General features: G+C 69.0%; 59 protein-coding genes, 1 tRNA gene and 1 pseudogene (2 of these 61 cut by a window edge). 43 read left to right on the forward strand and 18 right to left on the reverse strand.

The window, feature by feature from the left end:
• Positions 1-840, reverse strand: partial view of a M3 family metallopeptidase gene (locus M2317_RS17205; protein ID WP_429462298.1) — the beginning only. Its footprint begins 1,209 nt before the window's first position; 840 of the gene's 2,049 nt are visible here — the first part of the coding sequence; its start codon is at positions 838-840; the stop codon falls past the left edge of the window.
• Between the two features lie 126 nt (positions 841-966).
• Here M2317_RS17205 and M2317_RS17210 point away from each other — a divergent pair, with 126 nt between their 5' ends.
• Both M2317_RS17210 and M2317_RS17215 read left to right on the forward strand, forming a co-directional pair.
• On the forward strand, positions 967-1,569 hold the full coding sequence (locus tag M2317_RS17210) for a helix-turn-helix domain-containing protein (RefSeq protein ID WP_429462300.1): 603 nt from the start codon (positions 967-969) through the stop codon (positions 1,567-1,569).
• Positions 1,566-1,784: a hypothetical protein gene (locus M2317_RS17215; RefSeq protein ID WP_429462302.1), complete on the forward strand. Its 219-nt coding sequence runs from the start codon at positions 1,566-1,568 to the stop codon at positions 1,782-1,784. The genes M2317_RS17210 and M2317_RS17215 overlap by 4 nt, the downstream gene beginning before the upstream one ends.
• 13 nt (positions 1,785-1,797) lie before the next feature.
• Here the strand turns inward: M2317_RS17215 and M2317_RS17220 are convergent, their stop codons facing one another.
• Entirely contained in the window at positions 1,798-2,013 is a 216-nt protein-coding gene (locus M2317_RS17220; RefSeq protein ID WP_429462304.1) for a hypothetical protein, read from the reverse strand.
• Positions 2,013-4,586, reverse strand: a complete 2,574-nt coding sequence (gene valS / locus M2317_RS17225; RefSeq protein ID WP_429462306.1) for a valine--tRNA ligase — start codon at positions 4,584-4,586, stop codon at positions 2,013-2,015. The genes M2317_RS17220 and valS overlap by 1 nt, the downstream gene beginning before the upstream one ends.
• Positions 4,587-4,754: 168 nt before the next feature.
• Here valS and M2317_RS17230 point away from each other — a divergent pair, with 168 nt between their 5' ends.
• The 4 genes from M2317_RS17230 to M2317_RS17245 are packed head-to-tail and all read left to right on the forward strand — an operon-like array spanning position 4,755 to position 9,652.
• Positions 4,755-6,377, forward strand: a complete 1,623-nt coding sequence (locus M2317_RS17230; RefSeq protein WP_429462308.1) for an ABC transporter substrate-binding protein — start codon at positions 4,755-4,757, stop codon at positions 6,375-6,377.
• A gap of 13 nt (positions 6,378-6,390) precedes the next feature.
• Positions 6,391-7,347 (forward strand): ABC transporter permease, encoded by a 957-nt coding sequence (locus M2317_RS17235; RefSeq protein WP_429462310.1) that lies wholly within the window; start codon positions 6,391-6,393, stop codon positions 7,345-7,347.
• Positions 7,344-8,156: an ABC transporter permease gene (locus M2317_RS17240; RefSeq protein ID WP_429462313.1), complete on the forward strand. Its 813-nt coding sequence runs from the start codon at positions 7,344-7,346 to the stop codon at positions 8,154-8,156. The genes M2317_RS17235 and M2317_RS17240 overlap by 4 nt, the downstream gene beginning before the upstream one ends.
• The gene (locus M2317_RS17245) at positions 8,153-9,652 is read left to right on the forward strand and encodes an ATP-binding cassette domain-containing protein (protein WP_429462315.1); all 1,500 of its coding nucleotides are present in this window, start codon (positions 8,153-8,155) and stop codon (positions 9,650-9,652) included. Before M2317_RS17240 ends, M2317_RS17245 begins: the two co-directional genes overlap by 4 nt.
• On the opposite strand, the gene M2317_RS17250 is transcribed toward M2317_RS17245, so the two are convergent.
• Entirely contained in the window at positions 9,649-10,299 is a 651-nt protein-coding gene (locus M2317_RS17250; RefSeq protein ID WP_429462318.1) for a pentapeptide repeat-containing protein, read from the reverse strand. The genes M2317_RS17245 and M2317_RS17250 overlap by 4 nt on opposite strands.
• Positions 10,300-10,363: 64 nt before the next feature.
• Between M2317_RS17250 and M2317_RS17255 the strand changes: the two genes are divergently transcribed.
• The 7 genes from M2317_RS17255 to ndk all read left to right on the forward strand — a co-directional run bounded on the left by M2317_RS17255 (position 10,364) and on the right by ndk (position 17,576).
• Entirely contained in the window at positions 10,364-10,516 is a 153-nt protein-coding gene (locus tag M2317_RS17255) for a CopG family transcriptional regulator (protein WP_429462321.1), read from the forward strand.
• Positions 10,513-11,202, forward strand: coding sequence for a hypothetical protein (locus M2317_RS17260; protein WP_429462323.1), 690 nt, complete (start codon positions 10,513-10,515; stop codon positions 11,200-11,202). The genes M2317_RS17255 and M2317_RS17260 overlap by 4 nt, the downstream gene beginning before the upstream one ends.
• On the forward strand, positions 11,202-11,771 hold the full coding sequence (locus M2317_RS17265) for a GNAT family N-acetyltransferase (protein WP_429462325.1): 570 nt from the start codon (positions 11,202-11,204) through the stop codon (positions 11,769-11,771). The genes M2317_RS17260 and M2317_RS17265 overlap by 1 nt, the downstream gene beginning before the upstream one ends.
• Positions 11,772-12,033: 262 nt before the next feature.
• Complete coding sequence (gene ileS, locus M2317_RS17270; RefSeq protein ID WP_429462328.1) at positions 12,034-15,393, forward strand: isoleucine--tRNA ligase; 3,360 nt, start codon at positions 12,034-12,036, stop codon at positions 15,391-15,393.
• A 2-nt stretch (positions 15,394-15,395) separates the two neighbouring features.
• Positions 15,396-16,748 (forward strand): bifunctional folylpolyglutamate synthase/dihydrofolate synthase, encoded by a 1,353-nt coding sequence (locus M2317_RS17275; RefSeq protein WP_429462331.1) that lies wholly within the window; start codon positions 15,396-15,398, stop codon positions 16,746-16,748.
• Positions 16,745-17,158: a DUF4233 domain-containing protein gene (locus M2317_RS17280; protein WP_429462333.1), complete on the forward strand. Its 414-nt coding sequence runs from the start codon at positions 16,745-16,747 to the stop codon at positions 17,156-17,158. Before M2317_RS17275 ends, M2317_RS17280 begins: the two co-directional genes overlap by 4 nt.
• A 1-nt stretch (position 17,159) precedes the next feature.
• On the forward strand, positions 17,160-17,576 hold the full coding sequence (gene ndk / locus M2317_RS17285) for a nucleoside-diphosphate kinase (RefSeq protein WP_429462336.1): 417 nt from the start codon (positions 17,160-17,162) through the stop codon (positions 17,574-17,576).
• Positions 17,577-17,653: 77 nt separating this feature from the next.
• On the opposite strand, the gene M2317_RS17290 is transcribed toward ndk, so the two are convergent.
• On the reverse strand, positions 17,654-18,265 hold the full coding sequence (locus M2317_RS17290) for a vitamin K epoxide reductase family protein (RefSeq protein ID WP_429462338.1): 612 nt from the start codon (positions 18,263-18,265) through the stop codon (positions 17,654-17,656).
• Positions 18,266-18,534: 269 nt separating this feature from the next.
• Here M2317_RS17290 and M2317_RS17295 point away from each other — a divergent pair, with 269 nt between their 5' ends.
• Entirely contained in the window at positions 18,535-21,261 is a 2,727-nt protein-coding gene (locus M2317_RS17295) for an Rne/Rng family ribonuclease (RefSeq protein ID WP_429462340.1), read from the forward strand.
• Here the strand turns inward: M2317_RS17295 and M2317_RS17300 are convergent.
• On the reverse strand, positions 21,217-21,492 hold the full coding sequence (locus M2317_RS17300; RefSeq protein ID WP_429462343.1) for a DUF4031 domain-containing protein: 276 nt from the start codon (positions 21,490-21,492) through the stop codon (positions 21,217-21,219). The two genes, M2317_RS17295 and M2317_RS17300, sit on opposite strands and share 45 nt — an antisense overlap.
• A gap of 224 nt (positions 21,493-21,716) precedes the next feature.
• On the opposite strand from M2317_RS17300, the gene rplU reads away from it, so the two are divergent.
• The 12 genes from rplU to M2317_RS17360 all read left to right on the forward strand — a co-directional run bounded on the left by rplU (position 21,717) and on the right by M2317_RS17360 (position 31,485).
• Positions 21,717-22,025: a 50S ribosomal protein L21 gene (gene rplU / locus M2317_RS17305; RefSeq protein ID WP_264155001.1), complete on the forward strand. Its 309-nt coding sequence runs from the start codon at positions 21,717-21,719 to the stop codon at positions 22,023-22,025.
• Between the two features lie 20 nt (positions 22,026-22,045).
• Positions 22,046-22,303: a 50S ribosomal protein L27 gene (rpmA, locus tag M2317_RS17310; protein ID WP_429462345.1), complete on the forward strand. Its 258-nt coding sequence runs from the start codon at positions 22,046-22,048 to the stop codon at positions 22,301-22,303.
• Between the two features lie 96 nt (positions 22,304-22,399).
• Entirely contained in the window at positions 22,400-23,911 is a 1,512-nt protein-coding gene (gene obgE / locus M2317_RS17315) for a GTPase ObgE (protein ID WP_429462347.1), read from the forward strand.
• On the forward strand, positions 23,908-24,696 hold the full coding sequence (proB, locus tag M2317_RS17320; RefSeq protein WP_429462348.1) for a glutamate 5-kinase: 789 nt from the start codon (positions 23,908-23,910) through the stop codon (positions 24,694-24,696). Before obgE ends, proB begins: the two co-directional genes overlap by 4 nt.
• 64 nt (positions 24,697-24,760) lie before the next feature.
• Complete coding sequence (locus M2317_RS17325; protein WP_429462350.1) at positions 24,761-26,056, forward strand: glutamate-5-semialdehyde dehydrogenase; 1,296 nt, start codon at positions 24,761-24,763, stop codon at positions 26,054-26,056.
• 52 nt (positions 26,057-26,108) lie between these two features.
• A complete protein-coding gene (locus M2317_RS17330) occupies positions 26,109-26,333 on the forward strand; it encodes a hypothetical protein (RefSeq protein WP_429462351.1) in 225 nt (74 codons plus the stop codon).
• A gap of 7 nt (positions 26,334-26,340) precedes the next feature.
• Positions 26,341-26,943, forward strand: a complete 603-nt coding sequence (nadD, locus tag M2317_RS17335) for a nicotinate-nucleotide adenylyltransferase (protein WP_429462352.1) — start codon at positions 26,341-26,343, stop codon at positions 26,941-26,943.
• Positions 26,940-28,127: a hypothetical protein gene (locus M2317_RS17340; protein ID WP_429462354.1), complete on the forward strand. Its 1,188-nt coding sequence runs from the start codon at positions 26,940-26,942 to the stop codon at positions 28,125-28,127. The genes nadD and M2317_RS17340 overlap by 4 nt, the downstream gene beginning before the upstream one ends.
• Entirely contained in the window at positions 28,127-28,504 is a 378-nt protein-coding gene (gene rsfS, locus M2317_RS17345) for a ribosome silencing factor (protein WP_429462356.1), read from the forward strand. Before M2317_RS17340 ends, rsfS begins: the two co-directional genes overlap by 1 nt.
• 1 nt (position 28,505) lies before the next feature.
• Positions 28,506-29,195 (forward strand): SDR family oxidoreductase, encoded by a 690-nt coding sequence (locus tag M2317_RS17350; RefSeq protein ID WP_429462358.1) that lies wholly within the window; start codon positions 28,506-28,508, stop codon positions 29,193-29,195.
• A gap of 146 nt (positions 29,196-29,341) precedes the next feature.
• On the forward strand, positions 29,342-30,436 hold the full coding sequence (locus M2317_RS17355; RefSeq protein WP_429462360.1) for an FUSC family protein: 1,095 nt from the start codon (positions 29,342-29,344) through the stop codon (positions 30,434-30,436).
• 2 nt (positions 30,437-30,438) lie between these two features.
• On the forward strand, positions 30,439-31,485 hold the full coding sequence (locus M2317_RS17360) for a YihY/virulence factor BrkB family protein (RefSeq protein ID WP_429462362.1): 1,047 nt from the start codon (positions 30,439-30,441) through the stop codon (positions 31,483-31,485).
• Here the strand turns inward: M2317_RS17360 and M2317_RS17365 are convergent.
• Positions 31,467-32,150 carry a response regulator gene (locus M2317_RS17365; protein WP_429462363.1) on the reverse strand — a complete coding sequence of 228 codons (684 nt, stop codon included), beginning with the start codon at positions 32,148-32,150 and terminating at the stop codon, positions 31,467-31,469. The two genes, M2317_RS17360 and M2317_RS17365, sit on opposite strands and share 19 nt — an antisense overlap.
• Positions 32,147-33,727 carry an ATP-binding protein gene (locus M2317_RS17370; protein ID WP_429462365.1) on the reverse strand — a complete coding sequence of 527 codons (1,581 nt, stop codon included), beginning with the start codon at positions 33,725-33,727 and terminating at the stop codon, positions 32,147-32,149. The genes M2317_RS17365 and M2317_RS17370 overlap by 4 nt, the downstream gene beginning before the upstream one ends.
• 171 nt (positions 33,728-33,898) lie before the next feature.
• Here M2317_RS17370 and M2317_RS17375 point away from each other — a divergent pair, with 171 nt between their 5' ends.
• The 3 genes from M2317_RS17375 to M2317_RS17385 are packed head-to-tail and all read left to right on the forward strand — an operon-like array spanning position 33,899 to position 37,042.
• Positions 33,899-34,930, forward strand: a complete 1,032-nt coding sequence (locus tag M2317_RS17375; RefSeq protein ID WP_429462367.1) for a Bug family tripartite tricarboxylate transporter substrate binding protein — start codon at positions 33,899-33,901, stop codon at positions 34,928-34,930.
• Positions 34,927-35,472, forward strand: coding sequence for a tripartite tricarboxylate transporter TctB family protein (locus tag M2317_RS17380; protein ID WP_429462369.1), 546 nt, complete (start codon positions 34,927-34,929; stop codon positions 35,470-35,472). Before M2317_RS17375 ends, M2317_RS17380 begins: the two co-directional genes overlap by 4 nt.
• Positions 35,465-37,042, forward strand: a complete 1,578-nt coding sequence (locus M2317_RS17385; protein WP_429462371.1) for a tripartite tricarboxylate transporter permease — start codon at positions 35,465-35,467, stop codon at positions 37,040-37,042. Before M2317_RS17380 ends, M2317_RS17385 begins: the two co-directional genes overlap by 8 nt.
• A gap of 15 nt (positions 37,043-37,057) precedes the next feature.
• Here M2317_RS17385 and M2317_RS17390 read toward each other — a convergent pair whose 3' ends face one another.
• Positions 37,058-37,591 (reverse strand): hypothetical protein, encoded by a 534-nt coding sequence (locus M2317_RS17390; RefSeq protein WP_429462373.1) that lies wholly within the window; start codon positions 37,589-37,591, stop codon positions 37,058-37,060.
• A 70-nt stretch (positions 37,592-37,661) separates the two neighbouring features.
• On the opposite strand from M2317_RS17390, the gene M2317_RS17395 reads away from it, so the two are divergent.
• From M2317_RS17395 to M2317_RS17405, 3 genes are read left to right on the forward strand one after another with little or no spacing between them, the layout of a single operon-like run.
• Complete coding sequence (locus M2317_RS17395; RefSeq protein ID WP_429462375.1) at positions 37,662-38,021, forward strand: ArsR/SmtB family transcription factor; 360 nt, start codon at positions 37,662-37,664, stop codon at positions 38,019-38,021.
• A gap of 1 nt (position 38,022) precedes the next feature.
• Positions 38,023-38,679: an SRPBCC domain-containing protein gene (locus M2317_RS17400; RefSeq protein ID WP_429462377.1), complete on the forward strand. Its 657-nt coding sequence runs from the start codon at positions 38,023-38,025 to the stop codon at positions 38,677-38,679.
• Positions 38,680-38,698: 19 nt separating this feature from the next.
• Positions 38,699-39,538, forward strand: a complete 840-nt coding sequence (locus M2317_RS17405; protein WP_429462379.1) for a transposase — start codon at positions 38,699-38,701, stop codon at positions 39,536-39,538.
• 33 nt (positions 39,539-39,571) lie between these two features.
• Here the strand turns inward: M2317_RS17405 and M2317_RS17410 are convergent, their stop codons facing one another.
• A complete protein-coding gene (locus M2317_RS17410) occupies positions 39,572-39,712 on the reverse strand; it encodes a hypothetical protein (RefSeq protein WP_429462380.1) in 141 nt (46 codons plus the stop codon).
• A gap of 14 nt (positions 39,713-39,726) precedes the next feature.
• Between M2317_RS17410 and M2317_RS17415 the strand changes: the two are divergent.
• Positions 39,727-39,813, forward strand: a pseudogene (locus tag M2317_RS17415) (helix-turn-helix domain-containing protein); the annotation flags it as partial.
• 28 nt (positions 39,814-39,841) lie between these two features.
• Here the strand turns inward: M2317_RS17415 and M2317_RS17420 are convergent.
• Positions 39,842-40,729, reverse strand: coding sequence for a helix-turn-helix transcriptional regulator (locus tag M2317_RS17420; protein ID WP_429462382.1), 888 nt, complete (start codon positions 40,727-40,729; stop codon positions 39,842-39,844).
• Positions 40,730-40,874: 145 nt separating this feature from the next.
• Between M2317_RS17420 and M2317_RS17425 the strand changes: the two genes are divergently transcribed.
• The 4 genes from M2317_RS17425 (at position 40,875) to M2317_RS17440 (ending at position 44,257) form a co-directional block, all read left to right on the forward strand.
• A complete protein-coding gene (locus tag M2317_RS17425) occupies positions 40,875-41,234 on the forward strand; it encodes a cyclophilin-like fold protein (protein WP_429462384.1) in 360 nt (119 codons plus the stop codon).
• A gap of 92 nt (positions 41,235-41,326) precedes the next feature.
• The gene (locus M2317_RS17430) at positions 41,327-42,592 is read left to right on the forward strand and encodes an MFS transporter (RefSeq protein ID WP_429462386.1); all 1,266 of its coding nucleotides are present in this window, start codon (positions 41,327-41,329) and stop codon (positions 42,590-42,592) included.
• Positions 42,593-42,617: 25 nt separating this feature from the next.
• On the forward strand, positions 42,618-43,283 hold the full coding sequence (locus tag M2317_RS17435; RefSeq protein ID WP_429462388.1) for an SDR family NAD(P)-dependent oxidoreductase: 666 nt from the start codon (positions 42,618-42,620) through the stop codon (positions 43,281-43,283).
• 275 nt (positions 43,284-43,558) lie between these two features.
• On the forward strand, positions 43,559-44,257 hold the full coding sequence (locus M2317_RS17440) for an NADPH-dependent F420 reductase (protein WP_429462389.1): 699 nt from the start codon (positions 43,559-43,561) through the stop codon (positions 44,255-44,257).
• 21 nt (positions 44,258-44,278) lie between these two features.
• Here M2317_RS17440 and M2317_RS17445 read toward each other — a convergent pair whose 3' ends face one another.
• The 4 genes from M2317_RS17445 to M2317_RS17460 all read right to left on the reverse strand — a co-directional run bounded on the left by M2317_RS17445 (position 44,279) and on the right by M2317_RS17460 (position 46,115).
• Positions 44,279-44,581, reverse strand: a complete 303-nt coding sequence (locus M2317_RS17445) for a YciI-like protein (protein ID WP_429462391.1) — start codon at positions 44,579-44,581, stop codon at positions 44,279-44,281.
• 18 nt (positions 44,582-44,599) lie between these two features.
• Positions 44,600-45,355, reverse strand: coding sequence for a class I SAM-dependent methyltransferase (locus tag M2317_RS17450; RefSeq protein WP_429462393.1), 756 nt, complete (start codon positions 45,353-45,355; stop codon positions 44,600-44,602).
• 89 nt (positions 45,356-45,444) lie between these two features.
• A tRNA-Ala gene (locus M2317_RS17455) sits at positions 45,445-45,520 on the reverse strand.
• A gap of 97 nt (positions 45,521-45,617) precedes the next feature.
• The gene (locus M2317_RS17460; RefSeq protein WP_429462395.1) at positions 45,618-46,115 is read right to left on the reverse strand and encodes a hypothetical protein; all 498 of its coding nucleotides are present in this window, start codon (positions 46,113-46,115) and stop codon (positions 45,618-45,620) included.
• Between the two features lie 86 nt (positions 46,116-46,201).
• Here M2317_RS17460 and M2317_RS17465 point away from each other — a divergent pair, with 86 nt between their 5' ends.
• The 4 genes from M2317_RS17465 to M2317_RS17480 are packed head-to-tail and all read left to right on the forward strand — an operon-like array spanning position 46,202 to position 49,306.
• On the forward strand, positions 46,202-47,293 hold the full coding sequence (locus M2317_RS17465) for an NAD(P)-binding domain-containing protein (protein WP_429462397.1): 1,092 nt from the start codon (positions 46,202-46,204) through the stop codon (positions 47,291-47,293).
• A gap of 32 nt (positions 47,294-47,325) precedes the next feature.
• Positions 47,326-48,117 carry a hypothetical protein gene (locus tag M2317_RS17470; RefSeq protein WP_429462399.1) on the forward strand — a complete coding sequence of 264 codons (792 nt, stop codon included), beginning with the start codon at positions 47,326-47,328 and terminating at the stop codon, positions 48,115-48,117.
• 5 nt (positions 48,118-48,122) lie between these two features.
• The gene (locus tag M2317_RS17475) at positions 48,123-48,644 is read left to right on the forward strand and encodes a hypothetical protein (RefSeq protein ID WP_429462401.1); all 522 of its coding nucleotides are present in this window, start codon (positions 48,123-48,125) and stop codon (positions 48,642-48,644) included.
• 5 nt (positions 48,645-48,649) lie between these two features.
• Positions 48,650-49,306 carry an SDR family oxidoreductase gene (locus M2317_RS17480; protein WP_429462402.1) on the forward strand — a complete coding sequence of 219 codons (657 nt, stop codon included), beginning with the start codon at positions 48,650-48,652 and terminating at the stop codon, positions 49,304-49,306.
• Between the two features lie 7 nt (positions 49,307-49,313).
• Here M2317_RS17480 and M2317_RS17485 read toward each other — a convergent pair whose 3' ends face one another.
• From M2317_RS17485 to M2317_RS17495, 3 genes are read right to left on the reverse strand one after another with little or no spacing between them, the layout of a single operon-like run.
• Entirely contained in the window at positions 49,314-50,171 is an 858-nt protein-coding gene (locus M2317_RS17485; RefSeq protein WP_429462404.1) for a 3-methyladenine DNA glycosylase, read from the reverse strand.
• Positions 50,171-51,199 (reverse strand): App1 family protein, encoded by a 1,029-nt coding sequence (locus M2317_RS17490; RefSeq protein ID WP_429462406.1) that lies wholly within the window; start codon positions 51,197-51,199, stop codon positions 50,171-50,173. Before M2317_RS17490 ends, M2317_RS17485 begins: the two co-directional genes overlap by 1 nt.
• 5 nt (positions 51,200-51,204) lie before the next feature.
• Positions 51,205-51,924 (reverse strand): DedA family protein, encoded by a 720-nt coding sequence (locus M2317_RS17495; RefSeq protein ID WP_429462408.1) that lies wholly within the window; start codon positions 51,922-51,924, stop codon positions 51,205-51,207.
• 52 nt (positions 51,925-51,976) lie between these two features.
• On the opposite strand from M2317_RS17495, the gene M2317_RS17500 reads away from it, so the two are divergent.
• Positions 51,977-53,293, forward strand: a complete 1,317-nt coding sequence (locus M2317_RS17500) for an anthranilate synthase component I family protein (RefSeq protein ID WP_429462424.1) — start codon at positions 51,977-51,979, stop codon at positions 53,291-53,293.
• Positions 53,294-53,356: 63 nt separating this feature from the next.
• On the forward strand, positions 53,357-55,187 hold the 5' portion of the coding sequence (gene leuS / locus M2317_RS17505; RefSeq protein ID WP_429462410.1) for a leucine--tRNA ligase. 740 nt of this gene lie beyond the right edge of the window; 1,831 of the gene's 2,571 nt are visible here — the first part of the coding sequence; the start codon lies at positions 53,357-53,359; the stop codon falls past the right edge of the window.

Consider the following 55,187-nt stretch of genomic DNA (forward strand, 5'->3'; position numbering starts at 1 on the left):
CGAGTCGTGACCGAGCAGTGCGGCGCGCTCGGTTCGCAGACGGACGATCTCGGTCAGTACGGCACGGTTGTCGTTCGCGTTCCCGCGGGATCCGCGCGAGCGCGACGCATCCATGATCCGGCGCCGGCTCTCGCGATTCGTCAGCGAGGCGAGGTAGGGGTGACCGGTGAAGAGCGGGAGCGTGACGAGATGTCCGTCCAGCCCTCGCTCTCCGGCCGCACGGGATGCTGCCGAGAGCTCGCCCGCCGACAGGCCATCGAGCTCGGCCTCATCGGTGAACAGCACCGCCAGGTCATTGGTGTCGGCGAGCAGGTTCTTCTCGAACGTCGTCGTCAGCGTGGACAGCTGCTGGTTGAGCGCCGTCAGGCGCGACTTCGCCCCGTCGTCGAGCGCTGCGCCCGCGTGCGTCATCTCGCGGAAGTGCCGCTCGACGAGATAACGGTCTTCGGATCCGAGGCCGAGGACGTCCAACTGGTCGTGAAGGGTGCGCACTCGCCAGTAGAGCTGAGCGTCGAGGGCCACGGCATCCTGGTGCGCGGCCATCAGCGGAGCGAGTTCCTCGTCGATGGCCTGGATCTCGGCCGTCGCATCCGCCGAGCTCACGGTGTAGAACGCGTGAGCGACGCTCTCGAGCAGGGAGCCCGCGTTCTCGAGCGGCACCATCGTGTTCTCGAACGTCGGCATCGACCGTACGCGGGTGATGCGCTGGATCTCGTCGAGATGCTCGGCGAACGCGACGCGGAACGCGGGCAGATAGTGCTCCGGCCGGATCGCGGCGTAGTCCGGCAGCGCGTAGGGGAGGGCGGACGGCGTGAGCAGCGGGTTGGCGTCGTCGGTCATGACACGAGCCTATGCGGTGGTGTCGAAGCAGCGCCGCACAGGTGCCGCATGCTGCCGTCCGCAATCGGGCTGACAGGTTGCAAAGAAAAGCTTGCAAAGAAGTCCTTGCAAGGATATCTTTGCATCATGACCGAGAACGAGCAGGGCAGGACCCTCGATGCTGGAGCGCTCAAAGCACTGGCGCACCCGTTGCGCGTGCGGATCTACGACATCCTCAGCGAGCGCGGCGCGCAGACCGCCAGCACGCTGGCCAAGCTGATCGGCGAGACGTCTGGCGCGACGAGCTATCACCTCCGCGCCCTGGCCGCTCAGGACCTCATCCGCGAGGTGCCGGATCGCGGCACGTCGCGCGAGCGCTGGTGGGAGCGACCCAAGGGGCGGATCAACCTGCCTGGGCCGGACCAGGCGCTCACGCCGGCGGGCCGCGCCGCCGCGCAGATCGTCACGTCCGAGTTCTTCGCACTCCGGCACCAGTCCCTCATGGAGTACCTCAATCGACCCGTGTCGGAGACGCCGGAGGGCTGGGCCGACGCCGGGCTCGTCACGACGACCATGCTCGATCTCACCCCCGTCCAGATGGAAGAGATGAAGGACGAGCTGACGCGCGTCGTCGACGAAGCCGTCGCCCGCTATGCCGGACAGGAAGGCGCACCGGGCACCCGTCGTGTCACGATGCGCGCCGAGATCTTCGACCTGCCCACGTCGGGCGCGAGCAAGGAGGAATCATGACCGCTGCGAGCATTCAGCACACGGCGCCGACGCGCCTCGAGGTCGCGCTGCTGCACATCGCCGACGCGCTGACGGCGTACGTCGGGCACCGGCGCGATGTGCGCGCCGAACGTCGATCACGGGAACTCGCGCAGCTGCGCGACACCCGCCCGACCCCGCCGGATCCGCGCGCCCTGGACATCGCCCTGCTGAAGCTGGGCTCCCGCCCGCGCTGAGCGGGTCCCGGCTTCAGTCCTCGAACGGCCGGACGACGACCTCACCGGATGCCGTGGCGAGCACTTCCCACCCGGCATCCAGCTCGGCGATCGGACGGCCTTCGAGCCAGGTCAGCGTCCACGATCCGGCGTGGCCCTCGGCCTCGACCGCGGAGATACCGGGCCGGAGGGACGCCGGGACCGACGCCGGCGGCTCGGTCAGCGCCGCCCAGCGCGTCCCCAGCTGCATCAGCTCTCCTCCACCGGGGCCAGCTCGATCTCCGTGACGGAGAGTTCCTCGCCCTCGACCAGCGACAGCTCCGCGATGCGGCCGACCGCCTGCAGGTCGCCGGCGGCGGCGTGCAGCGCGTCGATCGTCGCGGCGGGAGCCGCGATCACGGCACGCGCGACCGGCGTCTTCTGAGACGCCTTCGCTTCGGTCTTGGCGCGACGGATGCCGATGAGGGCCGCGCTGGCGGCGGCGAGGACAGCTGGATCACCGCCGGCATCCTGAGCCTCGGGCCACGCGGCCGTGTGGATCGAGCCTTCCTCGAACCAGCTCCAGGCCTCCTCTGTCGCGAACGAGACCACAGGTGCCAGCAGGCGCAGCAGGGTCGACAGTGCGATTCGCAGGGCGAGCGCCGCGGACGGCTGGCCGACATCGGCCTGGTTGTACGCGCGCTCCTTGACGAGCTCGAGGTAGTCGTCGCAGAACGTCCAGAAGAACGACTCGGTGACCTCGAGCGCCTTGGCGTGATCGAAGTCGTCGAACGCCTTCGTGGCCTCGCGCACCACGCCGTCGAGCGCGGCGAGCATCGATGCGTCGAGATCGTGCGTCACGGCGGCGCCCTCGGGAACCGGGAAGCCGAGCACGAACTTCGCGGCGTTGAGGATCTTGATCGCCAGGCGGCGGCCGATCTTCATCTGCGTCGGGTTCTGCGGGTCGAATGCGGCATCCACACCGAGACGGCTGGAAGCAGCCCAGTAGCGGACGGCATCCGATCCGTGCTTGTCCAGGATGTCGGCCGGGGTGACGACGTTGCCCTTGGACTTGGACATCTTCTTGCGGTCGGGGTCCACGATGAAGCCCGAGATCGAGGCGTGCGCCCACGGCGAGCGGCCGTCCTCGAGGGTCGAGCGCAGCATGGTCGAGAACAGCCAGGTGCGGATGATGTCCTGAGCCTGCGGGCGCACGTCGAACGGTGCGACCAGGTTCCACAGCTCCTCGTCGCGCTGCCAGCCGCCCGCCAGTTGCGGCGTCAGGGACGACGTCGCCCACGTGTCGAGGATGTCTGTCTCGGCTTCGAAGCCGCCAGGCACGCCGCGCTGCTCGGCGGTGTAGCCGTCGGGGACGTCGGAGGTCGGATCGATCGGCAGGGACGAAGCATCCGGGAAGATCACGCGGTCGTGATCGCGGTCACCGTTCTCGTCGAGTCCGTACCAGACCGGCAGGGGGACTCCGAAGAAGCGCTGACGCGAGATCAGCCAGTCGCCGGTGAGCCCGCCGACCCAGTTCTCGTAGCGCACCCGCATGAAGTCGGGGTGCCAGGTCAGCTCGCGGCCATTGGCGACGAGCTGGTCGCGGAGTTCGGCATCCCGCGCGCCGTTGCGGATGTACCACTGACGCGTCGACACGATCTCGAGCGGGCGGTCGCCCTTCTCGAAGAACTTCACGGCGTGGTTGAACGGCTTGGACACGTTCAGCAGTTCGCCGGATGCTTCGAGCAGCTCGACGATCTGCTTGCGCGCGCTGAAAACGGTCTTGCCTGCCAGCTGGGCGTAGGCGGCCTTGCCCGCTTCCGAGACGATCGCGTCGGGCGCCTCAGCGATCACGCGGCCGTCCTGGCCGAGGATCGTGCGGTTGGGGAGATCCAGTTCGCGCCACCAGATGATGTCGGTCACGTCGCCGAAGGTGCAGACCATGGCGATGCCGGATCCCTTGTCCTGCTGGGCGAGGTGATGCGGCAGAACGGGGACCTCGACGTCGAAGATCGGGGTGCGCACCGTCTTGCCGAAGGACGCCTGGTAGCGCTCGTCGTCGGGGTGGGCCACGAGGGCGACGCAGGCGGCCAGCAGTTCGGGCCGCGTCGTCTCGATCTCGATGTCGCCGCTGCCGTCGCTCTTGTGGAACGCCAGACGATGAAAGGACGCCGGCTGCTCGCGATCCTCGAGCTCCGCCTGTGCGATCGCGGAGCGGAAGTCCACGTCCCACAGCGTCGGCGCGAGCGCCTGATACGCCTCGCCGCGGTCGACGTTGCGGAGGAAGCCGAGCTGGCTCTGGCGGATCGTCTCGTCCGAGATCGTGCGGTAGGTCTGGGTCCAGTCGACGCTGAGCCCCATCTGGCGGAAGACGTCCTCGAACTGCTTCTCGTCCTCGACCGTGAGCTTCTCGCACAGATCGATGAAGTTGCGACGGCTCACCGGCACCTGGTCGGCGGCCTTGAGGCTCTTCGCGTCGCCCTGGAACGGCGGGACGAAGTCGGCGTCGTACGGCAGTGACGGGTCGCAGCGCACGCCGTAGTAGTTCTGCACGCGGCGTTCGGTGGGCAATCCGTTGTCGTCCCACCCGATCGGGTAGAACACGGCCTTGCCGCGCATGCGCTCGTAGCGGGCCTTCACGTCGGTGTGCGTGTACGAGAACACGTGCCCGATGTGGAGGGAACCGGATGCCGTCGGGGGAGGCGTGTCGATCGAGTACACACCGGCACGGCCGAGCTCGGCGGCGCGGAGGCGATCGAACAGGTAGGTGCCCTGCTCGGCCCAGACGCCGTCCCACTTCGCTTCGAGACCTTCGAGTGCGGGCTTGTCGGGAATCACGGACATAGAGGTCTCCTCGAGCGATGTATACGGCACGGTGTGTACGTGCCTGAGTGTGGGTGGGTGCTGACAGTCTACCGATTGCCCGCAGAGGTCGACCGACGTCGTAGATCGACCCCGTCCAAGAATCGGACGTAGACTGATATGTCCCCTTCTCCTGTTCTGAGGATCCGCATGCCCGCCGCATTCACCCGTCGAATCCTGCCTCTCACCGCGCTCGCGGCGGCAACCGCCCTCGCGCTGAGCGCGTGCGCCGCGCCCGGCGGCGAATCCGCCGACGGCGACGGCGGCGGAGAAGTCGTCTGGGCGATCGAGGGGGCCAACCTCTCGGCCGGACACATGGATCCGCAGACCAGTCAGCTCGACGTGGCGAGCATGGTGCAGCGCGTCGTCCTCGATTCCCTCGTCTTCCAGGAGACCGACGGCTCGTTCTCGCCCTGGCTCGCGACGGACTGGACTGTGTCGGACGACGCCACCAGCTACACGTTCCAGCTCCGCGATGACGTCACCTTCCACGACGGCGAGCCGTTCGACGCGGAGGCGGTGAAGGCGAACTTCGACCGCATCGCCGACCCCAAGACCGCATCCGCCCAGGCCGAGAGCATGCTCGGCGGCGAGTGGTACGCCGGCACCGAGGTGCTCGGCGACTACGAGGTGCGGGTGAACTTCAGCCAGCCGTACGCGCCGTTCCTGCAGGCCGCGAGCACGCCGCTGCTCGGGTTCTACTCGCCCGCGGTGCTGGAGTCGTCCGCCGACCGGCTGAAGGCGGGCGGACCGGGCATCACGGTCGGAACCGGGCCGTTCGAGCTCACGGACTACACGCCGGATCAGGAGATCGTCTACACCCGCAACGAGGACTACGCGTGGGGGCCGGACGACGCGGGAGCCGCGCAGTTCGAGACGCTGCGCGTGTCGATCCTCCCTGAGGCGTCCGTCCGCGCGGGCGTCGTGGAGAGCGGGGAGGCGGACCTCGCCAGCCAGCTTCCGCCGAACGTCGCCTCCGAGCTCTCCGACGGGCTCACGGTGGAATCGCGCGAGTACCCGGGGCTGCCGTACTCGCTGTACCTCAACGAGAAGTACGGCGTGTTCGCGGACGAGAAGGTGCGCCAGGCGTTCGCTCGCGGCATCGACATCGATGCCGCGGTCGAGGAGATCTTCTTCGGCCAGTTCCCGCGGGCCTGGAGCATCCTCGGTTCGACCACGCCGACCTATGACGCCTCGCTCGAGGGCAGCTGGCCCTTCGACCAGGACGAGGCGAACCGTCTGCTGGACCAGGCCGGCTGGACCGAGCGCGACAGCGACGGCATCCGCATGAAGGACGGCCAGCGCCTCTCGGTGCGCTGGATCGCCTGGACCCCGGTGCCCGACGACAAGGCGGCGCTCGGCAACGCGATCCAGTCGGATCTGGCGGAGATCGGGTTCGAGGTGAAGCGCGAGGTGCTCGAACCGGGCGCCTACAACGAGCAGTACGGTCCGAAGACGTTCGATCTGACCGACTGGGGCTTCTCGGGAGTGGACCCCGACCTGCTGCGCAGTCACCTGCACACCGACGGCTTCCAGAACGCCTCGCAGGTGTCGGATGCCGAGATCGACGCGCTCCTCGAGCAGGGGGTCGCCACGACGGATCAGGACGCCCGCACCGAGGTGTATCAGCAGCTGCAGCAGTGGAACGCCGAGTACACCGCCATCGTGCCGCTGTACAGCCCGTCGCTCATCACGGCGGTGAACGGCACCGTGCACGGCCTGGACTACGACCTGTACGGCCGGCCGCTGTTCTACGGCACCACGGTCGACTGACCGGGCGCGGTCGTTGAGGCAGACAGCGGGGCGGAGTCCGCTCCTGCTCCGGATCGCGGGGATCGCGGCATCCGCAGTGCTCGTGCTCTGGGGAGCAGCGACGCTCGCCTTCCTCGCCTTCCGGGTGATCCCCGGCGACCCGGTGTCCGTGATGCTCGGGCCCCAGGCTCAAGTGAGCGAGAGCGTCAAGGACTCCATCCGTGCCGAGTTGGGACTGGACCGTCCGCCGCTGGAGCAGTACGTGTCGTACCTGGCCGGGCTCGTACGGGGCGACCTGGGGGAGTCGTACCAGTTGAGGATGCCGGTGGCGGAGGTGATCGGTCGGCAGCTCGGCGCGACGGTGCAGCTGTCCGCGGCCGCGCTGGTCATCGCCGTCGTCCTGGCGCTCGCCGTCGCACTGCTGGCTCGGGGCCGCGTGCCCGGCGCGATCGCGACGGGCATCGAGCTCGTGATCCTGTCGTCGCCGGTGTTCTGGATCGGGATCGTGCTGCTGAGCGTGTTCGCGTTCGGGCTCGGCTGGTTCCCGGTCACCGGGTCGCGCAACCCGGCGACACTCGTGCTGCCCGCGATCACGCTCGCCCTTCCCGTCGCCGCGCTGCTCGGGCAGGTGCTCCGGGACGGCATCTCGACGGCGGAGCGCCAGCCGTTCGCCGACACAGTGCGGGCCCGCGGTGCGGGGCCGGTGCGGCTGACTCTCCGGCACAGTCTCCGCCACGGAGCCGCCGGTGCTCTCACGCTCGCCGCATATCTGACCGGTTCGCTCCTCGGCGGCGCCGTGCTGGTCGAGACGGTGTTCGCGCGTCCCGGTGTCGGCCGTGTCACGCTCGCGGCCATCACCGACCGCGATCTCCCGGTGATCACCGGGATCATCCTGCTGAGCGCGCTGGTCTTCGTGATCGTCAGCATCGCGGTCGAGGTGCTTCATCCGGTCCTGGATCCCCGTCTGCGTCGCGCGAGGAGGGCGCGATGAAGGCCGCGCGTATGGCGCTGCTGGTGATCGCCGTCGCGGTTCTCGCCGTGATCGCGATCGCCGCTGTCGCACCGGGGCTCCTGGCCGGTCAGGATCCGCTTCAGGTCGATGTGCGCTCGACGCTGCTGCCGCCGAGCGCCGAGCATCTGTTCGGCACGGATCAGAGCGGCCGGGACGTCTACGCGCGCGTCATCCACGGGGCGGCGCGCTCGGTCGGAGTCGGCCTGCTGGCGACGGCGATCGCGGTCGGCATCGGACTCGTGATCGGATCGATCTCCGGTTCCGCGCCGCGGGCCCTCGACGCGGGGTTCATGCGCCTCAACGACGTGCTGATGGCGTTCCCGGAGTTCCTGATCGCGCTCGTGGTCGTGGCGATCCTGGGACCGGGGCCCGTCAACGTCGCGATCGCGGTGACACTCGCCGCGATCCCCGTGTACGTGCGGCTCGCTCGGGTGCAGACGCGCACGCTTCGTCTGGCGGAGCACGTCGAGGCCGCGCGCATCCTCGGGGTGCCGCGGGTACGGGCGTTCACACGGCATGTGCTGCCGGCGGTGCTCGGCTCGCTCAGCGTGCTCGCGACGATCGGGGTGGGCTCCAGCATCCTCGCCGCGGCCGGGCTCAGCTTTCTGGGACTCGGGCCGACCGAGCCGACGCCGGAGTGGGGACTGATGCTCGCCGGAGGACGCAACGTCCTCGGACAGGCCTGGTGGGTCTCCGTCTTCCCCGGAGTCGCGATCACGCTCACCGTGATGGCGGTGACCGTGGTCGGCCGGATCCTGCGCGCGAGTGCGGAAGGACGACGGGCATGACGGCGCTGGATGTGCAGAACCTGCGGATCGCGTTCGATGGACGTGCTGTCGTCGACGGCGTCTCGTTCACACTGGAGTCTGGGCAGTGCGTCGCGATCGTCGGAGAGTCCGGTGCGGGCAAGAGCCTCTCGGCGCGGGCGATGCTCGGGTTGGCACCCGCGGAGGCTCGCGTCGAGGCGGAACGGCTGGACGTCGCGGGTGTCGACGCGCGTCGCCTCGGCGAGCGTTCCTGGCGCCGACTGCGCGGCGACAGGGTCGCCCTCGTATCGCAGGATGCGCTGGTATCGCTCGACCCGCTGCAGCGGATCGGCGCCGAGATCGCCGAGCCCCTGCGCCTTCATGAACCCGGGGTGCGCGGTGCTGCTCTGCGCTCCCGGGTCCTCGGCCTGCTGGGACGCGTGTGGATGCCGGATGCCGAGCGTCGCGCGCAGCAGTACCCGCATGAGCTCTCCGGCGGCCTGCGGCAGCGGGCGCTGATCGCGTCGGCGCTCGCGGGATCGCCGACCGTCCTCGTCGCCGATGAACCCACGACCGCCCTGGATGCGACGGTCCAGGCGCGGGTGCTCGACCTGCTGCGCGAGATCGCGGACACCGGGACCGCTGTGCTGTTCATCAGCCACGACCTCGCGGCGGTGCGCCGAGTCGCGGATCGCATCCTCGTCATGCGCGCCGGCCGGATCGTGGAGGAAGGCGATGTCGCGCAGATCCTCGATGCCCCGCGTGAGGAGTACACGAAAGCGCTGGTGGCGGCGACGCGTCATGAGCCGCGCCCGGCTCAGGACGCGATCGATGAGCCGGTGCTGACGGCCTCGGACCTGTCGAAGGCGTTCGACGCGTTCCCGGCGGTGTCGAACGCCTCGTTCACGGTGAGCAGAGGCCGTACGCTCGGCATCGTCGGGGAATCGGGGTCGGGCAAGACGACGCTCGCGCGCATGGTCATCGGCGTCGAGCGCCCCGATGCCGGCTCGCTCATGTGGCACCGCGAGCATCGGGTCCAGTTCGTGCACCAGAATCCGCTCGGAGCCTTCGATCCGCGCTGGAGCATCGGCCGGTCGTTGCGGGAGGCTCTGGAGGCCGCGGGTGTGCCGCGGAGCGATCGGGGGGCGCGCATCGCCCGGTTGCTGGCCGAGGTCGATCTGGAGCCGGGGCTGGCCGCTCGCCGCCCCGCCGCGCTGTCGGGAGGGCAACGGCAGCGGGCCGCGATCGCGCGTGCCCTGGCGGCCGATCCGGACGTCCTCGTGCTCGACGAACCGGTGTCAGCGCTCGATCCGACGGTCAGGGAACGCGTTCTCGCGCTGCTGCTGCGCCTTCAGCGGGACCGCGGACTCACGATGCTGTTCGTCTCCCATGATCTCGATGTCGTCGCAGCCGTCGCGGATGACGTCGTGGTCATGAAAGACGGTGCCGTCGTGGAGCAGGGCAGGGTCGCGGACGTCTTCGCCGCTCCGCAGCATCCGTTCACCCAGGAACTGCTCGCGGCTTCCGGATCGCGCTAGTCGCGCACCTCGATGCCGACGCCGGCGGCCAGGACCGGAGCGAGCTGCTGCACCTGGAAGGTCGTCAACGTCACGCCGCGCAGGCTGTTGGTGTCGATGAACGCCAGGGCATCGAGACCTCGAAGATCCACGTCCTTGGCGCGCAGTCCGCGGGGGTCGACCTCGTCGCTGCGGCAGTCGTCGAAGCGCACGCGCGTGAGCTGCGCTTGCGGCATGTCCAGCGCGCGGATCGTGCAGTCGGCGATGAGCACGTCAGTGGCCTTCGCCGCGCCGAGGTTGAGATAGTCGATGCGCAGATCGCGCAGTTCGAGTTCGGCGATCCGGGTCGTGCTGAGATCGAGCGTGCCGATGCGTCCGCCGGTGATCCGCACGCGGCGGATCCCGGCGTCCCGCAGCTTCAGCGATGCCGCACGGATGCCGGTGACGTCGACGTCCATGACATCGGCCCCCGTCATGTCGATCGTGCCGGCGTCGGCCGTAAGGACGCACTGCTCGAGGGTCGCGTGCGCCAGGTCGGCGTCGCCGGAGAGGGCGAGTCTGGAGGCCAGCAGGTCCGCGCGGCGTGCCGGTTCCGCGGGTGTCAGGGCGTCGGGGAGATCCGGCGGTGAGACGCGGGGAGCAGCGGGGGATTCGGGGGAGCGAGCCATGCGTCGAGCGTAGGGCGCGGCGCGGACAGTTGCGACTCCGAGGCGAGGAAGCTAAATTCCTAGCATGCAAGCATCCGAACCCAAGGTGCAGTTCAACGTGTATCTGCCGCAGGAGCTCGTCCGCAGCGTCAAGCACCGCGCGATCGACGACGGAATGAGTCTGTCCGCTCTCGTCGAGACCGCGCTGCGCGTCTTTCTCGAAGGGGACCGACGATGACCGTCGTCCAGCAGATCCTGTACACCGAGCAGCCGGAGCGCTGGTGGGCTCTGGCAGAAGCGCTCGGCTTCTCGGCCCCCTTCGTCCCGACACCGGAGTGGGGCGAGTTCCACGCCGACGGCGTGCTCGGGGTGCACCGAGCGACGGGCGAGCACCGGCCGGGTCGGGTGGACATCCATCTGCTCGTGAAGGACCTGGATGCCGCGGCATCCGCCGTGTCGGCCTTCGACGTCTCGCGATCCACCATGGAAGGCGTCGGGGAGATGCTGACGGTGCGCGCGGCGTCCGGCTTCGCGGTGACGGTCTCCGTCGGAGCCGGGGGAGTCTCGGGCAATATCGCCGTCCAGCCGATCCGGTTCCAGGACGATCTCACCGAACCGCGAGCGATCCTCGAGGCACTGGGGCTGCGTGCGGAGATCGTGGCGGACCGCGGCGGATGGGCCGAGCTGCGCGCCGATGGCGGTTCGGTCGGACTCCACACGGGATCAGCAGACATCGGGCTGAGCTTCGAGGTCCGCGGCGACCTCGATGCGCTCGCCGCCCGGTTGCGGGAAGCCGGGTTCGAGGCATCCGTCGTCGACGAAGCCTTCGCGCGGACGATCCGCATCCCCGACCCCGATGGCGGCGCGGAGATCTGGATCAACGGCGCGCAGGACGATCTGCACGGCTACCACCGGGAGGCGTGATGGCGTTCGAGCGCGACCTCGGAGACGGCGCAGCCCTGGTGCTGCGCACTCCGTCAGCCGCCCGCGCGCTGCGGCCGGTCATCGCCGCGAACCTCCCGCGCCTGCGGCTGTGGGAGCCGTGGGCGCATGTCGTGGAACCGGGCGATCTCATGGACGAATACGACCGGGAGCAGCTTCGTCGCTTCGTCGACGGCACCGCCGTGCCTGGAATCCTGCAGCAGGACGGGAACGCCATCGGATCGGTGTCCGCGCAGATCGACCGCTACACGCGCAGCGCGCAGCTCGGCTACTGGGTCGATGAACGCGCCGAGGGGAAGGGCATCGTCGCCCGCGCCTGTCGCGCGGTGATCGGCGACCTGTTCGCCGACGGCGTCGAGCGCATCGAGATCCGTACGGCCGGTCACAACGAGCGCAGCATCCGCCTGGCCGAACGGCTCGGCTTCGCACGGGAGGGAACGCTGCGCCGAGCGCTGCCGGTGGGAACGCAGCGTCATGATCTGGCCGTGTTCGGGCTGCTGTCCGCCGATGCGGACGGAGCATCGGACGGCGACGCGCATCCCGGGGGATGAGCGTGCGGTTCCACAGCCGCGTACAATGAAGGCAAAGCACTGATCCGGCCATCACCGGGGAGCTCTCGGAAGAACGCTTCGGCAAGCGCAGTACAAGCGCAGCGCGGGCCGTGGCAAGTAGAACCGAGCGGGGCAGGCCCGTCATCGCCGCAGTGAGAGTGGCCCCGCCGTGAGGCGGTGCACGCGGGGTGGTACCGCGGTCCTTCGCACGACGGGATCGTCCTCGCAGGAGCATCCGCCACGACGAACACTGCGAGTCACGATGACCTATCCCCGTCCTTCCGCATTCGGCCCCGCCGCCGACCCTTCGACGAGCGCTGGGCAGGCTGCCGCCGCGCCCGTCACGCCCAGCCCGCGCTTCCCGGCGATCGAGCAGGAGATCCTCGAGTTCTGGAAGGCGGACGACACCTTCCGCGCCTCCATCGCGCAGCGGGACGGTGCCGAGGAGTGGGTGTTCTACGACGGCCCGCCGTTCGCGAACGGCCTGCCGCACTACGGGCACCTGCTGACCGGCTACGCGAAGGACCTCTTCCCGCGATTCCAGACGATGCTCGGCAAGAAGGTCGACCGCGTCTTCGGCTGGGACACGCACGGCCTTCCCGCCGAGCTCGAGGCGATGAAACAGCTCGGCATCACCGAGAAGAGCGAGATCGAGGACATGGGCATCGACGTCTTCAACGCGAAGGCGAAGAGCTCGGTGCTGGCGTACACGCGCGAATGGCAGGACTACGTCACCCGCCAGGCGCGCTGGGTCGACTTCGACCGCGGGTACAAGACGCTCGACCTCGGGTACATGGAGAGCGTGCTCTGGGCGTTCAAGACCCTGTACGACAAGGGCCTCGCCTACGAGGGGTACCGCGTCCTGCCGTACTGCTGGCGCGACGAGACGCCGCTGAGCGCCCATGAGCTGCGCATGGACGACGACGTGTACCAGATGCGTCAGGACCCGTCCGTCACTGTGGCCTTCCCCCTGACGGGGCCGGATGCCGTGGCGAAGGATCTCGACGGCGTCCGCGTCCTCGCGTGGACGACGACCCCGTGGACCCTTCCGACCAACATGGCCCTCGCCGTCGGGCCGGAGATCTCCTATGCAGTGGTGCCCGCGGGGCCGAACGGCGCCTCCGACGGCAACACCGGCCGCTACCTGCTCGCCGTCGACCTTCTCGCCGGCTACGCGAAGGATCTCGGCTACGAGGACGCCGCAGCGGCATCCGATGCCGTCGAGCGCACCGTCACGGGAGCGGAGCTGTCCGGCCTGAGCTACGAGCCGCTGTTCGACTACTACACGGATACCGCGACCTACGGCACCGAGAACGCCTGGCGCATCCTCGTCGACGACTACGTCACGACCTCTGACGGCACCGGCGTCGTCCACCAGGCGCCCGCGTACGGTGAGGACGACCAGCGCGTCACGACGGCAGCCGGTATCCCGACGATCCTGTCCCTCGATGACGGGGGGCGCTTCCTCCCGAACGTCACGGACGTCGCTGGCGAGCTCTGGATGGACGCCAACACGCCGCTCGTGCGGCTGGTGCGCGAGCGGGGCAGGCTCATCCGGCTGCAGAGCTACGAGCACTCGTACCCGCACTGCTGGCGCTGCCGCAACCCCCTGATCTACAAGGCCGTGTCGAGCTGGTTCATCCGCGTCACGGACATCAAGGACGACATGCTCGCGAAGAACGAGCAGATCACCTGGGTACCGGAGAACGTCAAGCACGGCCAGTTCGGCAAGTGGCTCGAGGGCGCGCGCGACTGGTCGATCAGCCGCAACCGCTACTGGGGCTCCCCGATCCCGATCTGGAAGAGCGACGACCCCGAGTACCCGCGTGTCGACGCGTACGGTTCGCTGGAAGAGCTGGAGCGCGACTTCGGCGCGCTGCCGCGCAACCCGGAGGGCGAGATCGATCTGCACCGCCCGTACATCGACGACCTGACGCGTCCGAACCCGGACGACCCGACGGGCAAGAGCACGATGCGTCGCATCGAGGACGTCTTCGACGTGTGGTTCGACTCCGGTTCGATGCCGTACGCCCAGGTGCACTACCCGTTCGAGAACCAGGAGTGGTTCGACGCCCACGCGCCGGCGGACTTCATCGTGGAGTACATCGGGCAGACCCGCGGCTGGTTCTACGTCATGCACGTGCTGTCCACCGCGCTGTTCGATCGTCCGGCGTTCACCGGTGTGAGCTGTCACGGCATCGTGCTCGGCAGCGACGGCTACAAGATGTCGAAGTCGCTGCGCAACTACCCCGACGTCTCGGAGGTGCTCGACCGCGACGGCTCCGACGCGATGCGCTGGTTCCTCATGTCGAGCTCGGTGCTGCGCGGAGGCAACCTCGCCGTGACGGAAGAGGGCATCCGCGCCGGTGTCCGCGAGTTCCTGCTGCCGCTGTGGAACTCGTGGTACTTCTTCGCGACCTACGCCAACGCGTCGGGCGACGGCTACGAGGCATCCTGGCGCACGGACTCGACCGATGTCCTGGACCGATACATCCTCGCCCGCCTCGGCGACCTCGTGCGCGAGGTCCAGACCGACCTCGAGGGACTCGACTCGACGACAGCGGCCGGCCGCCTGCGCGACTTCGCCGAGACTCTGACGAACTGGTACATCCGGCGCTCGCGCGACCGCTTCTGGACCGGTGTCGCCGACGACCCGAAGAGCCGTGAGGCCTTCGACACTCTCTACACCGTGCTCGAGACGCTGTGCCGTGTGGCCGCCCCCCTGGTGCCGCTGATCAGCGAGCGCGTCTGGCAGGGGCTCACGGGTGGTCGCAGCGTCCACTTGACGGACTGGCCGGATGCCTCGGCCTTCCCGGCCGCGGACGAGATCCGCGATGCGATGGATGCTGTGCGCGAGCTGTCCAGCGTCGGCAACGCCCTCCGCAAGAAGGAGAAGCTGCGCGTGCGCCTGCCGCTCGCCCGACTGACCGTCGTCTCGCCGCTGGCCGATTCGCTCGGCCAGTTCGAGGACATCCTGCGCGACGAGCTCAACGTCAAGTCCGTCGAGCTCGTGCAGCTCACGGACACCGCCGCGGCGGAGTACGGCATCAGCCACCGCCTGAGCGTGAACGCGCGCGCCGCAGGTCCTCGCCTCGGCAAGGAGGTGCAGCGGGTGATCCGTGCCGCGAAGGACGGCTTCTGGACCGAGGACGCCGGCGTCGTGACCGCTGACGGCATCGCCCTCGAGCCCCATGAGTACGAACTCGCACTCGAGACCACAGGGCGACCGGAGGGCGAGGCCCTCGCGATCGTCCCGAGCGGTGGTTTCGTGCTGCTGGACACGCTGACCACACCGGAGCTCGAGTCCGAGGGACTGGCTCGCGACATCATCCGCGCGGTGCAGGAGACCCGCAAGAACGCCGCCTTCGACGTGAGCGACCGGATCCGGCTCGCGCTGACGTTCCAGGACGACCAGGATGCCGCAGCCGTCGCCTCGGCGTTCGACGCCGCGGCGGTCGCGGGGGAGACTCTCGCCCTGTCCTACGTCGTGCGATCGGCCGGTGCTGTGCTCGTGGAGCACGGCGAGCAGGTCGCCGAGCCGGAGTTCGAGGCGGATGTCGCCTCCGGAACGTATGCCAACCGCGGCGACTTCACGATCGCCGTCACCCGGATTGGAGCCTGAGCATGGATGATCGCCGCCGCGCGGATGCCGTCTACGAGTCGCTGCTCGCCAGAGCAGGGGAGCGGTGGGTGCAGCCCCGCAAGGAGCGCACGGCGCGCATCCTGACCCTGCTGGACGATCCGCAGCGCACCTACCGTGTCGTGCACATCACCGGCACGAACGGGAAGACCTCGACCGCGCGCATGATCGAGAGCCTGCTGCGGGCGCACGGCCTGCGCACCGGTCTGTTCACGAGCCCGCATCTGGAGCGCTTCACCGAGCGCATCATGATCGACGGCGAGCCCATCGACGACGGCGCGATCGCCGACGCCTGGGACGAGATCGAGCCGTTCGTCGGCATCGTCGACGCCGAACTCGAAGGTGCCGGTGACGCGGCGCTGACGTTCTTCGAACTGCTCACGGTGCTCGCGTTCGTCGCGGCCGCCGATGCACCCGTCGACGTGCTCGTGCTCGAGGTCGGCATGGGCGGCGAGTGGGATTCGACCAACACCGCCGATGGCGACGTCGCGGTGTTCGCGCCGATCGACATCGACCATGCGGATCGGCTCGGCGACACGATCGAGGCCATTGCCGAGGTGAAAGCAGGAATCATCAAGGAGGGCGCGGCTGTCGTGTCCGCGCAGCAACCGGATGAGGTCGCTGCAGTGCTGCGCCGCGTGGCCGCGGAGAAGAGCGCGACGATCGCGTTCGAGGGTGCCGATTTCGGGCTCGCCGAGCAGAAGCTCGCGGTCGGCGGTCAGCTTCTCACCGTGCGGGGTCTCGCCGGCCAGTACGTCGAGGAGTACCTCCCGCTCTACGGTGCCCACCAGGGGCACAACGCCGCTCTTGCGGTCGCTGCGGTCGAGTCCTTGATCGGCGGAGGATCGCAGGCGATCGCCGGCGACATCATCACCGAAGGCTTCCAGGGTGCGACGTCGCCCGGCCGCCTGCAGTTGCTGGGCATCGCGCCGACGGTGGTCGTGGACGCGGCGCACAACCCGCACGGCGCGACCGCCCTCGCGCAGGCGCTCGACGACAGCTTCGACTTCGACGAGTGGGGTGTGGTGCTCGGCATCCTGTCCGACAAGGATGCCGCAGGCATCGTGTCCGTGCTCGCACCGGCGGCAGCGCACGTGTTCGCGACCGCGCCGGAGTCGGAACGGGCGAGCGATGCCGACGCGATCGCGGACCTGGTCGAGCAGGCCGGGCACCGGGCCACCGTGCACCCGTCTCTCGCCGAGGCTGCTGATGCGGCGCGCGAGTGGGCGGCATCCTCCGACCGGCGTGCGGTCGTGATCGCCGGCTCCGTGGTGCTCGCCGGCGAGGCGATCGCCCTGGCGGAGGAAGAGGACTGGAAATCCGGGTGGCGCGCATGAGCGAGGCGCAACCGGCGCAGGGGAGACCCCGTGCGCAGCGCACGCTCGTGCAGAAGCTGGCGCCGATCGTGCTGGGCTTCGAGGCGATCGTGGTGTTCCTCGGCGGTCTCACGATCTTCGGACTCCGGGTCCTGCCTGAGGGCGTCGCCGACTGGTGGGCGATCGTCGGCGGCGCCGTCGTGGCGCTCGCGTGCATCGCGATCGCCGGACTCATCACGAAGCCGTGGGCCATCACGGCGGGGTGGGTGATTCAGCTGATCATCGCCCTGTCCGCGTTCCTGGTTCCCGCCATGCTCATGGTCGTGCTGGTTTTCGGTGGCATGTGGACGTATGCGACGATCATGGGGGCCCGCGTGGATGCACGACGTCCGGCGCAGCCCGAAACCGATTCTTCGACAGAGAGTGAATGACATGGCCACCGAAGAAACCCTCGTCCTCATCAAGCCGGACGGTGTCGCTCGCGGTCTCACGGGCGCGATCCTCGCGCGTATCGAGGCCAAGGGCTACGCGCTCGTCGACATCCGCCTCGTCGAGCCCGACCGCGACCTGCTCGCCTCGCACTACGCCGAGCACGAGGGCAAGCCGTTCTACGAGCCGCTGCTGGAGTTCATGCTCTCCGGCCCCTCCGTCGCGATCCGCCTCGCCGGAAACCGCGTGATCGAGGGCTTCCGCTCGCTCGCCGGCACCACCGACCCGACCACGGCTGCCCCAGGCACCATCCGCGGCGACTTCGGCCGCGACTGGGGTCTTGCGGTTCAGCAGAACCTCGTGCACGGCTCGGACAGCCCAGAATCCGCCGCGCGCGAGCTCGGCATCTGGTTCGACTGATCGATCCGGAGCCGGACAGACGAAGGCCCGCACCCTGTGGGATTCACGGGGAGCGGGCCTTCGTCAGTCAGCGGGGATCAGAACCAGAGATCCGCCAGCGCGCCGAGCAGGTCGACGTGGTTCACCTGAAGCACGAATACGACGATCGCCAGGCCAACGATGGATGCCAGCGGTACCCACGCCATGAGCTTCTGCCCCAGCGCCTGCGCCTTCCGGGATCGGCTGAACGTGCCGTTCCGGAGCAGGTGCACCACGGTCGCCAGGAACGTGGGAATGGTCACCACCCAGGTCACGAGGCACCAGGGGCACAGCGTGTGCAGCTCGAACGCGGTCTGGCCGATCAACCAGCAGACGAATCCGAAGGCGAAGGCGATGCCGGCGCCGAACAGCGCCCAGAACCAACGCGGGAAGCGTGCGCCGGCGATCATCGCGACGCCCACGACGAGCGGAGCCATCCACCCCGCCACACCGAGCAGCGGGTTGGGGAAGCCGAACACCGCGCCCTGCCACGACCCGAGATTCGTGGTGCACTGCAGGAACGGGCTGATGTCGCAGGCGAGGGGATCCCCGGGGTTCTCGAGCAGGATGAATTTCTCCACCGTGAGCTGGAAAGCGGCCCACCACCCGATCACGCTCGCGATGATCAACCAGATTCCGTACCCGATCTCGCGGGGGCGCTGCTCCGTCATAGCGCCAGTATCTCAGCGATTGCTATGCGCTGCGCGTGAGGCGACCAGGACAAACGATGCGTCGGATGCCGCGATATCCCGCGCATGATGCGATAATGACCTGTGATGCTTCTCGCGGCGCCGCCGCAGACAGGCATCGACGAAGACTTGGGGGCACACGCCCCACGCGATCAGAGCACAAGAGCCGATCGCACGCCGAGTGAGTTCGCGGCCCGTGCCGCATGAGATTTCGCGGAGCACACAGTGCCCGTGCAGGGAGTACGCCAGAGATGGCCGATGACAACAATGACAACAGCACCCCGACCCTCGACGAGAATGCAGAGCCCGCGGTAGCCGCGACGCAGCAGGCTCCTGACGCGGCCGCCGATCCGATCGTGGACGCGCCTGCCGAGGACGCGACAGACCCATCCGGTGCGGATGCCGCGGTCGCTGCGCCCGGGCAGGTCGAGTCCGCGACGAGCGACGAGCCCGTTCCGTCCGCCGACGTCGAGGCGCAGGGGGAGTCCGCCGAGCAGCCCTCCGCCGAGTCCGACGCGCCCGCCGAGGCTGTCGAGCCGGCCGAGTCCGCGGTCGAGCCCGCTGATGCTCCTGCCGTCTCCGCTGAGGTTCCTGTCGTGTCGGCCGAGCCGGCCGCCGAACAGGCCGACCTGGCTGCCCAGCAGGCTGAGGCCCCTGCCGAGTCCGCTGAAGCTTCGGCTGAGCGCACCGAGTCGGCTGAGCCCGAGTCGGCTGAGCACACAGAGTCGGCCGAGCCCGAGTCGGCCGAGCCCGACTCGGTCCCGGGGACGGTCGAGTCGTCCGACGCCGAGTCTGCCTCCGCTGCGTCCGCAGCGCCCGCAGAGCCCGCGGAGGCGGAGTCCACGAAGCCGGAGCACGCGGAGCCCGAGGCCGCGCCCAAGCCGGAGCCCGTCACCGCGGTGAGCCTCGGCCTGATCCCCGAGACGTTCGTCTCGCGCGTCTCCACGCAGCTGCACTTCTACGCACCCGAGGTCGCTCCGCTGCCGGCGCGTCCGGGCCGCGATCGTGACCGCGACCGCGACCGTGATCGTGACCGCGAACAGGAAGCCGATGAGTCCGGTTCGTCCGCGCGCCGCGGCCGTCGCCGGCGCGGCGGCAGCGGTGACGGGGACGATGAGCAGCGCTCCGAGCCGCGTCAGCGTCAGCGCGTCGTCGAGTACATCACCGAGCCGAAGGCGATCAAGGGATCCACGCGGCTCGAGGCCAAGAAGCAGCGTCGTCGTGACGGTCGTGATGCCGGACGCCGCCGCCCTGTGGTCACCGAGGCCGAGTTCCTCGCCCGCCGCGAGTCCGTCGACCGCAACATGGTGGTCCGGTCCAAGAACGGCCGCACGCAGATCGCGGTCATCGAGGACAAGGTGCTCGTCGAGCACTATGTGGCGCGCAATCAGGATGCCTCGCTCATCGGGAACGTGTACCTCGGCCGCGTCCAGAACGTCCTGCCCAGCATGGAGGCGGCGTTCGTCGACATCGGTCGCGGCCGCAACGCGGTGCTGTACTCCGGTGAGGTCGACTGGGACGGCGTGGAGACCGGCAACCAGCCGCGTCGCATCGAGCTCGCGCTCAAGCCGGGCGACCGCGTGCTCGTCCAGGTCACGAAGGACCCGGTGGGGCACAAGGGTGCCCGCCTGACGAGCCAGATCTCGCTCCCTGGCCGCTACCTCGTGTACGTGCCGAACGGATCGATGAACGGTATCTCGCGCAAGCTCCCCGACAATGAGCGCGCCCGTCTCAAGCGGATACTCAAGGAGGTGCTGCCCGAGTCCAGCGGCGTCATCGTCCGCACGGCCGCCGAGGGCGCCACCGAGGACCAGCTCACGCGCGATGTGCAGCGTCTCACCAATCAGTGGGAGCACATCCGGAAGCAGGTCGAGAGCCAGCAGGCACCTGCTCTGCTGCACGCAGAACCCGACCTCCTCGTCAAGATCGTCCGCGACGTCTTCAACGAGGACTTCACGAAGATGCTCATCCAGGGCGAAGAGGCGCAGCGCACGATCCGCGCGTACCTCGAGAGCGTCGCCCCCGACCTTCTCGAGCGCGTCGAGTCCTACGAGGACGAGTCCGATCCGTTCGACGTGTTCCGCGTCACCGAGCAGATCGAGAAGGCGCTGGACCGCAAGGTCTGGCTGCCCTCCGGCGGCTCGCTCGTGATCGACCGCACCGAGGCCATGACGGTCGTCGACGTCAACACCGGAAAGTTCGTCGGCTCCGGCGGAAACCTGGAAGAGACCGTCACGAAGAACAACCTCGAGGCGGCGGAGGAGATCGTCCGCCAGCTGCGACTGCGCGATATCGGCGGCATCATCGTCGTCGACTTCATCGACATGGTCCTCGAGTCCAACCGCGACCTCGTGCTGCGCCGGCTGGTGGAATGCCTGAGCCGCGACCGCACGAAGCATCAGGTCGCCGAGGTGACCTCGCTCGGTCTCGTCCAGATGACCCGCAAGAAGCTCGGCCTCGGACTGCTGGAGACCTTCAGCGAACCGTGCGAGGTCTGCGCCGGTCGCGGCGTCATCGTGCACCACGACCCGGTCGTCAAGCACCGCTCGAGCGGCAACGGCCCCACGTCGAACCGCCGTCAGCGCGGCGGCGGTCAGCAGAGCGCTCCGGCCCCCGCCGGTGTGACGCACAGCATCCCCGAGGGTGCGAAGACCGCCCTCGCGCAGATCGCAGCCTCCACGCGGACCACGACGTCGGACGCAACGGATGCCGAGGCGATCATCGAGACGCCGGCGCAGGTCGAGCGGCCCAAGAAGACGCGCAAGAAGCGCTCCGACCGCGCCAAGACCCCGCGCACCGAGACCGACGTGCTGCTCGACTCGGTGCTGGACGCCCTTCCCGAGCCCAAGGCGCCAGGTCAGGGACGCAACCGCCGTCGCGTGACGACGGCGGCGCTCACGGGCACGCCGGTGTCGGTGAACGCGGACTCGGGCTCATTGGCTGCTGCGCCGATCGCGAGCGGGGACGCGCAGTCCTGACGCGATCAGACGCCTGGTGAGTTCTCTGCCGCCCAGACGGGTGGCACCGGCTGCGACGAGCCGGGGGACCATGTCCTCCGGCACGTCGTAGTGATCGAGGTCGAACGCGCGCGCCGGTACTGCATTGAGCTGCGCGAACGCGTGCAACTCGGCCAGATCGGCGTCGCTCACCAGGTGCGCCCAGAGGCGTCCGTGTGCGGGCCAGATCGGGTCGTCGACGAGTACGGTCACCTCGCGATCCTATGTCCGGGCACGACTCGCGCGACACGGCATCCGCTCGCTTTGCCACATCGCCCGCCATCCGGTAAAGTGGACCCTTGGTGCGCGAGCTGAACCGTCCCCAGGGCGGTCCGGATGAGCCCCGGTGCTCGCACCCGTCAGACCTGCGACGAACGCAGGCACAGTCTTCCCGTGAGATTTCGGAGCTTCGAGCTCCCCGATGAAACAGGTATCAAGTGGTTTACGCAGTAGTGCGCGCCGGCGGACGGCAGGAGAAGGTCGAGGTCGGCACGATCGTTCAGCTCGACCGTGTTCAGGCCGCCCAGGGCGAGAAGATCGAGCTGGCGGCAGTGCTGCTCGTCGACGGCGCCACGGTGACCACCGACGCCGACAAGCTGGCGAAGGTCAAGGTCACCGCTGAGGTTCTCGGCAACCTCCGCGGCCCGAAGATCGTCATCCAGAAGTTCAAGAACAAGACCGGTTACAAGAAGCGCCAGGGGCACCGTCAGGAGCTCACGCGCGTCAAGATCACCGGCATCAAGTAAGCACGAAGGGGAGCTGAGAAATGGCACACAAAAAGGGCGCGAGCTCGACCCGCAACGGTCGTGACTCCAACGCACAGCGACTCGGAGTGAAGCGCTTCGGCGGTCAGACCGTCAACGCCGGCGAGATCCTCGTCCGTCAGCGCGGCACGCACTTCCACCCCGGCGTCAACGTCGGCCGTGGTGGCGACGACACGCTGTTCGCTCTCGCAGCTGGCGCGGTCGAGTTCGGCGCGAAGGGCGGCCGCAAGGTCGTCAACATCGTCGCTGCAGCCGAGTAACGCGCAGCACAGCAACCATCCGAACGGGGCGGGCATTTGCCCGTCCCGTTCGTGTATTCCCGCCGTCCAGATCAGCCCAGGAACAGAGGACATCACATGGTCACGTTCGTCGACACCGTGACGCTCCACCTGCGCGCAGGCAAGGGCGGCAACGGCTGCGTTTCGGTGCATCGCGAGAAGTTCAAACCTCTCGGCGGCCCGGATGGCGGCAACGGCGGTGACGGTGGCGACATCGTCCTCGTCGCGGACACGCAGACCGGAACGCTGCTGTCGTACCACCATTCCCCGCACCGTTCCAGCGGCAACGGCGGCTTCGGCATGGGCGACCACCGCTCCGGTTACGCCGGTGAGACGCTGGAACTGCCGGTTCCGGTCGGCACAGTGGTCAAGGATGCCGACGGCCAGGTCCTCCTGGACATGGTGATCCCCGGTGAGCGCTTCGTCGTCGCCCAGGGCGGACGCGGAGGGCTCGGCAACGCGGCTCTCGCTTCTCCGAAGCGCAAGGCCCCCGGTTTCGCGCTGCTCGGAACCCCGGGCTTCGAGGGCGACGTCATCCTCGAGCTCAAGACCGTCGCCGACGTGGCACTGGTGGGGTACCCGTCAGCGGGCAAGTCCAGCCTGATCGGCGCCATCTCGGCTGCGCGCCCCAAGATCGCGGACTACCCGTTCACCACGCTGCACCCGAACCTCGGCGTCGTCCAGGCGGGGGAGTCCCGCTACACCGTGGCCGACGTCCCCGGTCTCATCGAGGGCGCCAGCGAGGGACGAGGGCTCGGTCTCGAGTTCCTCCGCCACGTCGAGCGCTGCTCCGCCCTGCTGCACGTGCTCGACTGCGCCACGCTCGAGCCCGGCCGCGACCCGATCAGCGACCTTGACGTCATCATCGCCGAACTCGCCGCGTACGAGGTCCCCGAGGGGCAGATTCCGCTGCTGGAGCGCCCGCAGCTCATTGCGCTCAACAAGGTCGACGTGCCCGAGGCGCGCGACCTGGCCGAACTCGTCCGCCCCGAGCTCGAGGAGCGCGGATTCCGCGTCTTCGAGATCTCCACGGTCTCGCACGAAGGCCTGCGTCCGCTGACCTTCGCCCTCGGCGAGATCGTCGAGAAGCACCGTGCGGAGCTTGCCGTCGAGCCGCCGCGCGAGCGCGTCGTGATCCGGCCCAAGGGCTCCCAGAAAGAGTTCAGCGTGCGCGTCGAGGGCGGCACGTACGGCAACGTCTACCGCGTGCTCGGCGAGAAGCCGGTGCGCTGGGTTCAGCAGACCGACTTCCAGAACGAGGAAGCCGTCGGCTACCTGGCCGACCGTCTCGAGCGCCTCGGCGTGGAGGACGAGCTGTTCCGCCTCGGCGCGACCCCCGGCGCGACCGTCGTCATCGGCGAGGGCGACGGCCTGGTGTTCGATTGGGAGCCGTCCATGTCGTCGGCTGCCGAGCTCATGGTCGCGCCCCGAGGGACGGACCCGCGTTTCGCCGCCACCAACCCGCGTCGCACGACCAGTCAGCGCCGCGAGCAGTACTACGAGCGGATGGATGCCAAGGCGGCGCTGCGCGCCGAAGCCGAAGAGCGTCGCCTCGTCACCGAGGAGGATCTCGACGGGGACGAGGCATGACCGCTCGCACCCGCGCGGATCTCCGGGGGGCGTCCCGCATCGTCGTGAAGGTCGGCTCGTCGTCGATCAGCGGTGAGGCGTCCTGGCGGATCCCGATGATCGTGAATGCGCTGCAGAAGGCGCACGGGCGCGGCTGCGAGATCGTCCTGGTGTCGTCGGGGGCCATCGCCACCGGCATCCCGTTTCTGAATCTGGACGCGCGACCGACCGATCTCGCCACCCAGCAGGCTGCGGCGGCGGTCGGTCAGAACATCCTCGTCTACCGCTACCAGGAGGCGCTGCGGCCGTTCGGGATCGTCGCCGGGCAGGTGCTGCTCACCACCGGAGATCTCGAGACCCCCACCTCGCGCAGCAACGCGCGCCGCGCGATGGAGCGGCTGCTGGGTCTTCGCACCCTGCCGATCGTCAATGAGAACGACACCGTCGCGACGCAGGAGATCCGGTTCGGCGACAACGATCGCCTCGCTGCGCTGGTCGCCCAGCTCATCCAGGCCGATGCCCTCGTGCTGCTCAGCGACGTCGAGGCTCTCTACACCAAGCCGCCGACGGATCCGGATGCCGAGCCGCTCGACGTGATCTCCGCTGATCAGGACCTGGCCGGACTCGAGTTCGGCGCGACCGTGGTCAACAGCGTCGGCACCGGCGGAGCGGCCACCAAGGTATCCGCGGCCCGCCTCGCCGCGGCATCGGGAATCGGCGTGCTCGTGACGAGCGCCGATCTGGTCGATCGAGCACTCTCCGGAGAGCAGATCGGCACCTGGTTCGTGCCTGCGCACCAGGGCTGATCCCCGCGCCGCGGGCGCCGTCACATCGGCCCTCGCGCGATCGCGCCCTGGATACACTGGGCGGATGAGCGTCGACACCCTCACCGCACCCGTCGAGTCCGCCCGAGCGGAGACCGGCGGTCCGCAGGAGCGCCTGACGCTGGCGAAAGAGGCGTCGCGGGCGACCGCGCAGCTCACGAGCGACGCCAAGGCGCACGCTCTCGAAGCGATCGCGCAGGCCATCGAGGCCGGAGCCGACCGGATCATCGCCGCGAACGCCGACGACGTCGCGCGCGGTGACGCCGGCGGAATCGGCTCGGCGCTCATCGATCGACTGCGTCTGGACGAGAAGCGGGTCGCCGCGCTGGCGTCGGCCGTCCGCGAGGTCGCAGCGCTGGCCGACCCCGTCGGCCAGGTGATCGGCGGGCACAGGATGCCCAATGGCGTGGCGCTGCAGCAGGTGCGCGTGCCGTTCGGCGTGGTCGGGGCGATCTACGAGGCGCGGCCGAACGTGACCGTCGACATCGCCGCCCTCGCACTGCGATCGGGCAACGCTGTCGTGCTGCGCGGCGGCAGCGCGGCGCGGGCGTCCAACACCGTGCTCGTCGAGATCATGCGCGCGGCTCTGACAGGCGCCGGCGTCACCGCGGAGGCCATCCAGACGGTCGACGATTTCGGGCGCGACGGGGCGAAAGCGCTCATGCACGGACGCGGCTTCATCGATGTGCTCATCCCGCGCGGCAGCGCATCGCTCATCGAGACCGTGGTCACCGAGTCGACGGTCCCCGTGATCGAGACGGGCGCCGGCGTCGTGCACATCGTGCTCGATGAGACGGCACCGGCCGACTGGGCCACCGATATCGTCGTCAACGCCAAGATCCAGCGCCCCAGCGTCTGCAACGCGGTCGAGACCGTCCTCGTGCACCGTCAGGCCGCATCGCGTCTGATCCCGCTCGTCGCCAGCGCCCTGCAGAGCGAGGGCGTCGCCGTGCACGGAGACGACGTCGTGGCTGGGCTCGCGAGCAATGTGATCCCCGCGACGGAAGAGGACTGGGCGACCGAGTACCTCAGTCTCGAGATCGCGATCAAGGTCGTGGATTCGCTCGACGACGCGCTCGCGCACATCCGCCGGTACAGCACGGGTCATACCGAGTCGATCATCACCACGGACACCCGCAACGCGGAGCGCTTCCTGGCAGAGGTGGATTCCGCCGTCGTCATGGTCAACGCGTCGACCCGCTTCACCGACGGTGCGGAGTTCGGGTTCGGCGCCGAGGTCGGCATCTCGACCCAGAAACTGCACGCCCGAGGCCCGATGGGGCTCTCGGAGCTGACCAGCACGAAGTGGCTCGCGCGTGGGGCGGGGCAGACGCGCGGCTGAGCGATAGGATGGGGGAGCGCGTTCGCGCCCCCGGTCACGAAACGGAGCAAGGATGAATCTCGTCGCACAGTTCGCGATGGCAGCCGCTGAGACCGAGCATCACGGAAATGTGGCGCTCGAAACGCTTATCTTCGGCGTCATCGCCGCGATCGTCTTCACGCTCCTCGGTCTGGTGACCTTCTCGTACCGCCACGTCGCCAACCGTCACTCGGCCAAGGCGGAGGCCTGGGCTGCGCAGCACGGCAAGGACGGCCACGGAGCAGGGCACGGCCACTGAGCCGCGGATGGAGCACACGAACTCGCGGGCGCCGCGTATCGGGGTGATGGGCGGAACATTCGATCCGATCCATCACGGTCACCTCGTCGCTGCGAGCGAGGTCGCGCACGAGTTCGACCTCGACGAGGTCGTCTTCGTTCCCACCGGGCGTCCGTGGCAGAAGCGCACGGTCACGCCCAGCGAGCACCGCTACCTGATGACCGTGATCGCCACGGCATCCAATCCGCGATTCACCGTCAGCCGGGTCGACATCGACCGTCGGGGTGACACGTACACCATCGATACGCTGCGCGATCTGAAGAACGAGCGACCGGATGCCGAGCTGTTCTTCATCAGCGGCGCGGACGCCGTGGCGCAGATTCTCAGCTGGAGGGACCATGATGAGTTGTGGGATCTGGCCCACTTCGTCGCGGTCTCGCGTCCAGGACACGTTCTGAGCACTGACGGCCTCCCGAGCGACGACGTCAGCCAGCTGGAGGTGCCGGCCCTGTCGATCTCGTCGACGGATTGCCGACAGCGCGTCCAGGAGGGCGAACCGGTGTGGTACCTCGTCCCCGACGGAGTCGTTCAATACATCGCGAAGCATCATCTGTATCGGAGCAAGGCATGAGCACATCGGACAGCGAAGGGAAGGAACCGCTGACGCGCAAGCAGCTGCGGGAGATCCGCCTGACTGGCGCGACACCGGTGATCACCGAGGAAGAGGCGGCGGCTGCCGCGCCCGCCCCGGTGCCTGCGCCGCCCCTGCCTCGTGCTGCTGATGCCGCTCAGGTCGCGCCGGCTCCGACCGCCGATGAGTCCGTCGATCTCGGGGCGCTGCCGCTGACGCGGCGCCAGGCACGCGAGCAGGAGCGCATCCGCACGGCATCGGTTCCGGTGATCGGCGCGGAAGAGGCCGCCGCCGCGCAGACGGCTGCCGGGACGGATGCCGCGGCGCTCGAGTCCGAGCAGCCCGATGAGCCCGCCGAGACCGAGAAGCCGTCGATCGTCTCGGCTGTGCCGGTGTTCGCGCCGGTCGCGGCTTCCGCTCCGGCAGATGAGGACACGCCCACGGATGCCGACGGGGCAGCGGATGCCGAGATCGGCGCCGAGGCGGACGGCGACGCCCTATCGGAAGCCTCACCCGAGACCGGCGCGGCCGACGGCGAGCGCACCGACGAGGAGGCCGGCGACGACGCTTCCGCATCTGCGGAGGACGAGACGGACGAGCCCGCCGAGGCGGAACTCGCCGAACTCGGAGTCGACGCCGACGCCATCGAGCACGTCGACGACCCGTCCGAGCAGGGCGAACGTCCGACCGTGAACCCGACGTTCGGTCAGAGCGTGCTGTCCGAGCAGAAGTCGACGACGCCGTTCACGCCGTCCTTCGACGAGCTCATCACGGCAGGCGACTCCACGGGTTCCCAGCACATCGCGCCCAGCGCGCTGATCTTCAACCCACCGCCCGGAGACGGCTCGCTCTCCGGCCCGGTCGCTTCCACCGGAGAGATCCTCGTCACCGGGTCCTATGATCTGCCCGAGGGCCTCGGCTCTCAGGGGCATGCGAAGGGGACCACCGACGGCAAGGACGTCGACGCGGTTCTCATCGACGGAGAGCTGCCGCCGGCATCCTCTCCGACGCCGATCGCGGCGAGCTCCGCGATCAGCACCATCAAGCCCGCCGGCGAGGTCATCCGTCCACCAGCACCCGAGAAGGGCAACAAGCTGATGCTGATCCTCGCGATCACCGCCGGCGGTCTCGCTCTCGCGCTGGCGGCCGCGTTGATCATCGCCTTCACCATGAATGTGCTGTGATGCAATCACCTGAAACCGCGGAGCAGATGCTCCAACTCGCCGCGAACGCGGCGGTGTCCAAGGGCGGCGAGGATCTCCTCGCGCTGAACGTCTCGGAGCCGCTTCCGCTCGTAGACATCTTCCTTCTCGTCACCGGAAACAGCGAGCGCAACGTCGCCGCGATCGCCGACGAGATCGAGGACAAGCTCATCGAGGCCGGACACAAGCGCGTCCGCCGCGAGGGCCGTGCCGAGGCGCGCTGGGTCCTGCTGGACTTCGGCGACCTGATCGTGCACGTGTTCCACGCTGAGGAGCGCGTGTATTACGGGCTCGAGCGTCTCTGGAAGGACTGCCCTGTGGTCCCGATCGAGCTGGCAGAGCCCGCCGACCGCGCCTGACATGGCCGTCCATCTCCTCACGGGGGCCGGCTCCGGAATCGGCGCGGCGCTCGCACGCCGACTGCTCGACCGCGGGGACGAGATCATCGTGCTCGCCCGCGATGTCGGGCGCGCCCGCGAGATCGCCGCGACCCTTCCAGGCGCGGGGACCCTCGTCGGCGACCTCGCGAACCCAGGACGTCTGTCGTGGGCACTGTCCAAGCAGCATCTGCCGGATCGGATCGATGCCCTCGTGCACGTCGCGGGCATCGTCGACCTCGGGCCGGTCGCCGATCTGCCCGCGACGCTGTGGGAGCAGCAGTTGGCGGTCAACCTCGTCGCGCCAGCTGAGCTGACCCGGTTGATGCTGCCGGTACTGCGCGTCTCGCGCGGACAGGTCGTCTTCGTCAACTCCGGCGCCGGACTGCACGCTCATGCCGGATGGTCGGCGTACGCGGCATCCAAGCACGGGCTGAAAGCCCTGGCGGACTCGCTGCGGGCCGAGGAGGCCGAGCACGGCATCCGCGTGACATCCGTGTACCCCGGCCGCACCGCGACGCCCATGCAGGCGCGGGTGCACCAGCAGGAGGGGACCGAGTACGAACCAGAACGGTTCATCGATCCGGAATCCGTCGCCACGACGATCCTCGCGGCGCTCGACCTGCCGCGCGACGCGGACATCACCGACGTGACGGTCCGTCCCGGCGCCTGACGGTCGTCGCGTCGGCGCCGAGCAGGCTTTCGCCGGCGGTGTCAACCCTCCTGCGCTCGGAGTCGGCCACGGCCAGCATGGGGAACCCGACCCAGGAGGTTCTCCATGCTCGCCCTGCCGTGGACGCCGCACGCATGACTCGGACCATGACACGCGGCGATCATCAGTCGTCGGCGATCGCGGGGTCCGTCCGCGGCGCCGTGACGCGGGATCGGCTGCTGTTCGCGGTGAAGACGGCCCTGGCGGTCGGCATTGCATGGATGATCGCTCACCTTCTGCCGGGCGTTGCGGACGATCTCCCGTACTACGCACCATTGGGTGCGCTGATCAGCATGCACCCGACCCTGATGGATTCGGTGAAGTCCAGCGTGCAGACCCTCGCGGGCCTGGCGGCGGGCATCGTGCTGGCGCTCGTCGTCGTCTTCACGGCGGGCCCGACCGTGTGGACGCTCGCGCTCGTGGCGGGCGCGGGCGTGCTGCTGTCCGGGACGGGCTGGTTCGGTGCGGGGCGCGAGTACATCGCCGTCGCCGCCGTGTTCGTGCTCATCATCGGAGGCTCAGACGCGGAAGCATACTCGCTGAGCTATCTCGCTCAGATGGCGGTCGGACTCGCCGTCGGGCTCGGGGTCAACCTGGTTCTGGCACCCGGTCCCTTCTCCGCGACGGCGAAGGCGCGCGTCGCGGAGTATCAGCGCGACCTGGCCGATCACCTGGCGGGCATCGGCGACGCGCTGGCGGAATCCTGGCCGCCCGCACGGACGGAGTGGACCAGAGAAGCGGACGCCCTCGAGAGCACGGCGCGCGACGTCCGGACGGCCCTCGCGGAGGCCGACCGGAGCCGTCGGGGCAACCCGCGCGCGCGGGGCGGACGCCACGACACCGAGACCGCGCATGCGCGGCTCGAGACGCTCGAATCGGTCGCTGTACGCGTGCGCGACATCTCCGATGCGCTGGAGGACGTAGCGCGGGAACGCGCGACCGCCTTTCCGCTCGATCCGGATCTGATCCCGGTCATCGGGCGAGCATGCCAGGCCACGGCCGGTGCGATCGCGGTCATCGGATCGGAGGACCGGCACGCCCATCGGGCACGGGCAGCGGCCGCGCATGACGTGCGACTGCTCGTGGATGCACTGGACGCAGGCCAGGCGTCCGCACGCAGCATCCTGGGCCCCGGAGTCCTGGTGGCGACGCATCTCCGACGCATCATCGTGCTCCTGCACGTCGAGCCGGGCAAGGAGTGATCGTGTCCGCACGTGTGCAGCGCGACGTATCCGACTCACCACCTCCCTGGCGCCTCGGCCGTGACGCCTGGACCCTGGCATCACGACGCGCACTGCGCAAATTCGGCACGGACTGGTGCCCGGACGCCGCGGCTTCGCTGACCTTCTACGCGCTGCTGGCGGCCGTGCCCGCATCCATCGTGCTCATCTCGGTCATCGGCCTGCTCAGCCGCGACGGCGCGCGTCTCGAGAACCTGACGCGCGCGGTGGATGCCGTACTTCCCGAAGGAGCCGGATCAGCGCTGCGCGCCCCACTGGCGGCACTCGCGGACGCGACGGCGACGGGGTGGGTGCTCGCGGCCGCGCTCCTCGTGACGGTGTGGTCGGCAGGGAGATACGTCACGTCGTTCAGCCGCGCCGTCAATCGCATCTACGGCGTGGAGGAGGGGCGGCCGTTCTGGAAGTCGAAGCCGACGCACCTGCTGCTCACGGTCGTGCTGATCGTGCTGGTCGCGACCGCCGTGCTCATCTCTCTCACCGGGGAACGGGTGTCCCGCGGCATCGGTCGGATCTGGGGAGTGGGGGAGGCTGGCCTCGTCGTCTGGTCGATCGTGCGCTGGCCGTTGCTGGTGATAGTGACGGTCCTGCTGATCGCGATTCTGTACTGCTTCGCGCCCAATGTCGCGCCGCGGAGCTTCCGCTGGATGAGTCTCGGCGCGGCGGCGGCGCTGCTCGTCTTCGGCATCGCCTCGGCGGGATTCGGTTTCTACGTGACCGTCGTCGCAGACTACGACCGCCTCTATGGTCCGTTCGCGAGCATCCTGATCTTCCTGCTGTGGCTGTGGATCGCGAACCTGGCGCTGCTGCTCGGCGTCGAGATCGACGTGGAGCTGGAGCGCGTCCGCCAGCTCAGCGCGGGGATCCCGGCCGAGCGGCAGGTGCAGGTGGAACTGCGCGATGCCTCCGCGATCGCGGCGGCGGTGCGCCGGGACGCCGAGGAGGAGCGCAGGGCGGCGCGCGTCCGGCGCGAGGCGACGATACCGAAGGACGATCACGCGCGCGACCGATAGCGCAGCTCCGGGCGACCGATGCTGCCGTAAGTCGGAGCGCTCTCCGCGAGGCCCGAATCGACGAGCCGTTCCAGGTAGCGCCGGGCGCTGACCCGCGACATGCCCAGCGACTCGGCGAGCTCCGACGCCGACATCGGCTCCTCCTGAGCCTCCAGAGCGGACGCGACGCGCTGCAGCGTCGCGGGGGAGACGCCCTTGCGCTGCGCGGCGATGGCGACGGCGTCATGGCGCATGAGGGCGTCGACCGTGATCTGGTCGAGTTCGTCGGTTCCGGTGAGCTCGGCATCCCTGGCGATCACGCGCCAGATATCGTCCAGGCGCTCGTGCAGCGTCTGCATCGGGAACGGCTTCACCACATAGTGATGCACGCCGTGCGCTCTGGCGCGCCGCACCGTGTCCAGGTCCCGGGCGGCCGTGACAGCGATGACCTCGACATGCGCACCGGCGGCACGGGCGCGGCGGAGCACCTCGATGCCGGACATGTCCGGCAGATACACGTCCAGCAGCATCACCTGCGGTTCCAACTCGTGCACGGCGCGCAGGGCGTCCGCACCGGTCGGTGCGACGCCGACGACCTCGAAGCGCGGATGCCGCTCGACGAAGCCGCGCGTCACGTGCGCGACGGCGAAGTCGTCCTCGACGATCAGCGTGCGCAGGCGCGTCATCGGGCCGTCCCCGCGTGCTGCACTGCAGGCAGGTGCACGGTGAAGCGCGCACCGCCGGCGGAGGACGGCCCGAGATCGATCGAGCCGCCACGACGCTCGAGGATGCGCGCCACGATCGTCAGCCCGTACCCGCGCTGCCGGTCGGCCGGCTTCGTCGAGAAGCCGAGCCGGAACACGTCGCCGCGGCGCTCGAGGGGGACGCCGGGGCCGTCATCCTCGACGACGACGTGCACATCCTCGCCGTTCTCCTGGGTGAGCGCGATGCGCACGTGCCCGCCCTGACCCGCGGCATCCAGGGCGTTGTCGAGAAGATTCCCGACCACGGTGCTCAGATCGTCGTCGCCGTTGTCGGCCGGCAGCTGCGAGTCGTCGGTCACGGTCAGCACGACGCCCAGTTCGCGCGCGCGTGCGCGTTTCGCGAGCAGGATCGCCGCCAGCTCGATGTCCTCCACGCCGGTGGGCGCGTCCAGCCGATTGAGCGCTCCGCCGTCCCCGGCGCGTTCGACGACCCGTCGAGCCGCGTCGACCTCGCCCAGCTCGATGAGCCCGCCGATCGTGTGCAGGGTGTTCGAGAACTCGTGCTGCTGGGCACGCAGGCCCTCCGCCAGGCTCTGCGCACCGGCGAGCTCGCGCAGCGCGTGATCGAGTTCGGTCCGGTCCATAAGCGTGACCACCGTGCCGACGCGCCGGCCCTTCACCCGCACCGATGCAGCACGCGCCAGCAGAACGCGCTCACCGGACAGGACAAGTCGCTGGGCGGGGTCGTCATCGGCATCCGCCTCCGCGACCACGAGCGTCAGGTCCTCCAGCAGATCGGATGCCGCGCGACCGGTCGCCTCGGCCGGAGACGCCAGCCCGAGCAGGCGCGCCGCGGAGTCGTTGCACAGCGAGACCCGTCCGTCCTCGTCCAGGGCGAGCATGCCCTCGCGGATGCCGTGCAGGGTGGCCTCCCGGGTCTCGAGGAGTCCGCGGATCTCTTCGGGTTCGAGACCGAAGATGCGGCGGCGCACGATGCGTGCGACACCGGTGGCGGCGATCACGCCGACCACCGTGGCGCCACCGAGTGCGAGCAGGAATCCGGTGATGTCTCCGAGGAAGTCGGCACGCAGATCCGATTCCAGGATGCCGACCGAGACCTGCCCGATGACCGCGCCGCCTTCGTCGAAGACCGGCACCTTGACGCGCCAGGATTCGCCGAGCGTGCCGGTCTGGGTTCCGGTGTACATCTCGCCGGAGAGCGCGACGCTCGGGTCGGTCGACACCGGCTCGCCGATGCGCTCCGGATTCGGATGCGAGAAGCGGATGCCGTCGTGATCCGTGACGACGACATAGGCCACGTTCGACGAATCGCGGATCAGCTCCGCGATGGGCTGGATCACCGCGGCCGGGTCATGGTCGTCGTACGCGTCGACGACAGTAGGCAGCTGGGCGACGGACTGCGCGACGGCGATCATCCGCTCCTGGGAGGCCTCCCGGATCTGCCGCTCCTGCATGAGCATCGCGGCGAGTCCGACCGTCAGCACGATCGCGAGCACGATGACGACCTGCAGCAGCACCAGCTGCGTGCGGAGCGTCATCGCCTTCACCACAGCTCCCATGCTAGGCGTGCGCGGACCGCGGTTCGATGCGACCAAAACGACCACAATCCCTCGTTTCGTACGCAACCGGTGCGAGGAGCCAGCGCTGTTCTACTTTGGCCGGACGTACACCCGGCGCTGTCGCCGGGCTGAGAACTCGAGGAGGAGTTCATGACACAGCACACCCGCATCCGCACCCGATTCATCTGGGGCGCAGCCGTCGGCATCGCAGCGCTCACTCTGGCCGCCTGCTCCGGTGAGGCCCCGACCGGCGATGGGGACGGCGGAGGCGCCGACGAGGTCACCATCGACAGCGTCGCCGTGATCGCTCCGGCTGACCCCGGCGGCGGCTGGGACCAGACCGCGCGGGCCTTCGCGCAGTCCCTGACCGAGGACGGGCTCGTCTCGTCGGCTCCGGTCAGCAACATCGGCGGCGCAGGCGGCACGGTCGGGCTGGCGTCCCTCGCGACCGAGACCGACCCGAACACCCTGATGATCACGGGAAGCGTCATGGTGGGCGCCGTCGAGACCAACGCTTCCGATGTGCGCATCGAGGACACTACGCCGATCGCCAAGCTGACGGAGGAACCGCTGGTGGTGGTCGTCCCGAAGGACAGCCCGTACGACACCATCGAGGACTTCATCGACGCCTGGGTCGACGAGGGCGCTGACATGGCGGTGACCGGTGGCTCGGCCGGTGGCATCGACCACATCCTGGCGGGTCAGCTGCTGACCGAGGCCGGTGTGGATGCCGCCGAGGTGCCGACGAGCCTGAACTACATCGCGAACTCGGGCGGCGGCGAGGCGCTCACGCTGCTGCTGGGCGGTCAGGTGCAGGCGGGGATCTCCGGTGTCGGCGAGTTCGCCCAGCAGGTGGATGCCGGAGAGCTCAAGGCGCTGGCGGTGTCGTCGGACGAACCGGCCGCCCTGCTCCCCGATGTGCCGACGCTCACGGATGAGGGCATCGACATCGTCGTCACGAACTGGCGTGGATTGATCGCTCCGGGAGACATCTCCGAGGAGGAGAAGGCGGCGCTCGAGGATCTCGTCACGGCCACTCATGACGGGGATGCCTGGACGAAGGTGCTCGAGACCAACGGCTGGACCGATGCCTTCCTGGTCGGTGAGGACTTCGCGTCGTTCCTCGAGAGCGACATCACGGCGACCCAGGAGACGCTCAAGACCATCGGGCTGATCGAATGACCGATTCGATCACGACGGGAGCGTCGGCGGTCGCCGGCGTTTCCCGTTCCCGCAAGGCCGGGGAACTGGTCTTCCTCGCCGTGATCGCGGTCTTCTCGGCCATCGCGCTGGTGATGACCGGATTCATCCGCGAACCGATGGGCTCGTCGAACGTGCTCGGTGCCAGGGTGCTGCCGTACGCGGTGACCGGTCTCATGCTGCTGGCATCGCTCGGGGCCATCGTGGCGGTCCTCCGGGGCGACGTCGGACAGGCGGACGAGGCGGAGGACATCGACGCGGAGGCCCGCACGTCGTGGAAGACGGTGCTGCTGCTCGTGGTCTCGTTCGCCTCGCTGATGCCGATCATCCCGCTGCTCGGCTGGCCGGCCGCGGTGGTCGTGCTCTTCACCGGCGCGGCCCTCGCCCTCGGCGCCGCACGCTGGTGGATGGCGCTGATCATCGGTGCGGGCCTCGGCATCCTGACGCAGCTGCTGTTCGGGACGCTGCTGGGGCTCTCGCTGCCGCCGTTCGGCACGGTCCTGCCGGGGGTGTTCGGTGGATAGCCTGCAACTGCTCATGGAGGGCTTCGCGACCGCCCTGCAGCCGCAGTATCTGATGTTCGCGTTCATCGGGGTGCTGCTGGGAACCGCGATCGGCGTGCTGCCCGGCATCGGGCCGGCGATGACGGTGGCGCTGCTGCTGCCGCTGACGTACACGCTGGATGTGACGAGCGCGATCATCATGTTCGCCGGCATCTACTACGGCGGCATGTACGGCGGATCGACGACCTCGATCCTGCTGAACACGCCGGGGGAGTCGGCCTCAATCGTCACGGCGATGGAGGGCAACAAGATGGCCAGGATGGGCCGCGCGACGGCCGCGCTGGCCACGGCGGCGATCGGCTCGTTCATCGCGGGGACGATCGCCACGGCGCTGCTCACCCTGTTCGCCCCGTTCATCGCCGACTTCGCGGTCACCCTGGGCCCGGCGGACTACTTCGCCCTCATGATCGTCGCATTCCTCACGGTGGGGGCGCTGCTGGGGTCGAGCCCGATCCGCGGGATCGTGTCGCTGTCGATCGGCCTGTTCCTCGGGCTCGTCGGCACGGACACGCTGACCGGCCAGGCGCGGTTCACCTTCGGCATCCCGAACCTCGGCGACGGAATCGACGTCGTCATCGTGGCGGTCGGGCTCTTCGCCGTCGGCGAGGCGCTCTACGTCGGATCGCGGTTGCGGCACGGGACGCTGCCGATCATCCCGGTCTCGGGGAGCTGGCGGACGTGGATGTCGAAGTCCGACTGGAAGCGGTCGTGGAAGCCGTGGCTGCGCGGTACCGCGATCGGCTTCCCGATCGGCTCGATTCCGGCCGGTGGCGCGGACGTCGCGACCTTCCTGTCGTACGCGACCGAGAAGCGCCTCGCGAAGGACCCGTATCGCCGCCAGTTCGGCAAGGGCGCGATCGAGGGCGTGGCGGGCCCTGAAGCGGCGAACAACGCCGCAGCGGCCGGTGTGCTCGTTCCGCTGCTGACCCTGGGGCTGCCGACGACGGCGACCGCGGCGATCATCATCTCGGCGTTCCAGACCTACGGGATCCGACCGGGGCCGCTGCTCTTCGACAGCCAGCCTGCTCTGGTGTGGGCCCTGATCGCGAGCCTGTACATCGGCAACGTCGTCCTCATCATCCTGAACCTGCCGCTGGTGGGGATGTGGGCGAAGCTGCTGAGGATCCCGCGGCCGTATCTGTATGCGGGCATCCTTGTGTTCGCGGGGCTCGGAGCCTATGCCGCCAACTTCACGGTCTTCGACATCGGCGTGCTGCTGCTGCTCGGTGTGATCGGGTTCTTCATGCGCCGGCACGGATACCCGGTGTCGCCGATGGTCGTCGGCGCCATCCTCGGCCCGATGGCGGAGGAGCAACTGCGCAAGGCGATGGCCATCAGCCAGGGCGACCCGATCTACCTCGTGCAGAGCCCCGGGTCGATCGTCATCTACTCGGTCATGATCGTGCTGATCGTGCTCGGGTTGTGGCTCAAGCGTCGTCAGGCGCGCTTCGAGGCTGCGCTTCCGGATATCGACACGGCGACCATCCGGACGGTGGATGCCGAGATCGCGGAGCAGCTGAGGGAGAGGTGAGCGGCGGGCCGTGCGTCAGTGCACGAACGCCTTCAGGATCACGAAGACGATGCCGAAGCAGGCGGTCCCGATGGCGCCCGCGATACGCACGATCAGCGAACTCCCGCGGCGGAGGAAGGCGATGTAGCCGAGCAGGGCGAGGATGACGGTTCCCGACCACAGCGCGAGATCGTTCGCGAGGTCGTCGGGGATCACCCGCGTGGTCCCCGCGAGCAGGAATGCGGCCGGCACAGTCGCGGAGGTCAGCAGCCCGAGCGTCCGTCGAATCGACGTGCGGAAGGCCGCGCCGACCCCGATGACCTTCCCCGAGGAGTCCGTGTCACCGACACGCGCGACGGTTCCGGCGTACACGTGCGCGCCCCAGAACACCACGATCGTGACCGCGACGGTGAGGAGCACGACGACTGACGTCTCGCCGTGTGCGGAGGAGACGGCGATCAGGCCGCTGACGAGGATCGTGCCGTACACCGCCGCTTCGGTGCCGAATCCCGGCTTGAGAACGCGGTGGATCTTCAGGAGGCCGTGTTCGCGTGGAGGACGGGACGACATGTCGTCAGTTTAGGGCGCTGCCGAAAGATAAGGCTTGACTTATATAAGTCTGCACGCAAGGATGGCGAACATGCACGCGCTCGATGTCCTCGGGGATCCGGTTCGCCGCCGCATCCTCGAACTGCTCGCGATGGGCGAGGAGTCCGCAGGAGAGCTCGGCTCGGCGATCACCGTCGAGTTCGGCATCAGCCAGCCCGCGGTATCGCAGCATCTGCGCGTGCTGCGCGAGAACGGCTTCGCCACGGTGCGGCCGGAGGGCGCGCGACGGCTGTATGCCGTGGATCCCGCAGGCGTCGAAGCAGCCAGCGCCTGGCTCACCCCGTTCGAGCGCTTCTGGAGCGGGCCGCTGGCCGCGCTCGACACCGAACTCGCTCGGGGGCGGCTGCAGGAACGACGCGGAACCAGAACCGACGAACGAGATGAGGAATGAGATGGTCGACATTCAGAAGCAGCTCGACGCCGTCGAGCGCGAGCTGCGCACCGACGACGTCGACGGCGAGCCGTCGTACGTGCAGAGCATCAGCCAGGAGTACCCGTCCGGCATCCAGGATGTGTGGGATGCCGTGACGAGCCCCGACCGCATCGCGCGTTGGTTCCTGCCCGTCTCGGGCGAGCTGCGGCTCGGAGGCCGCTACCAGTTCGAGGGCAACGCAGGGGGAGAGATCCTCGCGTGCACGCCGCCCGTCGATGGCAGGGCCGAGTACCGCGTCACGTGGGAGTACGGCGGCGGTGTCACCTGGCTCACCGTGACACTGGATGAGACGGTTGCCGGGGCCACGCGTGTGCGCCTCGACCATGCGGCGCACACTGCGGATGTGCCGGCTGAGATGTGGGAGGTCTTCGGCCCAGGGGCGACAGGGGTGGGCTGGGATCAGGGGCTGCTCGGGCTCGCGTTGCATCTCGGAGCCGTGGAGGGCGCGGTCGATCCGGCCGATGCCGAGAAGTGGCAGCTGTCCGATGAGGGAAAGGCGTTCTCACGTGCCGCCGCCGACGGATGGGCGAGAGCGCATGTCGCAGCCGGGGCCGACCCCGCCGTCGCCGCACAGGCCGCTGATGCCACCTACGGGTTCTACACCGGCCAGCAGTAACCCGGAGCAGAATGGGCAGATGACCGTATCGCTCGAGGACATCGCCGCCGAGCTGTACGCCGTCGCGCTCGACGGATTCGTCTCCGCGCGGAACGAGCGCGCGAAGGATCTCGCCGACCGCGACCTGGCCGCGGGGGTGAAGGCGCTGCGCAAGCCGCTCGCGCCGGCGTGGGTCGTGAATCTGTTCGCTCGTGAACGGCCCGATCAGCTCGCGCAGGCGCTCGAGTTGGGGGAGTCGCTGCGCGAGGCGCAGGAGGAGCTGGATGCGAAGACGCTGACGGCGCTCTCGCGCCAGCGACGCACGCTTGTGAAGCAGCTTGCACAGGCGGCCACGGGACTCGCCGTGCACGCGGGTCTGCACGTGACGGCGGCGACGACCGAAGCCGTGGAGCAGACGCTCAACGCAGCGATGCTGGATGCCGGGGCCGCGGACGCCGTGGCATCCGGTCGTCTCATCCGTCCGCTGGAGCCGTCCGGCGGCGACGGGATCGATGTGTCGGATGCCGTGGCGGGTGCGATTGCGCCGCGACCGGTGCGCGCGACACCAGCCGACGAGCTCGAGCAGCGCCGCGCGCGGAAAGCGGCCGAGAAAGCCGTCCGGGCGGCGGAGCAGCTGGTCGAGCGGGCGGAGCGACGCCTGCGGGATGCTGAACGCGACCACGAGGACGCGACGGAACGGCTGGATGGACTGCAGCATCGCGAGGCCGAGCTCGAAGCGGAGCTCGAGCGGGTCCGCACCGGCATCCGGGAGGCGACGGAGACCGTCGACCGAGACCGGGTCGCGCGGGACGCGGCGAGCGCCGAGGCGGAATCGGCGCGCTCTGCGCTGGAAGACGCGCGGGCGAGCAGCGCGACGTGAGCGCTGCTCGCCCGGCTCTCGCCGTGCCCGGCGTCAGGCGATCAGCGGGATGGCGCCGACCAGCACGCCGACGCCCAGCATCATGAACGACACCACGCACGGGCGCCACAGCGCCTTCTTGTGGGGATCGCCGAGGATCACGCTGGCGAGGGACACGAGGAGGGTCGCCGGCACGAGGGGGGTACTGCGAGGCGTCGGCTGCCGAGGTCGCCGAGCGTGCGGGCGTCTCGCGGGCGATCGCTCAGCGTCATCTGTCCGCGCTGGCGTCCCGCGGGCACGGTCGGTCCCGTCCCGTCTGCGCGCTCAGAGCCGGGTGCCGGACTGATCCCGGGTCGGGTGACGATCTGCCCCTGCGGACCGCAGGAGCTGCAGGGTGTCGTGATCGGGCGAGCCGGGTTCTGCGGTGAGGACGGTCAGTTGCACAGCGGCGGATCCCACGATGTCGAGGCCGTTGAAGTGCAGGGTGAGGTCGCCGACGAGGTGATGGTGGAATCGCTTGGCACCGCTGTCGTTCTGCCAGACGTCGTGCTTGCTCCAGAGGGATCGGAAGTGGTCGCTGCGGGTCGATAGTTCGCCGACCAGATCGTGGAGGGCCTTGTCGTGGGGGTCTCGCCCCGCTTCGGTGCGAAGCTGGGCGACATTGACGCGAGCGATCGCATCCCAATCCGGGTAGAAGCGGCGGGCGACGGGTTCGAGGAAGATGAAGCGAGCGAAGTTCGGGGTCGGGGTGGTCGCCGTCGCGAGCATTTCGTCCATCAGGTTGCCGCCCAGCGCATTCCATGCGAGCAGGTCGGTGCGGCCGTTGCCGATCATGGCGACGGATGACTCCATCGAGTCCAGCATCCATTGGATGCTGGGGGAGGGGCGCCAGCCGGGCGTGGGCTTGCCTGCGTGGCGGGCAGCCGGACCGGTACCGGCGCGGCTCGCAAGCCGGTAGAGGTGGGCCCTCTCGGCCTCGTTCATCAGGAGGGCGTTCGCAAGTCCGTCCAGTACGGCAGTGGATGCGCCGCCGATGCCGCCGCGCTCGAGGCGTGCGTAGTACTCGACGCTCACTCCCGCCAACGCTGCCGCCTCGCCGCGACGCAGACCCGGGACTCGCCGATCCTTCCCGCGCGGGAGACCGACCTGTTCTGGTTCGATGCGGGCGCGGCGCGATTTCAGGAACTGGTTCGCCTCCGACTGGTCGTTCATGTACTCAGAGTAGGTCGCTCCTCGGCATATTCGGGTGCCCTGTGAGGGCACGTCACGAGCGTGACTCCCTCCAGCGACCGGAACACGGTGTGCTGGTGCCATGGGTTTTCGAATCGGTGCCGTTGGGGGGACCGCCGCTCTCGCATTGCTGTTGTCCGCATGCTCGGGAACGGCGCCGACCGTCTCCATCGAACTGGGTGCGTTGCGGGACGCGGATGCCGTTGACGAGCAGTTGCCGGCGGCCTTGACGTTCGATGATCGGATGGGATCCGCGGTCGTCGCGCCTCTCCCGCAGGCGCTCGAGGTCGAGACCGACACGGCGTCGCGGGAGTTCCTCGCTGGGGATGTCGTGTATTCTCCGGCCGAGCAGAGCATCATCGTCTTCACCCGCGGCGGCTCCGCTGCGTCGGACCACAGCCTCGTTCTGCTCGGTCGGGTGACCGACGGGATGGGCGAGCTCAGCAGCTGCGTGCATGATTGCTCCGTCCGGGTCGAACTGCACTGACGATGCTCATGACCGAGGCGGTGGGGCACCCTCGTAGTACACGTTTCTTCAGGGACTCCCGGTTCTCGAGCTGCCGGCGTTGACTGAGACTCATGACTCCCACGAGCACCCTTCCGAAGGCATCGTCTGCCCGTGTGCCGCTGGCCGTGTACGTGCTGGCGTCGGGGACGTTTCTCATGCTGACATCCGAGTTCGTCGTGGCCGGCATCCTTCCTCAGATCTCGCAGGAGCTCAACGTGTCGCTCACACAGGCGAGCGCACTGATCACGGTCTTCGCCGTCGGCATGATCATCGGATCACCGTTGATGGCGATGCTCACCCTCCGCCTGTCCAAGAGGCTCACGCTCATCATCGCGCTGATTGTGTTCATCGTCGGCCACGTCGTCGTCGCCCTCGGGTCGGACCTGACGATGCTCCTGGCCGCACGATTCGTGACGGCGATCGCCACCGGTGCTTTCTGGGCCGTGTCGGCCGTCGTGGCAAGCCGGCTTGCAGGGCCTTCCTCCGGCGCGCGAGCGATCGGGATCGTGGGGGCCGGCGGAGCGCTCGCGACCGTACTCGGGGTTCCCCTCGGCGCGCTGGTCGCCCAGTTCGTCGGCTGGCGAGGCACCTTCTGGTTCCTGGCCGTTGCGGCTGCCGTCGCCGCGCTGTTCGTCGCTCGACTCGTCCCGGCCGATTCCTCGACGACGTCCACGGCGCCATCCCTCCGCGCCGAACTGGCCGGGCTGCGATCCGGACGGCTGTGGCTGACTCTGGCCGCATGCGCCACCACGACCGGGGGAGTCCTCGCCGCGTACTCCTTCATCTCGCCGATCCTCACCGAACAGGCCGGCGTCCCGTCATCACTGGTTCCTGTCGTCCTCACCGGCTTCGGCGTCGGATCCTTCATCGGCACCATTCTGGGCGGCCGATTCGGCGACGCGCACCCTTCGCTGATCACGATTCTCACGCCCGCGGTCACCGTGCTCGTGCTTCTCGGTATCAGCCTCGCATCGGATGCCCCGGTGATCATGACGGTGCTCGTGACGCTGCTGGGGCTCTTCGGCTTGAGCGCGAACGGTGTGCTGATCCACCTCGCCGTGGGCTACGCGGATGCTGCGGCGACCCTCGGATCGGCGCTCAGCGTGTCAGCATTCAACCTCGGCACTGCCGTCGGCACCACCGTCGCCGGCTTCGCACTGACGACACCGCTCGGCATCACCGGTCCTGCGACCGTGGGTACGGTGATCGTCGCACTCACACTGGTCCCGACGACTATCCTCGCGGTTCTGAAACATCGCCGGGCACCGCGTGCGAAAGCCCGGTCGATGAGTGCACCGGCGGAGACGCCCACCAGATCGTCCGCAAACGTGTCGTGAGAAACCAGGAGAGCAGGAGCAGCACATGACCACCATCGCCATCGTCGGGGCGGGGCGAGGCCTCGGCCGTGCCACCGCCCGCCGCTTCGGCAGGGAAGGGTTCGCGGTCGCCCTCATCTCCCGCGCGCAGGAGAACGTCGACCGGCTCGCAACGGAGCTGGAGCGGGACGGGGTGACAGCTCGCGGGTACGCCGCGAACGCTCGCAACCCGCACGAGCTGCGTACTGCGCTCGAGGACGCTGGCGCACAGCTCGGGACGATCGACGTGCTGCAGTACAGCCCGGTCCCCGCTCCGGAGTTCATGAAGCCCGTCCTCGATACGACCGCCCAAGACCTGGTCGGCCCCGTGGAGCAGTCCGTGTACGGACCGGTCACCGCGATCCAGCAGGTCCTGCCGGGCATGCGGGAACTCGAACGCGGCACGATCCTGCTCATCAACGGCGGCAGCGCCGTCCACCCCAACGGTGCTGTCGCCGGCACCTCCATCGCCTTCGCGGGCGAATCCGCTTACGGCCGGATGCTGCACGATGCCCTTGCACCCGAGGGCATCCATGTCGCCCAACTGATCATCCCGCGCGGAATCGGCGGCGGCGACCCCGACCACGAGCCCGACGCGCTCGCAGAACGGATCTGGTCCCTGCACCGTGACCGCGGCGCTTTCCGCACGTTCGTTGGGGACGATGCCGGATGACCTTCTGCTCACCATCGGAAAGGCCGCTGAACGCGACGCGAGCCTGTCCAGATCCTCCTGAACCCGGCTGACATCGTCGCTCCGTTCATGCCCCTGCGTGGGCGTCCGCGCGAAGGTCAGATCAGATCGACGGAATACGCGAGTGACCGAAGAGGGTTCACACTGAGGGCTGTGCGCATCGCGGTGAGAAACGGACGCCGTTCTCGACGCCGCCCGGCCAGGACGACGCCGGAGGACGGAGCGTCGCCTCGGATGACGGAACGAAGGGCCAGCGCATGACGCAGATCGGAATCATCGGCAGCGGAGCGATCGGGGCCGCCATCGCACGACTGGCGGTCGCGGCGGGCATGGATGTGATGATCGCCAACTCCCGTGGCCCCGAATCACTGGCCGAGCTGATCGACGAGCTCGGGTCGTCCGCGCAGGCCGGCCACGCAGAGGAGGCCGCGGTCTTCGGCGATCTCCTCGTCCTCGCGGTTCCGCTCGGCGCATACTCGGGGCTCCCCACGGCCGCACTCAGCGGCCGGACCATCCTGTCGACGGGGAACTACTACCCCTATCGCGAAGGGCGGATCGACGTGCTCGACACCCTGGAACTGGCGACGGCCGAGTACGAGCAGTCGCTGCTGCCCGAATCGCGGATCGTCAAGGTGTTCAACAACATCGTGGCGCACCACATCCCGCTGCTCGCCGACTCGACTCCGCGCACGGCGTTGCCCATCGCCGGCGACGATGATGACGCGAAGCGTCTCGTGACCGAGGTCGTGGAGGCCGTGGGTTTCGACGTCGTGGATGCGGGCGCACTGGCGCAGTCGTGGCGATTCGAGCCCGAGTCCGGTGCGTACACGGGAATCTACTTCGCGGGAGGCTTCGACGACTACCTCGCCGACCCAGGTGCCCCGCTCACGGCGGATCAGCTGACGCGGCTGCTGGCAGAATCGCAGCGCCCTGACGTCGCAGCCCGCGCGTTCTGACGGCGCACGAAGCGCGGTGGCTCACGGCCGGACGGGGGTCGCCGCGTCGCCGCCCACGACGGTGGTCCACGGATCGACCGCCCAGGTCACCACGAGGCCGTTCGTCACGTAGGGATCGGTCTCGGCGAAGGCTCGAGCGGCCTCGACCGGAGCTTGCCCGGTGAAGATCAGCAGTGCCGAGCGCGGTTCGTCCCCGACGGTGCCGCCGAGCAGCAGGGCGCCGTTCTCGACGGCCTCCCACGCCTTCGCGAGGTGCGCGGACCGGAACTTGCTGCGGCGCTCGAGGTAGTCCTCGACGTAGGTGTATTTCAAAATCGCGTGCATGTTGAACCTCCGGTCGTTTCAGGGCTTGCGTGCTTCGATGAGGTGACGCGTCGAGTGGGCGACGAAGGCGCCATCGCGCTGGATGAGCTCGTGGAGGTCGTGCAATCGGTCCTGATACTTGTCGACGGTGAAGTCCGGCACCCACCAGATCACCTTCCGCAACAGGTAGACGACCGCGGCGACGTCGTGGATCTCGATGCGCAAAGATGCCGTCCTCACATCGATGATCTCGAGACCGGCGGCTTCTGCGGCGGCGACCTCGTCGTCGGGATGCCGGCCGCGTCGTTCCTGCGGCAGAGGTCCGAGGAAGAACTCGATCAGTTCGAACGCGCTCGCGGGTCCCACGTGCTGCGCGAAGTAGGTGCCGTCCTGCCGCAGCACCCGCGCGATCTCCTCCCACCAGATCGACGCGGGATGCCGGCTGGTGACCAGGTCGAATGCCTCATCGCCGAAGGGCAGCGGCGGCTCGTCCGGATCCGCGACGACGACGACTCCCTTCGGGTGCAGCAGCTGCGTGGCACGGGCGACGTTCGGCGGCCACGACTCCGTCGCCACGGCGAGGGGAGGGAACGCGTCCGCGCCGGCGAGCACCTCGCCACCGCCGGTCTGGACGTCGAGGGATGCCGAAGCGCCCCTGAGTCGCTCGGCCAGCAGTCGGGAGTAGCGCCATGGAGGCCGCTCTTCGGCTGCGCGGCCGTCGAGCCAGGAGAAATCCCATCCCGAGACATCTGCCGACGATCCGGCTCGGATCAGGGCCTCTAACGAATCAGACATCCTCTGATTCTGGCATCCGAAGCGGATGCTGAGGGCTCGCGGCAGCGGTCCAGAAACGAAGAAATCCCGCGATCTCTCGCGGGATTCTCTGGTGGACCTGAGGGGACTCGAACCCCTGACCCCCTGCATGCCATGCAGGTGCGCTACCAGCTGCGCCACAGGCCCATCTGCTGCTCCGTACCAGCCGGGGCAACTCGAAAAGAATACAACAGGATCGGCGCCGGGCGCGAATCCGGGCGGGAACTCGGGAGTGTTCCGCCCCTCACGGCGTCGCGGGGCTGATGTCCACGTCGATGCGCGCGAAAGGGAACGGTGAGAAGACGGAGTAGCTCGAACTCGGATCGGGCAGCGGCGTCAGCGCGAACCACACATAGGAGATGACGATGCCGGCCGCGGCGACGATCGCGATGACCGCGGCCGTCCGGTCGATCATCCGGATCGCGTCTGTCTGGTCGACAGCCGTCCGGATGATCCGGCCGAGCACCCAGATCACGGCGATGGCCAGAACGACCGGTATGAGGCCGTTGGGGCGGAGCGTCAGCGTCGAGCACATCGGCTGCTCGAGTGTTGGCTGGCCCGCCGCATCCAGATACCCGCCGTCGACGTCGAAGCCGCCGGGGCACCCGCCCTTGCTCCCGCTGATGAGGAACCAGCTCGCGATCGCGGCCAGGATGCCGACGATGATGAGCCTCCGCACGCGCATCAGGATCTCGGCCCCCGGCAGCAGCGTCGTTCTCGACTCGATCGATGTGTCCGCCATTTTCCACACCTCCGTCCGGCTATCCTGGCACAGGCTGGCCGGACGTTCGAGGAACATCCGCGGCTCCGGCGGCGTTGATTCCCCGTGTGGACATCCTCGACAGCATCGTGATCGGCGCGGGCCAGGCCGGGCTATCGACCTCGTACCACCTGCAACGGCTCGGCATCCGGCACCTCGTTCTGGACGCCGACAGCGCAGCGGGCGGCGCCTGGCAGCACCGATGGGATGCGTTGACCATGCGCGACGTCCACGGCGTGGCCGAGCTGCCGGGGTCCACGCCTCCGGCCCGCGACGGTCGACGCGCGAACGAGGCGGTGCCGGCGACCTTCGACGCGTATGAGCGCGCGCATGATCTGCCGGTCGTGCGCCCCGTCGCCGTGGACCGTGTGACGGATGACGACGGCATCCTCGTCGTCCACGCGGGCGATCGCGAATGGCGCACCCGCACGATCGTGAATGCGACCGGCACCTGGACCCACCCGTTCCTGCCGCACTACCCGGGCATGGAGACGTTCCTCGGCGAACAACTGCACACCGTCGACTATCCGGGACCCGAGCATTTCCTGGGCAAGCGGGTGCTCGTCGTCGGCGGAGGAGCGTCGGCCGTGCAGTTCCTCGGCGCGCTCGCGCCCCTCACGGACACGCTCTGGGTGACCCGTGGCGAGCCGGTGTGGCGCACCGACGACTTCACCCCGGAGGCGGGCGCCGCAGCCGTCGCGCTCGTCGAGCAGCGCGTCGCGCAGGGGCTGCCGCCGCAGAGCGTCGTGAGCGTCACCGGGCTCATGCTGCGCCCGCAGGAGCGCGAGGCCGAGCGCCTGGGCGCGTATGCAGCTCGCCGCCCGATGTTCGCCCGGATCGAACCCGACGGCGTCCGCTGGGCCGACGGGTCCTTCGAGCGCGTCGACGTCATCCTCTGGGCCACCGGGTTCCGCCCGGCGATCGCGCATCTCGCCCCGTTGCACCTGCGCAGCCCCGCCGGGGGTATTCAGCTGGACCGCGGCGGCCGCGGTACCACGGCCGTCGCCGATCCACGCGTGCAGCTGGTCGGCTACGGACCTTCCGCGAGCACCATCGGCGCGAACCGCGCGGGGCGCGCGGCCGCGAAGGGCGTCCAGCGCGCGCTCGCGTCGCGCGCAGCGCGCATCGCGGTGCAACCGATGCCGAACGCCCGTCTGTGATCGGTAGCCGACGGTGCCGATAGCCTGGTCGCGTGATTCGCACCATCGCTCTCATCGTCTGGATCCTGCTGTCGATCTGGCTTCTGATCTGGGTCGGCGAAGGCCTGTTCGGCGTCGACCAGAGCACGTCGATCCTGCCGTTCAACGGCGCGGACGGGCTGGCCGGCCCGATCATGATCGGCGTCGCGTGGGGGCTCATCCTGACCTTCAGCGGCTTCGGCTCCGTCAGCATCCGAGGCTCCGCGCTGCGCGGTGAGACCTCGATCGGCGTCGGCCGGATCGTCGAGACCTCCCGGACAGGGCTGACCGTGAACGACGTCCCGCAGTACGACCTGTACCTGCGCGTCGCCCCCGCCGACGGCACGGAGTTCATCAGCCGGGTCCGGATGCTCGTCCCGATGACGGATGCCGTGGCGATGCAACCGGGGATGCCACTGCCTGTGCGGTACAGCGCCACCGACCACGATGCGGTGCAGCTCGCCGACATCAACGATCCGCTGGTGCGCGAGGCGATGCTCGACTGGCGGATCGCTCGCGGCCTGATCGATCCCCGACAGGTGCGTGCACGTCGCCACGGGCTTCAGTCACCGGCATCCGTCCTCTCCGTGCGGCCGACCGGCACGCGTCGGGAGGGACAGAGCGAGTTGGCCGTCCGCGTGCTGATCACGCCGGACGGACAGGCGAGCTGGGAAGCCGACACCACCGTCTTCGCTTACCCCGAGGCGATCTCGCGTCTGCAGGTCGGCTCGCCGGTCTGGGCGCGATACCTGCGCGAGGATCCGCACACCGTCGCCCTCACGATCGAGCAGGAGGCCGGACGATGAACATCATGGACACCATCATCTGGCTCGCGAACTTCCCTGTCACGCACGGATACGCGATGGTCTTCATCGCCGGCTTCTCGCTCATGGGCCTGTTCGCGCAGTCCTTCCGCTCGATCGGGCGCCGCTCGCAGCTCTCCGTCATCCGCGAGCGCGAGGGACTCCCGGAGCCCGATGCCGCAGGCTCCGGACGGCGCGTCTTCGCCCACATCCAGCGCACGTTCTTCCGCATCCTCACCGCGGTGCTGGCGACGAGCCTCGTCCTCGGCATCCTGTCGCTCATCGGCGTGCCGGCCACCTCCGCGTACATCTTCGAGAACGGGCAGCCGGCGGTCGCGACGCGGGAGGGCGATTTCGTGACGTTCACCACGGCGACCGGCGAGACCTACACACTGCCGGACGACTTCTTCACCCCGTCGATGTACCCGGACCGGGACGCCTACGTGCCCTCCGATGCCGAGCTCGTCGTGCGCTACCTGCCCTCGCACCCGCAGGCCTATGTGATCGACACGTCGCACCTGGCAGACTGAACGACATGTCGCGCATCATCGTCTTCGGCGGCCACGGTCGCATCGCCCTGCTGCTCGCTCCGCTCCTCGTCGCCCGCGGCGACGAGGTCACCGCGGTGATCCGCAATCCCGCGCACGCGGACGAGGTCGCCGCCACCGGTGCGACGCCGGTGGTGGCCGACATCGAGAACGCGGATGCCGCAGCCGTCGCGGCGCTCGTCTCCGGTCACGACGCGGTCGTCTGGTCCGCCGGCGCGGGCGGCGGCGACGCGGACCGGACCTACGCCGTCGACAGGGACGCGGCCATCCGCACGATGGATGCCGCGGAGGGCGCCGGCGTCCGCCGCTACGTCATGGTGTCCTGGATCGGCTCCGTCGCCGATCACGGCGTCGACCCGGACAGCAGCTTCTTCGCCTACGCGGATGCCAAGTGGCAGGCGGATGAGCATCTCGCCGGATCCGCGCTGGAGTGGACGATCCTGGGTCCTGGGACCCTCACATTCGATGCCCCGAGCGGGCGGATCCAGCTCGACGAGACAGGCACCGGCAGCGTTTCCCGCGCCGATGTCGCCGCGGTCATCGCGCAGACGCTCGTGGAGACGGCAACGATCGGCAGGACGATCCGCTTCGGCAACGGCATCGGCGGTTCACCGGAACCGATCGACGCGGCGCTGCGCGGCTGAGCGCGGCTCAGGCGGAAGGCCCCGTCCAGGACTCGAGGATCCGTTCACGCAGCGCGTTGCCGCGTTCGGCGAACGCGCGCTGACGGCGCACGTACTCGGCCTTGCCCTCCGCCGTCTCGATCGGCACCGGCACGACGCCCCAATCGGCCAGGTCGTAGGGAGCCGCCTGCATGTCGAGTTCGCGGATGTCGCGAGCGAGCACGAAGCAGTCCAATAGCACCTCGCCCGGTACGAGCGGGCCGAGCTTCATGGCCCATTTGTAGACGTCCATGCCGGCGTGCAGGCACCCGGGCTGCTCGAGCGCCGGCTGATCCGCGCGCGTGAGCGGTGATCGGTTGCGGGGCACGGCCTCCGGGGTGAAGAACCGGAACGCGTCGAAGTGCGTGCAGCGCAGCTCGTTCGCGTCGACCACGGCATCTGTCCCTGCCTGTCCGAGCCGCAATGGCACCGGATGCCGATGCTCCTGCTCCCGGTACACCATCGCCCACTCGTGCAGCCCGAAGCATCCGAACTGGCCCGGTCGCGCGGCGGTCCGCCGCAGCATCCGCTCCACCAGCGCGGCGAGGTCGGGCTTTTCCGCGGCGTACGCTGAGGCATCCGGCGCAACCGAATCGATGGACGGGCCAGGGGAGTACCACCGCCAGGCGAGGCGCTCCGGAGCACCCTCGAGCACGACGCCGGCCCCGGGGTGCCAACGCCTCAGCTGCGCCGGTTTGTAGCTGTAGTAGGTGAAGAGGAAGTCCCAGACCGGATGCTTCTCGCCGCGTGCCGCGCGCGCGCGATGATCCGCGGTGAGCGCATCGGCACGGTCGTGGTGCGCGAGCTCGCGTGCGCGCCACTCCGTCGAGCTGAGCGCTGCGGCCATCAGCGCAGTATCCCCGCTTCGCCGAGACGTTCGCGAAGCCCGGCGCCGTCCGAGGCGGACACCCACGGGGCGGCCTCGTCGGAGTGGTCGTCGGCGGGGGAGCGGCCACCGGCCAGCATGGCCTCGGTCGTGGACAGCAGACGGATCGCGACACCGGCGACGGACTCGGGGTGCTCCTGCTGGAACTGCGTGTAGATCGCCTCGTCGTGCTGCCCGTCGTCTCCGATCAGCAGCCAGCGCACGTTCGGGAACTCGGCGGCCAGCCGACGCAGATTGGTCAGCTTGTGGTCGCGGCCGCTGCGGAACCACCGATCGTGCGTCGGACCCCAATCGGTGAGCAGCATCGAACCGGCCGGGAAGAGGTGACGGGTGAGGAAACGGCTCAGCGTCGGCGCGATGTTCCAGGCTCCCGTGGAGAGATAGATCATCGGGCAGCCCGGCTCCTGGCGCATGATCTGCTCCAGCAGCACGGCCATGCCGGGGACGGGCAGCCGCGCATGCTCGTCGACGACGAACGAGTTCCACGCGGCGACGAACGGGCGGGGGAGTGCCGTGACCATGACGGTGTCGTCGACGTCGCAGACGACTCCGAAATCGACGCTCTCGTCGACGATGAACACGTTGCCCTCGACGGGCTCCTGTCCCTCGACCGACATCGTGATCGATTGCCAGCCCGGTTCGAGATCCGCCTTGATCACTGTGTCTACGACGCCGCCGCGGTCGGCCGGGACGATCTGGGTGCGACCGCCGATCGTGATCTCGACGTTCGCGAAGCCGACCGGGATGCCGACGAAGCTGCGCCACCCGCGGATGCTCGCGTACTCGCCGTTCGCATCCTGGCGCTGTGGGGGCACGATCAGCACGCGGCCGACCACGCGCACCCAGCCGGCGCCGCCGTATCCGGGGAACGGGAGGATCGTCGCCGTGCGGCCGCGGCGGCGGGCGCGGCCCTCGCGCCAGACGTGGAGACGGTGCTCCAGGCGGGCGAACCAGTGGATCCTGGCCGGAGGGGCGGGCTGATCGGGCATCCTGATCAGTCTTTCATGCCCTGGGCGGAACCCTTGCTCTCGGTGGAAGGAATCTGCTCGGACGGGTGCTCGACCGACGCATCGGAGTGCTCGTGCATGTGCCGGCTCTCCCACGCGGCGAGAGCCTTCTTGCCGAGCAGCAGCGCCACAAGGAACAGCACCACGACGCCGACGAAGATGTAGCCGGCGAAGTGCACCTGTTCGACGAGCTCGCGGAAGCTGCCGGCGGCGAGCGAGGTCACACTCACGTACGCTGCGGCCCAGAGGATGCAGGCCGGAGCAGTCCACGCCAGGAACCGCCGATACGAGTAGCCGCTCATGCCGACCGTCAGCGGTACGAGCGAATGCAGGACGGGGAGGAACCGCGAGAGGAAGATCGCGAGCCCGCCGCGGCGGCGCAGATAGATCTCCGCCCGATCCCAATGCGCCTCGCCGATGCGCCGTCCGAGCCAGGAGTGGCGGATGTGCGGCCCGAGCCACCGGCCCAGAGCGAACCCGATGCTCTCGCCGATGAGGGCGCCGATGACGACGGCGACGCCGAGGGCGATGCCCTCAGCAGGAGTGGTGACGCCCATCGAGGCGATGATGACGATCGTGTCGCCCGGAACGACCAGGCCGATCAGGATGCTGGTCTCCAGCATGACCGCGACCCCGGCGATCAGCGTGCGTGCGATCGGGTCGACCGACTGCACCGCGTCGAGCAGCCACAGCAGGAAGTCGTCCACCCTGTCGAGAATACGCCGAGCGCCGCGGTCGTACGCTGGGAGCGTGCCGCACATCCCCGCCGCCCTCCACGCCCGCGCGTTGGCGGGGTTCGCTGCGCCCGAGCAGCTGTTCCTGCAGGAAGAGGCCGACCAGGAGTCGGTCTTCTGGCTGGACGCCGGTTCCGACGCCACGGACGGCTGGAGCGTCATCGGCTCCGGTGAGCCCGAGACGGATGCCGAGGCTCCTGCCGCCGTTCGCATCGACGCAGCGCCGCACCGCGACCGGTCGCGGCCGCCCTTCCACGGCGGCTGGGTCGGCTGGCAGGATTACGAGTCGGGCGCATCGGCCGCAGGCGCTCCCGTCGCCGTCGACGGCATCGCGAGCGGCGCATGGCTGCGCGTGCGGCGTGCCGTCGCCGTCGGTCACGCCGATGGTGTGCTCTGGGCCCTCGCTCCCGAGGACGAGCTGGACGCATGGGCGGCCGAGGTCGAACGGCGGTGCACGACCGCATCCGAACCGGCGGAGTCCCGCGCAGCCGCGGCCGCCGTGGCGCAACCACGGCACGCGCCGGATGAGTACGCCGCGCTGATCGAGCGCTGCCGGGATGCGATCCGCGCCGGTGAGGCCTACCAGTTGTGCCTCACGACGCGCTTCGATGTGCCGGGCGACCACGACCCGGTGCAGACCTACCTGCGCCTGCGGCACGCGACACCGGCGCATCACGGCGGGTTCATCCGGATCGACGGTCGTGCGTTGCTCAGTGCGAGTCCCGAGCAGTTCCTGTTCACGGATCGCGGCCGCATCCGCACGCGGCCGATCAAGGGGACCAGACCCCGATCCGCCGACCCTGCGGAGGATGCCGCACTCGCGGTCGAACTGCTCTCCAGCGCCAAGGAGCGTGCGGAGAACGTGATGATCGTCGATCTCATGCGCAACGATCTCTCGCAGGTGTGCACGCCCGGCACGATCCGCGTGGACGGTCTGTGGGAGGTGGAGAGCTATCCGGCGGTGCACCAGCTCGTGAGCACGGTCAGCGGTGCGCCGGCCCCGTCCACGACGGTGGCGGATCTCTTCGCCGCGGCGTTTCCCGCCGGGAGCATGACGGGCGCGCCGAAGCTGTCCGCCATGACCCTTCTGCATGCGCTGGAGGGCGGGCCTCGGGGTGTCTACAGCGGATGCTTCGGGTACATCGGTCTGGACGGCGCGCTCGATCTGGCGATGGTGATCCGCAGCATCCTGATCGACGAGCGGGGTGCGCACGTGGGAGCGGGCGGCGGGATCACCTGGGGGTCGGTCGCGGATGCCGAGGTCGCCGAGGTGGCCATCAAGGCGAGGGCCCCGCTGGCGGCCCTCGGTGCTCGGCTTCCGGACGCCTGGTACGCAGGATGATCCGATAACCTGGAACTTCGCGATTTCCGCGTTCCCCCTGCTTTCCAGATTGGCCGTTCGCTCTTGACCGAGAACACGTTTGAAGAAGCATCCGCTCTGCCGTCGCCGCACGCACTGCAGGCGAAGTGGCAGAAGTACTGGGCCGAGAACGAGACCTTCCTCGCGGGCGGATCCGACGACACGCGTCCGCGCAAGTACGTGCTGGCGATGTTCCCGTATCCGTCCGGCGACCTGCACATGGGGCACGCCGAGAACTACCTGTACTCCGACATCGTGGCGCGCTTCTGGCGTCACCGCGGGCACAACGTCCTGAACCCGATCGGGTGGGACTCGTTCGGCCTGCCGGCCGAGAACGCGGCCATTCGCCGTGGTGCCGACCCGCGTGAGTGGACCTACAAGAACATCGCGCAGCAGAAGGCCGGTTTCGAGCAGTACGGGGTCTCGTTCGACTGGTCGCGCGTGCTGCACACGTCGGACCCCGACTACTACCGCTGGAACCAGTGGCTGTTCCTGAAACTGCACGAGCGCGGGCTCGCCTACCGCAAGAAGAGCCCGGTGAACTGGTGCCCGAACGACCAGACGGTGCTGGCGAACGAGCAGGTCGTCGACGGGCGGTGCGAGCGGTGCGGCGCCGAGGTCGTGAAGAAGAAGCTCACCCAGTGGTACTTCAAGATCACCGATTACGCCGACCGTCTGCTGGACGACCTGAACCAGCTCGAGGGCTTCTGGCCGCACAAGGTGCTGCAGATGCAGCGCAACTGGATCGGTCGCTCCGTCGGTGCGGACATCGACTTCCTGATCGAGGGTCGCGACGAGCCGGTGACGGTCTTCTCGACGCGCCCTGACACCCTGCACGGGGCGACGTTCTTCGTGGTGGCCCCGGATTCCGATCTGGCGTCCGAGCTCGCCGCCGGTGCGCCCGAGGCCGTGCGCGGGCGGTTCGCCGCCTACCTGGCCGACGTGCAGAAGACGACGGACATCGACCGGCAGGCGACCGACCGCCCGAAGACGGGCGTCTTCCTGGAGCGCTACGCGATCAACCCGGTCAACGGCGAGAAGCTGCCGATCTGGGCCGCCGACTACGTGCTGGCGGACTACGGTCACGGCGCCGTCATGGCCGTCCCGGCGCACGACCAGCGCGACCTCGACTTCGCCCGTGCGTTCGATCTGCCGGTCAAGGTCGTCGTCGACACCACGGCGCCGGTCACCGGGGCGATGCCGGTCATCGAGGTCGACGAGGACGGCGTTCCGGTCGACACTCTGCCCAGCCTCGACGAGCAGCACCCCTCGGTCACCGGCACCGCCCTGACGGGGGAAGGCCGCCTGGTCAACTCCGGCGAGCTGAACGGGATGTCCAAGCGCACCGCGATCGCGCGCACGATCGAGAAGCTCGAGGCGGCCGGTACCGGCCGTGCGGCGAAGAACTACCGCCTGCGCGACTGGCTGATCTCCCGCCAGCGCTTCTGGGGCACGCCCATTCCGATGCTGCACGCCGAGGACGGCCGGATCATCCCGGTGCCCGAGGATCAGCTGCCGGTGAAGCTGCCGAGCGTCGACGGTCTCGATCTGTCTCCCAAGGGGGCGTCTCCGCTGGGGGCGGCCGAGAGCTGGGTGCGCACGACCGATCCCGTGACGGGCGACCCGGTGCTGCGGGATCCGGACACCATGGACACGTTCGTGGACAGCTCGTGGTACTTCCTGCGATTCCTGTCGCCGGGCAATGAGCAGGTCGCGTTCGAGCCGGCGCAGGCGGATCGCTGGGCACCGGTCGCCAGCTACATCGGCGGCGTGGAGCACGCGATCCTGCATCTGCTGTACGCACGGTTCATCACCAAGGTCCTGTTCGACATGGGTCTGATCGACTTCACCGAGCCGTTCTCGAGTCTGATCAACC

Source organism: Microbacterium sp. ZKA21 (assembly GCF_050434165.1).
In the GTDB taxonomy this organism is placed as follows: Bacteria; Actinomycetota; Actinomycetes; order Actinomycetales; family Microbacteriaceae; genus Microbacterium.

Bases quoted from the DNA above. Each gene is read 5' to 3' on its own strand.
- M2317_RS17210 (WP_429462300.1), top strand. From the start codon at position 967: ATGACCGAGAACGAGCAGGGCAGGACCCTCGATGCTGGAGCGCTCAAA.
- M2317_RS17215 (WP_429462302.1), top strand. From the start codon at position 1,566: ATGACCGCTGCGAGCATTCAGCACACGGCGCCGACGCGCCTCGAGGTC.
- M2317_RS17220 (WP_429462304.1), bottom strand. From the start codon at position 2,013: ATGCAGCTGGGGACGCGCTGGGCGGCGCTGACCGAGCCGCCGGCGTCG.
- valS (WP_429462306.1), bottom strand. From the start codon at position 4,586: ATGTCCGTGATTCCCGACAAGCCCGCACTCGAAGGTCTCGAAGCGAAG.
- M2317_RS17230 (WP_429462308.1), top strand. From the start codon at position 4,755: ATGCCCGCCGCATTCACCCGTCGAATCCTGCCTCTCACCGCGCTCGCG.
- M2317_RS17240 (WP_429462313.1), top strand. From the start codon at position 7,344: ATGAAGGCCGCGCGTATGGCGCTGCTGGTGATCGCCGTCGCGGTTCTC.
- M2317_RS17245 (WP_429462315.1), top strand. From the start codon at position 8,153: ATGACGGCGCTGGATGTGCAGAACCTGCGGATCGCGTTCGATGGACGT.
- M2317_RS17250 (WP_429462318.1), bottom strand. From the start codon at position 10,299: ATGGCTCGCTCCCCCGAATCCCCCGCTGCTCCCCGCGTCTCACCGCCG.
- M2317_RS17255 (WP_429462321.1), top strand. From the start codon at position 10,364: ATGCAAGCATCCGAACCCAAGGTGCAGTTCAACGTGTATCTGCCGCAG.
- M2317_RS17260 (WP_429462323.1), top strand. From the start codon at position 10,513: ATGACCGTCGTCCAGCAGATCCTGTACACCGAGCAGCCGGAGCGCTGG.
- M2317_RS17265 (WP_429462325.1), top strand. From the start codon at position 11,202: ATGGCGTTCGAGCGCGACCTCGGAGACGGCGCAGCCCTGGTGCTGCGC.
- ileS (WP_429462328.1), top strand. From the start codon at position 12,034: ATGACCTATCCCCGTCCTTCCGCATTCGGCCCCGCCGCCGACCCTTCG.
- M2317_RS17275 (WP_429462331.1), top strand. From the start codon at position 15,396: ATGGATGATCGCCGCCGCGCGGATGCCGTCTACGAGTCGCTGCTCGCC.
- M2317_RS17280 (WP_429462333.1), top strand. From the start codon at position 16,745: ATGAGCGAGGCGCAACCGGCGCAGGGGAGACCCCGTGCGCAGCGCACG.
- ndk (WP_429462336.1), top strand. From the start codon at position 17,160: ATGGCCACCGAAGAAACCCTCGTCCTCATCAAGCCGGACGGTGTCGCT.
- M2317_RS17290 (WP_429462338.1), bottom strand. From the start codon at position 18,265: ATGACGGAGCAGCGCCCCCGCGAGATCGGGTACGGAATCTGGTTGATC.
- M2317_RS17295 (WP_429462340.1), top strand. From the start codon at position 18,535: ATGGCCGATGACAACAATGACAACAGCACCCCGACCCTCGACGAGAAT.
- rpmA (WP_429462345.1), top strand. From the start codon at position 22,046: ATGGCACACAAAAAGGGCGCGAGCTCGACCCGCAACGGTCGTGACTCC.
- obgE (WP_429462347.1), top strand. From the start codon at position 22,400: ATGGTCACGTTCGTCGACACCGTGACGCTCCACCTGCGCGCAGGCAAG.
- proB (WP_429462348.1), top strand. From the start codon at position 23,908: ATGACCGCTCGCACCCGCGCGGATCTCCGGGGGGCGTCCCGCATCGTC.
- M2317_RS17325 (WP_429462350.1), top strand. From the start codon at position 24,761: ATGAGCGTCGACACCCTCACCGCACCCGTCGAGTCCGCCCGAGCGGAG.
- M2317_RS17330 (WP_429462351.1), top strand. From the start codon at position 26,109: ATGAATCTCGTCGCACAGTTCGCGATGGCAGCCGCTGAGACCGAGCAT.
- nadD (WP_429462352.1), top strand. From the start codon at position 26,341: ATGGAGCACACGAACTCGCGGGCGCCGCGTATCGGGGTGATGGGCGGA.
- M2317_RS17340 (WP_429462354.1), top strand. From the start codon at position 26,940: ATGAGCACATCGGACAGCGAAGGGAAGGAACCGCTGACGCGCAAGCAG.
- rsfS (WP_429462356.1), top strand. From the start codon at position 28,127: ATGCAATCACCTGAAACCGCGGAGCAGATGCTCCAACTCGCCGCGAAC.
- M2317_RS17350 (WP_429462358.1), top strand. From the start codon at position 28,506: ATGGCCGTCCATCTCCTCACGGGGGCCGGCTCCGGAATCGGCGCGGCG.
- M2317_RS17355 (WP_429462360.1), top strand. From the start codon at position 29,342: ATGACACGCGGCGATCATCAGTCGTCGGCGATCGCGGGGTCCGTCCGC.
- M2317_RS17365 (WP_429462363.1), bottom strand. From the start codon at position 32,150: ATGACGCGCCTGCGCACGCTGATCGTCGAGGACGACTTCGCCGTCGCG.
- M2317_RS17370 (WP_429462365.1), bottom strand. From the start codon at position 33,727: ATGACGCTCCGCACGCAGCTGGTGCTGCTGCAGGTCGTCATCGTGCTC.
- M2317_RS17375 (WP_429462367.1), top strand. From the start codon at position 33,899: ATGACACAGCACACCCGCATCCGCACCCGATTCATCTGGGGCGCAGCC.
- M2317_RS17380 (WP_429462369.1), top strand. From the start codon at position 34,927: ATGACCGATTCGATCACGACGGGAGCGTCGGCGGTCGCCGGCGTTTCC.
- M2317_RS17390 (WP_429462373.1), bottom strand. From the start codon at position 37,591: ATGTCGTCCCGTCCTCCACGCGAACACGGCCTCCTGAAGATCCACCGC.
- M2317_RS17395 (WP_429462375.1), top strand. From the start codon at position 37,662: ATGCACGCGCTCGATGTCCTCGGGGATCCGGTTCGCCGCCGCATCCTC.
- M2317_RS17400 (WP_429462377.1), top strand. From the start codon at position 38,023: ATGGTCGACATTCAGAAGCAGCTCGACGCCGTCGAGCGCGAGCTGCGC.
- M2317_RS17405 (WP_429462379.1), top strand. From the start codon at position 38,699: ATGACCGTATCGCTCGAGGACATCGCCGCCGAGCTGTACGCCGTCGCG.
- M2317_RS17420 (WP_429462382.1), bottom strand. From the start codon at position 40,729: ATGAACGACCAGTCGGAGGCGAACCAGTTCCTGAAATCGCGCCGCGCC.
- M2317_RS17430 (WP_429462386.1), top strand. From the start codon at position 41,327: ATGACTCCCACGAGCACCCTTCCGAAGGCATCGTCTGCCCGTGTGCCG.
- M2317_RS17435 (WP_429462388.1), top strand. From the start codon at position 42,618: ATGACCACCATCGCCATCGTCGGGGCGGGGCGAGGCCTCGGCCGTGCC.
- M2317_RS17440 (WP_429462389.1), top strand. From the start codon at position 43,559: ATGACGCAGATCGGAATCATCGGCAGCGGAGCGATCGGGGCCGCCATC.
- M2317_RS17445 (WP_429462391.1), bottom strand. From the start codon at position 44,581: ATGCACGCGATTTTGAAATACACCTACGTCGAGGACTACCTCGAGCGC.
- M2317_RS17450 (WP_429462393.1), bottom strand. From the start codon at position 45,355: ATGTCTGATTCGTTAGAGGCCCTGATCCGAGCCGGATCGTCGGCAGAT.
- M2317_RS17460 (WP_429462395.1), bottom strand. From the start codon at position 46,115: ATGGCGGACACATCGATCGAGTCGAGAACGACGCTGCTGCCGGGGGCC.
- M2317_RS17475 (WP_429462401.1), top strand. From the start codon at position 48,123: ATGGACACCATCATCTGGCTCGCGAACTTCCCTGTCACGCACGGATAC.
- M2317_RS17480 (WP_429462402.1), top strand. From the start codon at position 48,650: ATGTCGCGCATCATCGTCTTCGGCGGCCACGGTCGCATCGCCCTGCTG.
- M2317_RS17485 (WP_429462404.1), bottom strand. From the start codon at position 50,171: ATGGCCGCAGCGCTCAGCTCGACGGAGTGGCGCGCACGCGAGCTCGCG.
- M2317_RS17490 (WP_429462406.1), bottom strand. From the start codon at position 51,199: ATGCCCGATCAGCCCGCCCCTCCGGCCAGGATCCACTGGTTCGCCCGC.